This is a genomic window from Caulobacter sp. GW821-FHT10A10 (assembly GCF_059415745.1).
On sequence record NZ_JBWKNV010000003.1, the window covers coordinates 1 to 57,671 of the forward strand.

General features: G+C 66.8%; 49 protein-coding genes and 1 pseudogene. 30 read left to right on the plus strand and 20 right to left on the minus strand.

Features of this window, described 5'->3' with window-relative positions; all coding sequences use genetic code 11:
• From AC07NS_RS09275 to AC07NS_RS09285, 3 genes are all read right to left on the minus strand, one after another.
• Positions 1-299 (minus strand): SPM autocatalytic domain-containing protein (locus AC07NS_RS09275; protein WP_494602846.1); only part of this gene is annotated, 299 nt, incomplete at its 3' end.
• Positions 296-5,440, minus strand: a complete 5,145-nt coding sequence (locus AC07NS_RS09280; protein WP_494602847.1) for a hypothetical protein — start codon at positions 5,438-5,440, stop codon at positions 296-298. The genes AC07NS_RS09280 and AC07NS_RS09275, both read right to left, overlap by 4 nt.
• Before the next feature lie 395 nt (positions 5,441-5,835).
• Positions 5,836-6,660: a hypothetical protein gene (locus tag AC07NS_RS09285; protein WP_494602848.1), complete on the minus strand. Its 825-nt coding sequence runs from the start codon at positions 6,658-6,660 to the stop codon at positions 5,836-5,838.
• Between the two features lie 503 nt (positions 6,661-7,163).
• Here AC07NS_RS09285 and AC07NS_RS09290 point away from each other — a divergent pair.
• The 6 genes from AC07NS_RS09290 to ku all read left to right on the plus strand — a co-directional run bounded on the left by AC07NS_RS09290 (position 7,164) and on the right by ku (position 14,840).
• The gene (locus AC07NS_RS09290; RefSeq protein ID WP_494602849.1) at positions 7,164-7,856 is read left to right on the plus strand and encodes a DUF6766 family protein; all 693 of its coding nucleotides are present in this window, start codon (positions 7,164-7,166) and stop codon (positions 7,854-7,856) included.
• A gap of 121 nt (positions 7,857-7,977) precedes the next feature.
• Positions 7,978-10,290: a PAS domain-containing protein gene (locus AC07NS_RS09295; RefSeq protein ID WP_494602850.1), complete on the plus strand. Its 2,313-nt coding sequence runs from the start codon at positions 7,978-7,980 to the stop codon at positions 10,288-10,290.
• A 138-nt stretch (positions 10,291-10,428) separates the two neighbouring features.
• Complete coding sequence (locus AC07NS_RS09300; protein WP_494602851.1) at positions 10,429-10,962, plus strand: hemerythrin domain-containing protein; 534 nt, start codon at positions 10,429-10,431, stop codon at positions 10,960-10,962.
• A 64-nt stretch (positions 10,963-11,026) separates the two neighbouring features.
• Positions 11,027-13,165: a catalase gene (locus AC07NS_RS09305; protein ID WP_494602852.1), complete on the plus strand. Its 2,139-nt coding sequence runs from the start codon at positions 11,027-11,029 to the stop codon at positions 13,163-13,165.
• Between the two features lie 475 nt (positions 13,166-13,640).
• Positions 13,641-13,886, plus strand: coding sequence for a DUF5961 family protein (locus tag AC07NS_RS09310; RefSeq protein WP_494602853.1), 246 nt, complete (start codon positions 13,641-13,643; stop codon positions 13,884-13,886).
• 63 nt (positions 13,887-13,949) lie between these two features.
• Positions 13,950-14,840 carry a non-homologous end joining protein Ku gene (gene ku / locus AC07NS_RS09315; protein ID WP_494602854.1) on the plus strand — a complete coding sequence of 297 codons (891 nt, stop codon included), beginning with the start codon at positions 13,950-13,952 and terminating at the stop codon, positions 14,838-14,840.
• On the opposite strand, the gene AC07NS_RS09320 is transcribed toward ku, so the two are convergent.
• The 3 genes from AC07NS_RS09320 to AC07NS_RS09330 all read right to left on the minus strand — a co-directional run bounded on the left by AC07NS_RS09320 (position 14,837) and on the right by AC07NS_RS09330 (position 16,812).
• On the minus strand, positions 14,837-15,376 hold the full coding sequence (locus tag AC07NS_RS09320) for a hypothetical protein (protein WP_494602855.1): 540 nt from the start codon (positions 15,374-15,376) through the stop codon (positions 14,837-14,839). The genes ku and AC07NS_RS09320 overlap by 4 nt on opposite strands.
• 396 nt (positions 15,377-15,772) lie before the next feature.
• On the minus strand, positions 15,773-16,000 hold the full coding sequence (locus tag AC07NS_RS09325; protein WP_494602856.1) for a DUF3597 family protein: 228 nt from the start codon (positions 15,998-16,000) through the stop codon (positions 15,773-15,775).
• Positions 16,001-16,206: 206 nt separating this feature from the next.
• Positions 16,207-16,812, minus strand: a complete 606-nt coding sequence (locus tag AC07NS_RS09330; protein ID WP_494602857.1) for a DUF4142 domain-containing protein — start codon at positions 16,810-16,812, stop codon at positions 16,207-16,209.
• A 196-nt stretch (positions 16,813-17,008) separates the two neighbouring features.
• Between AC07NS_RS09330 and AC07NS_RS09335 the strand changes: the two genes are divergently transcribed.
• Positions 17,009-17,965 (plus strand): NAD(P)/FAD-dependent oxidoreductase, encoded by a 957-nt coding sequence (locus AC07NS_RS09335; RefSeq protein ID WP_494602858.1) that lies wholly within the window; start codon positions 17,009-17,011, stop codon positions 17,963-17,965.
• A 19-nt stretch (positions 17,966-17,984) separates the two neighbouring features.
• On the opposite strand, the gene AC07NS_RS09340 is transcribed toward AC07NS_RS09335, so the two are convergent.
• Together AC07NS_RS09340 and AC07NS_RS09345 are read right to left on the minus strand one after the other, a co-directional pair.
• Positions 17,985-19,226 (minus strand): DUF2252 family protein, encoded by a 1,242-nt coding sequence (locus AC07NS_RS09340; protein WP_494602859.1) that lies wholly within the window; start codon positions 19,224-19,226, stop codon positions 17,985-17,987.
• Entirely contained in the window at positions 19,226-20,092 is an 867-nt protein-coding gene (locus tag AC07NS_RS09345; RefSeq protein WP_494602860.1) for a DUF1206 domain-containing protein, read from the minus strand. The genes AC07NS_RS09340 and AC07NS_RS09345 overlap by 1 nt, the downstream gene beginning before the upstream one ends.
• A gap of 222 nt (positions 20,093-20,314) precedes the next feature.
• On the opposite strand from AC07NS_RS09345, the gene AC07NS_RS09350 reads away from it, so the two are divergent.
• Positions 20,315-23,644, plus strand: a complete 3,330-nt coding sequence (locus tag AC07NS_RS09350) for a TRCF domain-containing protein (protein WP_494602861.1) — start codon at positions 20,315-20,317, stop codon at positions 23,642-23,644.
• A gap of 142 nt (positions 23,645-23,786) precedes the next feature.
• Positions 23,787-24,296 carry a pyridoxamine 5'-phosphate oxidase family protein gene (locus AC07NS_RS09355; RefSeq protein WP_494602862.1) on the plus strand — a complete coding sequence of 170 codons (510 nt, stop codon included), beginning with the start codon at positions 23,787-23,789 and terminating at the stop codon, positions 24,294-24,296.
• 282 nt (positions 24,297-24,578) lie between these two features.
• Here the strand turns inward: AC07NS_RS09355 and AC07NS_RS09360 are convergent, their stop codons facing one another.
• On the minus strand, positions 24,579-24,779 hold the full coding sequence (locus tag AC07NS_RS09360; RefSeq protein ID WP_494602863.1) for a hypothetical protein: 201 nt from the start codon (positions 24,777-24,779) through the stop codon (positions 24,579-24,581).
• A 493-nt stretch (positions 24,780-25,272) separates the two neighbouring features.
• Between AC07NS_RS09360 and AC07NS_RS09365 the strand changes: the two genes are divergently transcribed.
• Together AC07NS_RS09365 and AC07NS_RS09370 are read left to right on the plus strand one after the other, a co-directional pair.
• Entirely contained in the window at positions 25,273-25,869 is a 597-nt protein-coding gene (locus tag AC07NS_RS09365; RefSeq protein ID WP_494602864.1) for a Crp/Fnr family transcriptional regulator, read from the plus strand.
• Entirely contained in the window at positions 25,754-26,032 is a 279-nt protein-coding gene (locus tag AC07NS_RS09370) for a helix-turn-helix domain-containing protein (RefSeq protein WP_494603455.1), read from the plus strand. Before AC07NS_RS09365 ends, AC07NS_RS09370 begins: the two co-directional genes overlap by 116 nt.
• Positions 26,033-26,079: 47 nt before the next feature.
• Here AC07NS_RS09370 and AC07NS_RS09375 read toward each other — a convergent pair whose 3' ends face one another.
• On the minus strand, positions 26,080-26,316 hold the full coding sequence (locus AC07NS_RS09375) for a hypothetical protein (protein WP_110117613.1): 237 nt from the start codon (positions 26,314-26,316) through the stop codon (positions 26,080-26,082).
• Positions 26,313-27,977, minus strand: a complete 1,665-nt coding sequence (glgA, locus tag AC07NS_RS09380; RefSeq protein WP_110117612.1) for a glycogen synthase GlgA — start codon at positions 27,975-27,977, stop codon at positions 26,313-26,315. Before glgA ends, AC07NS_RS09375 begins: the two co-directional genes overlap by 4 nt.
• Before the next feature lie 224 nt (positions 27,978-28,201).
• On the opposite strand from glgA, the gene glgB reads away from it, so the two are divergent.
• From glgB to AC07NS_RS09410, 6 genes are all read left to right on the plus strand, one after another.
• On the plus strand, positions 28,202-30,325 hold the full coding sequence (glgB, locus tag AC07NS_RS09385; RefSeq protein WP_494602865.1) for a 1,4-alpha-glucan branching protein GlgB: 2,124 nt from the start codon (positions 28,202-28,204) through the stop codon (positions 30,323-30,325).
• Complete coding sequence (glgX, locus tag AC07NS_RS09390) at positions 30,322-32,424, plus strand: glycogen debranching protein GlgX (protein ID WP_494602866.1); 2,103 nt, start codon at positions 30,322-30,324, stop codon at positions 32,422-32,424. Before glgB ends, glgX begins: the two co-directional genes overlap by 4 nt.
• Positions 32,421-34,154, plus strand: a complete 1,734-nt coding sequence (treZ, locus tag AC07NS_RS09395; RefSeq protein ID WP_494602867.1) for a malto-oligosyltrehalose trehalohydrolase — start codon at positions 32,421-32,423, stop codon at positions 34,152-34,154. The genes glgX and treZ overlap by 4 nt, the downstream gene beginning before the upstream one ends.
• Positions 34,151-36,127: a 4-alpha-glucanotransferase gene (malQ, locus tag AC07NS_RS09400; protein ID WP_494602868.1), complete on the plus strand. Its 1,977-nt coding sequence runs from the start codon at positions 34,151-34,153 to the stop codon at positions 36,125-36,127. Before treZ ends, malQ begins: the two co-directional genes overlap by 4 nt.
• Positions 36,124-38,613 (plus strand): malto-oligosyltrehalose synthase, encoded by a 2,490-nt coding sequence (treY, locus tag AC07NS_RS09405; protein ID WP_494602869.1) that lies wholly within the window; start codon positions 36,124-36,126, stop codon positions 38,611-38,613. The genes malQ and treY overlap by 4 nt, the downstream gene beginning before the upstream one ends.
• Positions 38,614-38,692: 79 nt before the next feature.
• Positions 38,693-39,046: a hypothetical protein gene (locus tag AC07NS_RS09410; protein ID WP_146217976.1), complete on the plus strand. Its 354-nt coding sequence runs from the start codon at positions 38,693-38,695 to the stop codon at positions 39,044-39,046.
• 457 nt (positions 39,047-39,503) lie between these two features.
• Here AC07NS_RS09410 and AC07NS_RS09415 read toward each other — a convergent pair whose 3' ends face one another.
• From AC07NS_RS09415 to AC07NS_RS09425, 3 genes are all read right to left on the minus strand, one after another.
• The gene (locus AC07NS_RS09415; protein WP_110117605.1) at positions 39,504-39,755 is read right to left on the minus strand and encodes a hypothetical protein; all 252 of its coding nucleotides are present in this window, start codon (positions 39,753-39,755) and stop codon (positions 39,504-39,506) included.
• 69 nt (positions 39,756-39,824) lie between these two features.
• On the minus strand, positions 39,825-40,085 hold the full coding sequence (locus AC07NS_RS09420) for a hypothetical protein (RefSeq protein ID WP_494602870.1): 261 nt from the start codon (positions 40,083-40,085) through the stop codon (positions 39,825-39,827).
• A 10-nt stretch (positions 40,086-40,095) separates the two neighbouring features.
• Positions 40,096-40,578, minus strand: coding sequence for an Hsp20 family protein (locus AC07NS_RS09425; protein WP_494602871.1), 483 nt, complete (start codon positions 40,576-40,578; stop codon positions 40,096-40,098).
• Positions 40,579-40,967: 389 nt separating this feature from the next.
• On the opposite strand from AC07NS_RS09425, the gene AC07NS_RS09430 reads away from it, so the two are divergent.
• From AC07NS_RS09430 to AC07NS_RS09465, 8 genes are all read left to right on the plus strand, one after another.
• On the plus strand, positions 40,968-42,728 hold the full coding sequence (locus tag AC07NS_RS09430) for a PAS domain-containing protein (RefSeq protein ID WP_494602872.1): 1,761 nt from the start codon (positions 40,968-40,970) through the stop codon (positions 42,726-42,728).
• 465 nt (positions 42,729-43,193) lie between these two features.
• Positions 43,194-43,946 carry a PIG-L deacetylase family protein gene (locus AC07NS_RS09435; protein ID WP_158285862.1) on the plus strand — a complete coding sequence of 251 codons (753 nt, stop codon included), beginning with the start codon at positions 43,194-43,196 and terminating at the stop codon, positions 43,944-43,946.
• Between the two features lie 608 nt (positions 43,947-44,554).
• Positions 44,555-46,192 carry a phosphoglucomutase (alpha-D-glucose-1,6-bisphosphate-dependent) gene (gene pgm, locus AC07NS_RS09440; protein ID WP_494602873.1) on the plus strand — a complete coding sequence of 546 codons (1,638 nt, stop codon included), beginning with the start codon at positions 44,555-44,557 and terminating at the stop codon, positions 46,190-46,192.
• A 527-nt stretch (positions 46,193-46,719) separates the two neighbouring features.
• Positions 46,720-47,004, plus strand: a complete 285-nt coding sequence (locus tag AC07NS_RS09445; RefSeq protein ID WP_494602874.1) for a hypothetical protein — start codon at positions 46,720-46,722, stop codon at positions 47,002-47,004.
• A 170-nt stretch (positions 47,005-47,174) separates the two neighbouring features.
• Positions 47,175-47,936, plus strand: a complete 762-nt coding sequence (locus tag AC07NS_RS09450; RefSeq protein ID WP_494602875.1) for an ImuA family protein — start codon at positions 47,175-47,177, stop codon at positions 47,934-47,936.
• Between the two features lie 13 nt (positions 47,937-47,949).
• Positions 47,950-49,374: a DUF6504 family protein gene (locus AC07NS_RS09455; RefSeq protein WP_494603457.1), complete on the plus strand. Its 1,425-nt coding sequence runs from the start codon at positions 47,950-47,952 to the stop codon at positions 49,372-49,374.
• Positions 49,371-52,535, plus strand: a complete 3,165-nt coding sequence (locus AC07NS_RS09460) for an error-prone DNA polymerase (RefSeq protein WP_494602876.1) — start codon at positions 49,371-49,373, stop codon at positions 52,533-52,535. Before AC07NS_RS09455 ends, AC07NS_RS09460 begins: the two co-directional genes overlap by 4 nt.
• A gap of 16 nt (positions 52,536-52,551) precedes the next feature.
• Positions 52,552-53,154 (plus strand): alpha-ketoglutarate-dependent dioxygenase AlkB, encoded by a 603-nt coding sequence (locus AC07NS_RS09465; protein WP_494602877.1) that lies wholly within the window; start codon positions 52,552-52,554, stop codon positions 53,152-53,154.
• Here the strand turns inward: AC07NS_RS09465 and AC07NS_RS09470 are convergent.
• The 3 genes from AC07NS_RS09470 to AC07NS_RS09480 all read right to left on the minus strand — a co-directional run bounded on the left by AC07NS_RS09470 (position 53,151) and on the right by AC07NS_RS09480 (position 54,082).
• Entirely contained in the window at positions 53,151-53,489 is a 339-nt protein-coding gene (locus AC07NS_RS09470; RefSeq protein ID WP_494602878.1) for a hypothetical protein, read from the minus strand. The two genes, AC07NS_RS09465 and AC07NS_RS09470, sit on opposite strands and share 4 nt — an antisense overlap.
• Positions 53,490-53,662: 173 nt before the next feature.
• On the minus strand, positions 53,663-53,893 hold the full coding sequence (locus AC07NS_RS09475; RefSeq protein WP_494602879.1) for a KTSC domain-containing protein: 231 nt from the start codon (positions 53,891-53,893) through the stop codon (positions 53,663-53,665).
• A 9-nt stretch (positions 53,894-53,902) separates the two neighbouring features.
• Positions 53,903-54,082, minus strand: a complete 180-nt coding sequence (locus AC07NS_RS09480) for a hypothetical protein (protein ID WP_494602880.1) — start codon at positions 54,080-54,082, stop codon at positions 53,903-53,905.
• 122 nt (positions 54,083-54,204) lie between these two features.
• Between AC07NS_RS09480 and AC07NS_RS09485 the strand changes: the two genes are divergently transcribed.
• The 5 genes and pseudogenes from AC07NS_RS09485 to AC07NS_RS09505 all read left to right on the plus strand — a co-directional run.
• The gene (locus AC07NS_RS09485) at positions 54,205-54,393 is read left to right on the plus strand and encodes a hypothetical protein (protein ID WP_494602881.1); all 189 of its coding nucleotides are present in this window, start codon (positions 54,205-54,207) and stop codon (positions 54,391-54,393) included.
• A gap of 8 nt (positions 54,394-54,401) precedes the next feature.
• A complete protein-coding gene (locus AC07NS_RS09490; RefSeq protein ID WP_494602882.1) occupies positions 54,402-55,175 on the plus strand; it encodes an exodeoxyribonuclease III in 774 nt (257 codons plus the stop codon).
• 116 nt (positions 55,176-55,291) lie between these two features.
• On the plus strand, positions 55,292-55,498 hold the full coding sequence (locus AC07NS_RS09495; protein ID WP_494602883.1) for a hypothetical protein: 207 nt from the start codon (positions 55,292-55,294) through the stop codon (positions 55,496-55,498).
• A gap of 32 nt (positions 55,499-55,530) precedes the next feature.
• Positions 55,531-55,653 carry a hypothetical protein gene (locus tag AC07NS_RS09500; protein ID WP_494602884.1) on the plus strand — a complete coding sequence of 41 codons (123 nt, stop codon included), beginning with the start codon at positions 55,531-55,533 and terminating at the stop codon, positions 55,651-55,653.
• 183 nt (positions 55,654-55,836) lie between these two features.
• Positions 55,837-55,971 (plus strand): annotated as a pseudogene (locus AC07NS_RS09505) (transcriptional regulator); the annotation flags it as partial.
• Between the two features lie 94 nt (positions 55,972-56,065).
• Here the strand turns inward: AC07NS_RS09505 and AC07NS_RS09510 are convergent.
• From AC07NS_RS09510 to trbB, 3 genes are read right to left on the minus strand one after another with little or no spacing between them, the layout of a single operon-like run.
• Positions 56,066-56,332 (minus strand): VirB3 family type IV secretion system protein, encoded by a 267-nt coding sequence (locus AC07NS_RS09510; RefSeq protein WP_494602885.1) that lies wholly within the window; start codon positions 56,330-56,332, stop codon positions 56,066-56,068.
• Positions 56,332-56,703: a TrbC/VirB2 family type IV secretion system protein gene (locus tag AC07NS_RS09515; RefSeq protein WP_494602886.1), complete on the minus strand. Its 372-nt coding sequence runs from the start codon at positions 56,701-56,703 to the stop codon at positions 56,332-56,334. Before AC07NS_RS09515 ends, AC07NS_RS09510 begins: the two co-directional genes overlap by 1 nt.
• Before the next feature lie 33 nt (positions 56,704-56,736).
• Positions 56,737-57,645 carry a P-type conjugative transfer ATPase TrbB gene (gene trbB / locus AC07NS_RS09520; protein WP_494603459.1) on the minus strand — a complete coding sequence of 303 codons (909 nt, stop codon included), beginning with the start codon at positions 57,643-57,645 and terminating at the stop codon, positions 56,737-56,739.
• Between the last annotated feature and the right edge of the window lie 26 nt (positions 57,646-57,671).

Sequence of the window (57,671 nt, forward strand, 5' to 3'; positions counted from 1 at the left end):
GCCGTCGAGCGGCCGTTCTGGTTGGCGTCGACGAACAGCAGGATCTTGCCGAAATCCTTGTCGTTCTTGTCCAGCAGGCCGTCGCCGTTGGTGTCCCAGGTGCGCAGGCCTTCCAGGTCGCTGGTCGCGCCCGGCTTGTCCTGCACGAACGACAGTTCCGACAGCTGGTTGATCGCCCCGTCGCCGTTGCGGTCCACCGCCAGGAAGCCGTCGGTGGGACCCACCCAGCCGATCTGCGAGATCCCGCCGCCCGCCGTCCTGACCACGACCTCGGAGCTGTCGACCGCCGACAGGTTCAACCCGTCGCCGTCCAGGTCCAGAGCAATCGGATGGCGTAGTCGTAGTTGTAGGTGATGCTCTGGGTCCAGGCGATGTCGAGCTTGCGCAGGTCGATCGAGGTCCCGCCGGCCAGCACGTATTCGACCGTGTTGAAGCTCTCGTAGAGGACGGTGTTGGAGTAGCCGTCCATGGTCACGTACTTGACCCCGCCGCCGACGATCTGCATCCGGTCGGCGACCTGGCTGGCCGTCAGCGCGGTGTTGGAGAGGTCGCGCGCGCCGACGTAAAGGTCGTTGCCGACCACCTCGTAGATCAAGTCCTTGGCCTCAATGGTAGCGCCGAACACGATGGTGTCGTCGCCGCCGGTGTCGTAGATGGTATCGACATTGGCGACTACGGCGCCGTTGGCGTCGCGAGCTCGATCGTAGGCGAACTGGTCGTCGCCGCCAGACGTGTAGATTACGTCGTTGCCCCAGCCGGCGACGATGACATTGCCCTTAGTCTCCATCTGGCCGGAGGCGGCGCCGTAGATCGTATCGTTGCCGCTGTAGCCGAAGATCAGGTCGGCGCGGTTGCTGCCGCCATAGAGGCTGGGATTGGCGTTGTCATCGCCGGCCATCGCGTATTCGATCGCGGCGACGTCCAGTTGCCCCGCGCCATTCATGTCCACGGACTTGAGCTTGTTGTTGCCCTGGATCGGATAGGCGCCCGTGAAAGCCACCATCCGGATGACGTCGCCCGTCCCACGTATGCCGATATCAAGCCATCCGCTGGCGCCACCGGCGGCGCCGATCCACAGGTCGTCGACGGTGATGTCCCCGCCGAAGCTGAAGGTGTTCCAGCCAAGGTTATCCTCGTAGACGGTGTCGGAGCCGTCGCCGCGGTTTAGGATGTAGGTGTCGGCGCCGGCGCCGCCCTGCAAGACATCGTTGCCCTTGCCGCCGATGAACGTCTGATCGCCGTCGCCGGCCGTCATCGAATCCGCGAAATTCGATCCGACCACCCCCTCGACGCCGATATAGGCTTGGCTGGAAGCCAAGCCCCCGGACCCATAACCGGTGACCACGCCGCTGGCCGTATAACCGCCGAGGTTCAGCGTGATCCCCCCGGTGGCGGCGGAGTAATCAACGAAGTCCTTGCCCTCGCCGCCGACGAAGACGTCGGCGCCCGTGGTCGCGATAAGCCAGTCGTCGCCGGCCCCGCCCTCCAGCCAATTGTCGCCGCCATCGTAGCCCTTGAGCTGGTCGGCGGCCTTGGAACCCCTTACCGCTTCGAAGCCGGAGAAGACGTCACCCTCGGCGTCGCCACCGAACGCTTCGCCGGTCGAGAGATCGACATAGACCCCCGCCGAAGACCCGACGTAGCTCAGCCAGTCATAGCCGCCGCCGCCTTCCATGACATCCGCGCCAACGCCGCCTTCAATTGTATCGTTGCCGTCGCGCCCCCAAAGCTGGTCGGTGCCGACCAAGCCCTTGAGCACATTGTCGCCCGTCGTGCCGTAAAGGCGATCGCCATAGTCCGAGCCGGTGGCGTTCTCGATGCTCAGCAGGCCCTCGTTGGTCACCCAGGCGCCGGTGACGGCGTTGGTGATCACGGCCATGCGGCTGATCGGGTTGCCGGCCGTGGCGTCGGGATGACCGTTCCATTCAGGTGGACGGTAGTCGAGATCGAAGGCCACGCCGAAACCTAGGCGCTCAGCACTGATCGTATCCTTGCCGTTCGGATCGCTGTTGGGATCAGCATAGCCGCCCCAGAACCAATTAAAGGTGGCGTCCTCGGCGATTAGGAAGGTGTCATCGCCGTCGCCGCCCTGCAGTACCTCCGAGCCCACGAAATCGGCCAGGATATCGTCGCCGGCCCCGCCATCGAGGCTGTCAGTCCCCTGCCCGCCCGAGAGGTAGTCGTCGCCAGCCCCGCCGATCAGCGCGTCGTCGCCATCACGCCCGATCAAGGTGTCGTTGCCGTCACCGCCGTCGAGGTAGTCGTTGCCGCTACGGCCATCCAGCCAGTCCCAACCACTGCGGCCGTACAGATAGTCGCCGCCCGCGCCGCCGACAAAGATGTCGTCGCCGCCGTCACCCGTCGTCCAGTACGAGGTGTCGATCCATTCGTAGGCATCCCAGTCGTTCCAGCGGTAGTAGCCGTCCTCGACATAGACCGAGTGGGTGTCGTCGATGGTCACTCCGCCCGTCGCCAGGCGCTGGTCGACGAAATCATTTCCCGACGTCGTCGCGCCCGGGTCGGTCAGCGTGTAGCCGACCTTGGTCATGACATCGATGCTGACGATTTCGCCTTTGGCGTTCCAGTCGGAGATCGCCGCGTTGGCCACCCGCGAGGTCGGCTGGGTGAAGAAGCCGAAGGGCGCCTCGGCGCCGGTCGCCACCAAGCGCAGCACCATCCGTCGGTAGGCCGTGCCAGGCGGTGCGGTCACTGTGCCACCGATGGTGTTGTAGTTGGCCAGATCCCCTTGCCACGAACCGCCTTCCAGGCCCTGACCGTTCATATAGGTCGAGCCCAGGTGGTTCATATTGGCGTCGTAGAACTCGACGTACATCTGGGCCAGGCCTCGATGGTTGGCGGCCTTGACCGACGCCTCGTAGGTGACGCCCGCGATCGAGACCATCAGCGCCGAGCGCACATCAATTACCGAGCCCGCCGCTGGCGTGCCGGGCATATGCGTCCAGAACACGTCGTTGCCGCTGCCCGACCAGTCAGCGTTCAGATTCACGCCGCGCTGCGGATTGGCCACCTGCCAAGTCGCCATGTCCCAGCCCTGCAGGCCGTTGTCGAAGCGAGCGTTGAGGATGTCGTTGTCGCCTGGGCCGTCCTTGGCCTGCGGCAAGAGCGAGAATAGGCCGTCGCTGTTGGCGCTACGGGCCTGGATCTCGGCCCCGACGCCAGTCGCATGAATGCGAACGTTCTCGTAGGTTGTGCCGTGGCCCTTCAGGTCGAAGCTGTCGAGGAACCCGCGCAGACCGCCGTAGAAGTCGGAGTTGGACCATTTATCGAGGCCGAGCTCGCCCACGCGCTGGAGGGTCGCCTGCCAAGAGGCCACGAAAAAGGTAGGCGATGATTTAGCAATGATGGAATCAATAATATTCTTGTTTTCGTTGTACGCAGTGACATCCGCCGTTGTTAGCGGGGTATCAAGTTTAGAAAATACCTTTTCAATCAGCGAAGTGTTTTGATCGTAGTAGGTACGCTCGGCATCGGTAAGGCTGTTCCAGCCCTTCTTAAGCTCGGCGTCGATGAGGCCACGATACTGGAGGTAGGTTCGATAGTCGTTGCCGGTCTGGATCTCCCCCAGAAGAGAGGTGATGTCCGAGACAGTTGATCGAGCGATGGCCCGCTTTGCGAACAGGTCGCCACCAACGATCTTGGTGTTCTTGATGGCGACGAGAGTACCGTACTCGACCGCTTGATCGGCCGAGGCGAAGTTGGTCTGGACGCCGTTGATCTTAACGTAGATCTGACTGCCCGAATGGCCATAGCGCTGGTCGGTCGCTAACCCGTTCAGGTTCGAGACGTACGCGATCTGTTGGTTATTGGCGATGTTGCCGATGAGGCCGTTGAGCGTATCGCGAGCCGCCGTGGCCATCGATGTGGCGAGGTCGCGGTTGCCGTTGTTGGCGGTAGTGACCGCTCCGAGTTGATATTGGGCGTAAGGCACCTGCAGCACGGTTTCGGCGCTTGCAGATGGTGTTTTCGGTTTCTTCTTACCGAAAAGGTTGCCTATCAACGCCCCCAAGACAAAGCCGACCAACGCACCAACGCCAGGCGCGATGAAGTTCGCCGCCATCCAGCTACTGCCGAATATGGATGCGCCGAGCGACGTCCCGGCTGTGCCGATCGACAGGCCGACCGATGATAGCGCCCATCCCCCTACGGCGCTGCCTAGCGAGGACAAAATGCCTGCGGCCTGAGTGCGCGGCTGGACGATCATCGCGCCTAGCTTCGCCCCAAGGAAACTCGCGACGGCCGCGACCGCGAAGGCGCCGGCTCCGCCGCTCAACTCACCGCCGGTGACCTTTGGCGTGTTCCAGACAGATCCAGCCTTGAAGCCGTTAAAGGCGGCGTCAACACCCCCGTAGTAGATGTTGCTAACAACCGTGTTGACGACAGAGCCGGTCATCGTGCTGAACACGTCGCCAAGCGTGCCATTGAGATTCAACGCTTGGCGCAACTCGCTGGTCAGCGTCGAGCTGACAAAACCAATGCCTGCACTCGACAGCGCCGTGGTCAGCCCTTTTGCGGTGAAGGTTTTCTGCACGCCAATGCTCACGGCCGACACCGCGCCAGCTCCGGCGTTCAGCGCCAACTGTCGACCGACCTGCAGGCCCACCTGGCCAAAAACGGCTCCGGATACTCCGGCGACGATCGCATTGCCGCCTCCCAGCATCGTACCAATTTGCGAGCCTATCGTCTGCCCCAGCACCCCCCAGCGAGCCGCGTCGTCCAGCAGCTTTCCTACTTTCTGCGCAACGACAGCGACATTGTCTTCCCGGTCGGCCGATATGGCTTTCGCTCCCGCGGCGACATGCGCTTTCGCGGCAGCCGCTCCGCCTATAGTGCCGCCTGAGGCACTTGCTGAAGTCCCCATGACAGATTTGATCGCTAGCGCGGTATCCGAAAGAGCCGCCTCAACATTATCGGCGGTCCAGCCGCCGAAAAATCTTTTCTTCTGGATGACACCCGCGCTTCTCAGCAAATCGATCTCGACCTGAGACAAAACAGGATTTTCTTGCAGATATCTATCAACCGCGATCGCGAATTTATCTTTTATCTGCCCCGGGAGGCCACTTAGATAAAGGTCCTTATGCACTACAGACGCAGTTCTCTCGCTGTATCCGAGCGCGCTTGAAACCAATTTTGAGAAACTAAGCCCATAAGCGTATGCAGTCTGCGACTCATACGTATTAAGAATATTGGTGAAATAATCGACTATTTGTGCCGCCGAGCCATGAGGAATACTGCTGTACGGCACATCAAACGAATGACCGGCATTATCCTTCGCGCCATGCCGCAATTCATGGCCGATCATTTCGGCAACAGCAGCCATAAACGCGGACTTGTCATTAGCGTAGCCCGACTGAATTTCCGTGAGCCATTTGTCTTCCGGAATCGCCGTCGCAATCATTCGATTGCCGGAGGCGGTATCCATCCAGCGTTGCGTCTTCCCACCCGTTCGAATCTTTGCGTTTTCGCTGTATGCGAAATACCAAATATCAGATACCGGACTCACAGATTCCGGATTGAAGCTCGTATCAAATATTATACCAACAGCGCTAGGATCTGCCCTTGCTGCATTTAGTATGCGAAGAACCATGCTAGGAATGTCATCGTTACTAAATCCTAGAAAATGGACATTTACCTGCCGCGTTACACCATTTTGCGTGAAATCCACAGCCGCAGTAATTGTTGTGTACGATGTAGCTGTAGAGCCAAACGTAATTCGAGACCACGCTCCGCCAGGCGCGTTTGCCTGCGTCAATGTAGATTTAGGATAAGGAAGGGAAGTGGCCGGAGCGCTGCTGCTCGAAACATTTGCCGCCATAATTACCCCTCACCCTTCATGCAGCTTTCAACCAGCCACCTGCCCTGCACCGAAATTCGCGGATCAGACGAGCGCTGAAGGCCCAGGACGTCATCGCGATCAAAGCCCAAACTGAGCATCGATGATTGGAATTCATTCGGCCTGACCAAGCAAACCGCAGTCAGGTTAGCGACGGCGTTTTCGGCAGACCGATCCGCCCCACCCCACCGAAGCTCCTGCGGCTCCTTGCCGCTTCCCCGCCAGAGGGTATTCGGCGCAACTTTAATGTAACTTGAAAACGGCCCCTTAATTCCAAAAAGTATTTCGAATGCCAAATATTGACGACCATAGTCGTAATTAAAATCACCCTCCGCCGACCTAGCCAAAACCCTATACAAACCGATCGCCAGCGCATTCCGGGCACAATCTTCAAAACTATGAGTACTTATACTTTTTTCGCGCACCGCCACAGCAAGACGACTATTGATACTACCGAGCCCAATAATCACCCGACTGACCGTTGGATCGCCTTCCGATTCCAGCTTTTCAGGTGACGTCACGATCCGGTTCAAATCCGCGAGGATCGCCCCGATTTCAGCGTTTGCAGATGGACGTTCACAAGCATCCCCTGCAATCGCGCGCGCGCCGCCAAAACATATGCCAATGCAGAAAGCCAACGCAGCGCTCGTGACCTTTGCATGACGACGTACGCGCCCCATCACAGACAGAGGTGAAAGCATCAGAACACCATCGCAGTTATGCACATTCGCTGCTCCCCCTCCCTGCCTCGCTGATGGTCTTCGCCACTGGCGACCAGAGAAGTCGATCACTCGCTTTTTGCCCGTCACGATCTCGACCGATGCGGCTCATTTCAGCCGACAGCAAAGCTCGGCAACCGTCAATGCTTAGTTGTAATTTCCAAGCCCGCACACGCACAGGGAACACCAGGCAGCGCTTTTCATCGACGATTGCGTCGGGCGAGATGTACGGCCCGCCACAACACCGATCTGTGGCGGGCTACGCGCCGATCGATGGACTTTCCTCGGGGCCTTTGGCCGCGCGGCGGTGCCTGGCCTTGGGACTACAGCCGCGTTGCGGCCGTCCTGGCCAAGCTTTAGCCCCACAGATCCTCGATCACCCCATCCACGCCGGGGAGGAGCAGAACTCACAGTCCGGATCGCGGGAGCGGCGGCGCCTAACGCGGCTCAGAGGCGCTCGCCAGTGGTCAGCCTGAACGCGCGGGACCCTCGCGCGGTGTCGGGTCCTGCGCCCATCACGCGCGATCAGGCGCGCTCGGCCCTGCCTTCCCGCCAACCTGGCCTAGAGCCCGTGTGAGCCGTCGCAGCAAATGATGATCAGGGAACTTGGCCGCCCGTCTGGCGGCTTTGTCATCATGGCCCGGTTTCTCAAGCGCAACGGATTGACCCTGGTGCTGATGGCGATGTTCGCCGCCAGTCTGGTCGGTCAGTGGCTGACGGGATGGCGTGTGGCGCTCGAGGATCTGCGGCGCCATGGCGAGCCTGGGATCGGACTGATCAGCTATCTATCCGACCCGGCTTTCGTCTCGGCAGTCTTCGAGAACTGGGAGAGCGAGTTTCTGCAGATGGCCGTCTATGTCATTCTGACGGCCTATCTCGTCCAGCGTGGATCATCGGAATCCAAGGACCCCGACGCCCCAGAGCGCGACCTCCTGCCCAGCACCGATCCAGACGCCCCGTCGCTGGCCCGACGCGTAGGGCTCTTGCCTTGGCTCTACGCCCACTCGCTTGGTCTAGTCTTGACCGGCCTGTTCCTGGCCGCCTTCGTATTGCACTGGACGTTCAGCGCCCAGCACGCTGCACAGGAGGCGGCCGAGCACGGTCAGGTCGCCAAAGGCGTCCTGGCCTATCTCGCCGACCCGCAGCTTTGGTTCGAATCCTTCCAGAACTGGCAAAGCGAGTTCCTGTCCACCGCCGTGCTCGTGGTGTTGTCGATTGTCCTGCGCCAAAAGAACTCGCCCGAGTCCAAGCCGGTCGCTACGCCGGACAGCAAAACGGGCGCCTGAGCGCGCTTAAATCCCGCCTGTCGCAACCGAAGCTTTGCTTTGACGTTGTCGTGCCGGATGGGCTGCTGCATGCAAGGACGGCCCGACTCTCGACCTCGCCTTGCCGGATCGCCGCCCGTTCATGAGCTTCAACGTCTCCAAAATCCTGGCGGGTGGCGAAGTGGCCAAGCTGCTTGAGACAGATGGGGACGTGGCGGGATTGGGCCGACCCTCGACATGGCTCCAAGCCTTGCGCCAGCAGGTCGATGTGGTGCTGGGCGCGGCGTTTCCGATGTTCCTCGTCTGGGGGCCCGAGCGGATCCTCATCTATAACGACGCCTATCGTCCCATTCTCGGCGACAAGCACCCGGCGGCGCTGGGCCAGCCCTTCTGGACGGTGTGGCCGGAGGTGCGCGCCGCCATCGAGCCGATCATCGAGGCGGCTTTCAGCGGCGCAGCCGCGTTCTACGAGGATCTGCCGGTCACACTTCACCGACGCGACCAGGCCGAACCGGCGTGCTTCACCTTTTCCTACAGCCCGATACCGATCGCGGACGAAGTTCCCGGCGTGCTGTGCGTATGCGTCGAGACGACGTCGGCCGCGCAGGAACGCGCCCGCCGCGAGGAGAGCGAGCGCACCTTGCTTTTCCTGGATCGCCTGACCCAGGCCACCTCGGCCTTGCCGACGGCCGAAGCGGTGATGATGCGCGCGGCCCAGATGATCGGCGAGCACATGGGCGTGGCGATCTGCGCCTATGCCGACATGGATGCCGACCAGGACGGTTTCACCATCCGCGGCGATTGGGCCGCGGCCGGCTCGACCTCGATCGTCGGTCGCTATCGGCTGGCCGACTTTGGCAAGATGGCGGTGGAGAACCTCTCGCGCGGCTTGCCGCTGGTCATCAACGACAATCTCGCGGAAATCGCCGCCCATGAGGCGGCCACCTTCCAGGCTATCGGCATCGGCGCGACCATATGCATGCCCCTGGTGCGCAATGGCGCCCTTCGAGCGCTGATGGCGGTTCATCACAAGGGTCCCCATTTCTGGACCGATCGGGAGCTGGCCCTGGTGCGCGAGGTGACCGAGCGTTCATGGGCCTTCGTGGAGCGGGTCGCGTCTCAGGCGGAGCTGGCCGACAGCGAGGCCGAGCTGCGCCGGATCACCGATGCTGCGCCGCTGTTGATCGCCTATGTCGATCGCGACGAGCGCTACCGTTTCATCAATCGTGGCTACGAGGCCTGGTTTGGACAGCCGCGCGAAGCATTGCAGGGCCAGCGTGTGGAGGCGGTGCTGGGCGCGGCCTATGACCGGGTCAAACCGTACCTGCGCGCGGCGTTGGCCGGGGAACGGGTGAGGTTCGAAAGCCGCGTCGACTATCCCGCCAGCGGACCGCGCGACGTGCAGGTCGACTATATCCCGCGGCGCGGCGCCGACGAGGGCGTGGTCGGGCTTTATGCGGTGATTTCCGACGTCACCGAACGCTTCGAGGCCGAACGGGCGCTTTTGCAGAGTGAGACGCGCCTGCGACTGGCCACCGAGTTTGGCGAGGTGGGGTTGTGGGACGTCGATAACGGCGATGGGGCGCTCTATTGGGACGACCGTGTCCGGGCGCTATTTGGCTACTCGCCCGGCGTGCCGGTCACCTTGAACGACTTCTACCGCGGGCTCCACCCCGATGACCTGGAGCCGACAGCCAGGGCCTATGCGGCCGCCTGTGATCCGCTGGCCCGGCACCTCTACGATGTCGAATATCGCACCATCGGCGCGGAGGACGGAATCGAACGCTGGGTGGCCGCCAAGGGGCGCGGGGTGTTCGACGCCGGCGGTCGGTGCCTGCGCGTTGTCGGCACGGCCATCGACATCACCGCCCGCAAGCACGCCGAGGCCGCGCGCGATCTGCTGATGCGCGAGGTCGATCATCGGGCTCGAAACGCCCTGGCCATCATCCAGTCGATCGTGCGCCTGACCGATGCGGCCGACCCCGCCGAGTTCCGCCAGGCCATCCACGGGCGCATCGAGGCCATGGCGCGGGCTCAGTCGGCGCTCGCCAGGACCCAATGGCGCGGCGGAACAATTGGCCAGGTGGTTCGCGAGGAGCTGGCCGCCGCGATCAGCGCGGGCGCCCGGGTGCGCCTTTCCGGCGGCGAGATCGCCCTGCCCGCCGACCAGCTCCAGCCCCTGAGCATGATCCTCCACGAGCTGGCCACCAACGCCACCAAGTATGGAGCGCTGTCGGTGCGCGGGGGCCGCCTGGAGGTCAGTTGGGCCAGCGAGCGACAGGGCTGGTCGCTGGCCTGGGAGGAGCGCGAGGGTCCTTCCGTGACTGCGCCGTCGCGCTCGGGCTTCGGCTCGCGGCTAATGGCCAGCCTGGCGCGCCAGGTCGAAGGCCAGATCGTTTTCGACTGGAATCACGACGGGTTGTCGGTGCGCTTGCGCGCGAGCGCTCCAGCCTGACGGATCGCGCCTAAAACTGCGTTTGGCGTCGGGTGGGAAACCCGGCGATCCGCGCGGACCCATCGTTTGATGGTTGCCGGAACAGCCGGATGGACGGGTGGTTAAGACCGCGTCCTTCCCCCATCCGGAACATCGACCATGGCCGTCACGGCGAAGACCAAAGCCAAGCAGAAATCCGCGCGCGCCGCGACCAAGGCGCAGGCCGCCCCCAAGGCGCGAGGCCAGGACGCCATCGCCTTGCTGGAGGCCGATCATCGCCAGGTCGAGGAGTATTTCGAGGCCTATGAAGGCCTCACCGACGCGGCCGACAAGAAAGCTCTGGCCGACAAGATCTGCCTGGCCCTGAAGGTCCACACCCAGATCGAGGAAGAGTTCTTCTATCCGCCGGCCCGCGAGGCGACGGGCGACGGCGACCTGATCGACGAAGCCGTCGTCGAGCACATGGGCGCCAAGACCCTGATCGCCCAGATCGAGGCGGGAGCGCCCGGACAGCCGCTCTACGACGCCAAGGTCAAGGTGCTCGGCGAACAGGTCCGTCACCATGTCGAGGAAGAGGAAAGCGAGCTCTTTCCCGAGGTGCGCGCTACCGACCTGGATCTTGTCGCGCTCGGCGCCAAGCTGTCGGCCCGCAAGGCCGAACTGATGGCCCAGCTCGCCCCGCCCGCCGCCTAAGGCCTGCTGGCCAGTCCCAAACGCCAAGGCCGTTCGGCCCGCTCAGAACCGTCAGGATCTTCTCATGCCCACCAAGTCCAAGCCTTCGGCCGCCAAGCGCCCGATTGACACGCCCGACACCACGCTCGGCGTTGAGACCCTCGTGGCGCCAGGCGCAGAGCTGCACCAGCAGGCGGCCGACGAGGCGACGCAGCTGACTACCAATCAAGGCGTGCCGATCGGCGATAACCAGAACTCGCTGAAGGCCGGCGCGCGCGGTCCGGTGCTGCTGCAGGACTTCATCCTGCGCGAGAAGATCATGCATTTCGACCACGAGCGTATTCCCGAGCGCGTGGTGCATGCCCGCGGCTCGGCCGCCCACGGCTTTTTCGAATGCCTGGAGGACCTGTCGGAGATCACCACCGCCGACTTCCTCCAGCGGCCCGGCGAGCGCATCCCCGTCTTCACCCGCTTCTCGACCGTGGCCGGCAACAAGGGCTCGATGGACCTGGCCCGCGACGTCCGTGGCTTCGCCGTCAAGTTCTACACTCAGCAAGGCAACTTCGATCTCGTCGGCAACAACATCCCGGTGTTCTTCATCCAGGACGCCATCAAGTTTCCCGACTTGATCCATGCGGCCAAGCAGGATCCCGATCGCGAGTTCCCCCAGGCCCAGACCGCTCACGACACCTTCTGGGACTACATCTCGCTGACGCCCGAGAGCCTGCACATGGTGATGTGGATCATGTCGGACCGCACCATCCCGCGTTCCTATCGAATGATGGAGGGGTTTGGCGTCCACACCTTCCGGCTGGTCAACGCCGCGGGCCAAAGCACCTTCGTCAAGTTCCACTGGCGGCCCAAGCTCAATGCCCAGTCGGTCGTTTGGGATGAGGCCCTGAAGATCAATGGCGCTGATCCGGACTTCCACCGCCGAGACCTGTGGGAAGCCATCGACAGCGGTGATTTTCCCGAGTGGGAATTCTGCCTGCAGACCTTCAGCCAGGAAGAGGCCGACGCCCTGCCCTTCGACGTGCTGGACGCCACCAAGCTCATCCCCGAGGAGGTGATCCCGCTACGGGTCGTCGGCCGCATGGTTCTGGATCGCAACCCCGACAACTTCTTCGCCGAGACCGAGCAGGTCGCCTACTGCGCCTCGCATGTGGTCCCGGGCATCGATTTCACCAATGATCCGCTGCTGCAGGGGCGATTGTTCTCCTACCAGGACACCCAGCTCAAGCGCCTGGGCTCGGCCAACTTCCACCAGATCCCGATCAATCAGCCGCGCTGTCCTTTCCACAATCTGCAACGCGACGGCCACATGCAGATGGGCGTGCCCAAGGGCCAGGTGAACTATGAGCCTTCCAGCCTGGGCGAGGATATCAAGCGCGAGAGCCAGGCCAGCGGCTATCGCACCTTCCCAAATCTGGAGACCGGTGAGCAACTGCGCGTCCGCCCCGAGACCTTCGCCGACCACTACAGCCAGGCGCGCCTGTTCTTTCTGAGCCAAACCCAGCCCGAGCGCGATCACATCGTCGCTGCGCTGATCTTCGAGCTCTCCAAGTGCAATGTCGCGCGGGTGCGTGCGGCGATGCTGTCGCGCCTGGTCAATATCGACGAGAGCCTGGCGGCGCGGGTCGCCGCGGGACTTGGAGTCAAGGAGCCGATCGTTCCGGCCCCCGCCCCGGTTCCGGCCCAGGACCTGGAGCCCTCGCCGGCGCTCAGCATCCTGGCCAAGGCCGCTCCGGGCCTGATGGGCCGCAAGGTCGGCGCCCTGGTCACCGACGGTGTCGACGACGCTGTGCTGGACGCGCTGAAAGCGGCGGTCGAAGACGCCGGCGCGAAGCTGGCCATCATCGCTCCGACGATTACTGGGGTCACAAGCGCCGGCGGCCAGTTGATCCCCGCGGACTTCCGCGTCGATGGCGGGCCCTCGGTGCTGTTCGACGCCGTGGCCGTCCTGCCTTCGGACGAAAGCGGCGCGGCTCTGGCGCTGGAAGCCGCGGCGGTCAATTTCGTGCGCGACGCCTTTGGCCACCTTAAGGTCATCGCCTATCTGCCTGCGGCCGCGCCGCTCTTCGTCAAGGGCGGCCTCTCCGACGCCAATCCCGACGCGGACGGCGGCTTGATCAACCTGCCGACTAAGGCCGTGGGCGACTTCATCGTCGCGGCGCAGGCCGGCAGGATCTGGGCGCGTGAGCCCCTGGTGCGCAAGGTCTACTAGAGACCCGGCATCGCCGCTGAAGGCCAAGTCAGGCGGGAGGCTTGATCTTAAGGTCCGCGCCTCTCTCTTGGGCGGCAAAGCGTCGGCGCTGCAGCTCAAGACGCAGCTGTCTTAGACGGCCCTTCGCCCCGCCGGTCGCCGGGCCGCACGGGCGCTTGCGCCTGGGCAACGGCGTCGAGGCGCCCACCGTCAGGTAGTCATTGGACGCGCCCGGCCGCCGACGGCTTTGCCCTTGGCCCTCAGCCATCGGCCAAGCCCAGGTCGGCTCGAAATCCGCGCCAGTCACGGAAAGAGCGAGAACGAGCCCCACGCCTCGCGCGATGAGGCCGCGATGCGGCGCGGCGCACGCCGACGGCGACCTGGCGGCCGTCTGGCGTTTAGCGGCGAGAGCAGTTCGCGCGCGGAGCGCGCCTTCCTGCGCCAAGTCTCGAATCCTTCGGCGACCTTGCGCGTTGATGGCTCAAGGAGACCCAAGATGAGCAAGGCCGCCAACGACGACCGGCGTTTTAGCGTGCATGCCCGCCACGCTGGGGCCCACCGCGCGCGCATTGTCCAGGAGCTGTCTTACGAAGCGGCGGCGGTCGCCTATGTCGAGGATCTGGCGATCGCGCCGGACGACGACGGCGAAATCAGCGTCGTGGTGCGCGATCTCGATAGCGGCGGCGAGCATTGCTTTCGGATCGACCTGGAGACCGGCGAGACCGCGCCCTGCTCGGCCTGAGAACAAATCAGGGCGCCCGCCGTTTAAATTCGTGAGCCCCGGTGGGCGGTAAGGATGCTCGACATGGCGTATCGCCCGACCTGGCAGGGACATCTGCGGCTCTCGCTCGTGACCTGCCCGGTCGCCCTCTACACCGCCACCGACAGCGGCGGCGAGGTGCACTTCAACCTGATCAATCCGAAGACCAACAACCGGATCAAGATGATCACCACCGATCCGGATACCGGGCCGATCGAGCGGTCGGAGCTGGTCAAGGGCTACGAAGTCTCCAAAGGCGAGTACATCCTGCTCTCCCAGGACGAAATCAACGCCGTCAAGCTGGAGAGCACCAAGACCATCGACATCGAACGGTTCGTGCCCGCCGAGGAGATCGATCGGGTGTACTGGGACAATCCCTACTATCTCGCCCCTGACGGCAAGCTTGCCCAGGAGGCCTTCGCGGTGATCCGCGAGGCGATGGCCAAGTCCGGGCAGATCGCCCTTGGCCGCGTGGTGATGTCGACGCGCGAGCGCCTCCTGGCGCTGGAGCCGCGTGGCAAGGGGATCCTGGCCTACACGCTGCGCACGGACGCGGAGGTGCGCAAGGAGAGCGAGATCTTCGACGCCATCAGCGATAAGGCGCCCGACAAGGCGATGATCGCCATCGCCGAAAAGATCATCGAGCAGCAGGAGGGACCGTTCGACCCCAGCCAGTTCGTCGATCGCTACGAGGAGGCGCTGAAGGATCTGATCGAGGCCAAGCAGAAGGGCCACAAGGTCGAGAAGGTGGCCGAACCCGAAGACACCAACGTCGTCGACCTGATGGCGGCCCTGCGCGCCAGCCTCGGCGGCAAGGCGCCCGCGTCGGCCAAACCCGAAGCGAAGACCAAGCCAAGGGCCAAATCCGCCACAAGCGCCAAGACCAAGGGCGCGGCCAAGGCGGCTCCCGCTCACAAGTCCCGCAAGGCAAGCTAGGCGTCTCCGCCGGCGGCGCGATAGGCGCGCACCGCGGCCTCCAGCGCCTTCTCCGCGGCCTTGCGCGCCTTGGCCCAATCCCTCTGCGCGGCAAGCGCCTCGGTCTCCAGCGCCTCGCGCCGCCGCTGAAGCTCGGCCTCTCGCTGCAGGCGATCGCGATCGATCGCGCTCAGCGCAGCCTGCGCCGCCTCCAGCCTCGCCCGGTCGGGCGCCTGCACCTTGGCGCGCGGCCTGGCCTTGGCCGGCCGCGGCGACGCGGCCGCCACCTTCAGCTTCGGCTCGGCCCGGCGCGGCGGTTCAGGGACATCCGGCAAGCTAGGCTGGAGACTGAAAGGCTCTTTGGATCCGATGGCGCGGCGCAGCGGGATCTCCGGATGGGCCAGGGCCGCGGCGACGGCGTCGGGCTCGTCGCTGATCTTGGCGCGGCCTTCGGCAAAGAGGTTCTGGCGCGTGCCCCAGGCGGCCAAGGCGGCGGCCTGATTGGGCGCGGCGACCACGCTGTCGTGGAAGCCGAACTGGGCCTGATAAACCCTCATCCGGCGCGGCGATCTCATCCTGGCCACTGCTAGACTTTTCCCTACCGAGTGATCGCCTGCGCCAACACCTGTTCGCCACCACGGTCATGGTTCCAGACAGCCTGCCTGCGGAGCAGCGACGGGGGCGGTTCGGACCCTCTAGGCGGCAAGGTTCTCCCCTTCTCGCGGTGCGTCCACGACAAAGGCGCCAACGCCCGCGCGCCCAGGCGTCCTCACGGCGACACCAGGCATCGCGAAGTCCCTGCAGTCGTTGCCACCATTGTCCATGAAAGATCTCCGTGCTTGGCCTTGGCCATCACGATGAGGCACTGCTGCAGATGGTCCTGGCTCACAGCCTTACCAGCAGACGGTGGAAGCCCGTCGGCGCGGCAAACCGCCGCGCCGACGGGGCCGCCCTTAGTTGTAGAGACTGTCGGGAACCTGTCCGCCATTCTCGGCCAGCTTCTTCATCACCGCCTTGTGCAGGGCGATGTTCTGCTCGGCGCTGCCGGGCTCGCCGGCATGGACGCCCAGCTCGTCGGCCAGCTCCTTGCGCGCCTGCAGGCTGGAATCGAGCTTGAGGAGCTTGAGCAGGTCGACGATCGAGGTGCGCCAGTTGCCGCCGCCGCCGTCGATCTCGGCCATCGACGTCAGGACGGCCTCGACACCGGAGCGGATGGCGCGGACGGCGCTTGGCCCGTTGAGGCGGGAGCCGGCGCGACCGGCGCGACCGCGCTGGCCGTGGCGGGCGCGGGCGCCTCAGCCGAAGGAGCCTTGGCCTTGTCGTGATGGAAGATCCTGTCGACGATCTTGGAAAAAAGGTCCATGGGGCGTCTCCTATCAAATGATGCTTAGTGGGCGGCCGAGGCCAGCCCCTGGACGTGGCTGAGGTGGGCCTTGATCTTGGGCAGGGCCTTGGCCGCGCCGCCCTTTAGTCCCGCGTCATCGCCGCGATCGGCATAGCCCTCCATGAGGGTCAGGGCCTCGTTATGGGCGGCTTCCTGCTGGGTCAGGTAGACCTTGTCGAAGTCGGCCGGGGCCGCGGCGTTGAGGTTGTCGATGAGGCCCTTGCGGCGCTCGTCCAGTCCGGCCGGCGCGGTCCTGCCAGCGGCGATGATCAGCGGCTTGAGGGCGTTGGAAAGCGCGGTGTGGTCGGTGACCATCTGCTTGCCGAAATCCTTGACCGCCTGAGTCTGCCCCTTCTGCTGGGCGATCTGGCCGGCCTGGATCTCGTACATGTCGCTGATCGCGGCGTTGGTGACGAAGGCGTCGGTCGATATCGGCCCGGTTACCGCGGCCGCCGTCCCCACAGCGGTGGAGGCGGCGTCCTGCGCGGCGTTGACGGCCGCGTTGCTCGTGCCCGGATCGGCCGGGGCGGGTTCGGCGTCCTTCTTCTGGCAGGCGACGAGGGTCAGGGCGGCCAAGGCGGCGGCGGTCAAAAGTGAATATCGGGCCATGGTCGGCGTCTCCATCGGTTTCGCGATCGCCCCCGGGGCGGGGCGGCAACTGAACGGCGCGGCTTGCCCGACGTTCCCACCAGGCGCCTGCTCGGCGCCGCCAGTTTCCAAACCAGAGCGGCGACCTCGCCTTCCATCCGGAACGGCCTTGGAGAGCGCTCGTTAACGCGCCACCGGCCACCAGATGAACGCCCCCATGACGAAAGCCGCCGCTTTGCCGGACGCCCCTAGGATCGATGACTACGACGTGATCATCGTCGGCGCGGGTCCGGCCGGTCTGACCGCGGCGACGTACCTTGGGCGCTTTCGCCGCAAGGTGCTGATCCTCGACGGCGGGCCACCGCGCGCCGACTGGATCCCCGAAAGCCACAATACGCCAGGCTTCCCCGGCGGCGTCGGCGGGCGACAACTGCTCGCCGACATGGACCGGCAGGCAAGGCTCTACGGGGCCGAGCGCAGAGCCGCGCGGGCCCAAAGTCTGTCACGCATGGCCGAGCATTTCGAGGTCACGCTGGAGACGGCGCGCGGCGATCTGGCCGGCGCTTCCGCTCAGGTGCGCGCACGCTTCGTGCTGCTGGCTACGGGCGTCGTTGACCGGCTGCCGGACTTGGACGGCATGGAGGCGGCGATCAAGGCGGCCAAGGTGCGCATGTGCCCGATCTGCGACGCCTACGAGGCCATCGATCAGGCCATCGCCGTGCTCGGCGAGGATGATCTGGGGGCGCGCGAGGCCGCGTTCCTGACGACCTATTCGCCAAGGGTCACCCTGCTGCACCTTGGCGATCCAGCCATGCTCACCGATCGGCAGGCCCTGGACGAACATGGCGTGGAGATCATGCCGATCACGCTGGCCGACCTGACCGTTGGACCCGAGACGGTCGCCGTAGCGCGCAGCGATCAGGCGCCAAGACGCTTCGACTGCCTCTACTTGGCCCTCGGCTGCGAAATGCAAGCGGGCCTGGCGACGGCGTGGGGCGCGGCTCACGACGACGACGGCAACCTCATCGTCAGCGCCCACCAGGAAACCTCGGTCGAGGGCCTCTATGCGGCGGGCGATGTCGTGCGCGGGCTAAATCAGATCGCGGTGGCCGCCGCCGAGGCCGCCATCGCCGCCACCGATATCCACAAGCGCCTTAGAGCGCTGTCCCGATGAGCGCTCTCTCCCCTTCCCCTCAGTCCTGGACCAGGCCAAGGGCGTAACGCCGACAATGCTCCAGATAGGCCGCCTCGTGCACGGCCACCAGATCTACGACGCTGGACCACAGCCAGGAGGGCGCATCCAAGGCGCCGGACCGGTTGCGCGACAGGTCGGCGATCCAGGCCTTGCGCGCGGCGCCATCCATCTGACGGCCATGGGCGTGGCCCACCACGCCAGCCAAGGCGCGAGCCGCCTCCATGGCCTGGGCCGGCGCCAGGCCCACGATCTCCAGCTTCATGTCCTGGGGCATCAGCTCGCGCACGAACACGGCCTTGTCGAGCAGTCGGCCTGAGGCCATGCGCTGGCCAAGATGGGGAGACAAGGCCAAGGCTCCCGCCACCACCCGCTCGGCGTTGTCGCGCGGCATGGAGGCTTCCGGATCGCGTGGCGCGGCGGCCTTGATGGCCTCCTTGATGTCGAGGAAGCAGATGTCAGGCTCGCCGCCGCCGCCATTGACCTCCAGCAGCACGGCAAAGCGCAGTCGGCCGAGCGAACTGCAGCCCTTGACCCAATAGGCCGCGTCCAAGACCCGAATGTCGTCCTTCTTGCTGCGGGACTTGAGGCTGGTGACAAGCGCGCGGACCGGATCGCTGGCGCAGATCGCCTCGATTTCGTCGCGCTCGGTCCTGGTGATCGGCCAAAAGCGCCGGCCTATAGGGATCACGGGACGTGCGCCCCGCAGACGATCAGCCGCCAGATGTTTCCAGGTCCGGCGTTCGGCCTCGCGTACAACCGCGCCGATCATCGGCGGATGCGGCGTTTCGGCCTCGAAATCACCTGCCAGGGCCTCTTCGTATCCATCGACCATGGCCTCCATCATCTGGGCGGTGATAACGCCAGGCAGATCCGAGCCGCGCGCCGCGCAGGCCAGCGACAGCCCAAGCCGAATAAGATCATGAGCCGGACTTCCGACGACGGTCTGGTCCAGATCGCGGATCTGGATGTCGACATCGCCCCTGGCGCTGGCCAGCGGTCCCAGATTGCCCAGGTGGCAGTCGCCGCAGATCCACACCGGCGGGCCGCTGGGCAGACCGGAGGGGCGCGCCTCGAGCCAGTCGTAGAACTTGACCGTGCTGCCCCGGACATAGGCGTGGGCCGAGCGAGCCATTTTGAGATTGCGTTTGCGCGCCAGCAAGGGACCGCGCTTGGCGGGGGTGGGCGCGCGGGCTTCTCGCGAAGCGGCCTTGGCCCGAGCGATGTGATCGTCCCTGGCCATCAGATGAGCGCCTGGGCGGGACGGATGCGTCGGAAAACCGCCTCTACGAAACCAAAGAGACCAAAGGCCGCCAGCCCCAAGGCGATCAGACTCAAGACCCAGGATCCGAACGGCTGGCGCTCAAGCGCCTGCAAAGCGCCGCCCCAGCTGTGAACGTCAGCGCTACGCGCCTCCAGCCCCGCCTTTAGCAGGAAGACGCCGGCCGGCAGGGTGGCCAAGCCCCGCGCCCCATAGCCGATCCGGGCCAGCGGCGCGACGACGCGGCAGAGACGCGCATCGCACGTCAAGCGCTTGGAGAAATCCTGTATCAGGCCCTGGACGAGGTTGCCTATCCCGACCCCGACGAGCGTCAGGCCCGCCGCCAGCAGCAGCGCCTCGCCGTGGGGCCAGTTCAGGACGGTGGCGGCCGCGCCGTGGGCGGCCTGTTCCTCATCGGCCTCTGCGACATCCTCGAAGGCGTCGAGCAGTTCCAGGCCCCAGAGCCCAAGCCCGCCGTATATCAGTCCGCTGACGGCTTGACCAACGCGCACGGCGATCGCCTTAGGGGAGACGCCATGGCGATCGGCGTCGAGGCCGGCCTGCAGGCCGCGCCATATCGCAAAGCCCAGCAGGCCTAGCGAGACAGGAGTCACGATCACCAGACCAGGCGGCCAGGCGGCCCAGGCCGCCAGCATCGCCTTGGCGCCGCGCGCCCGCGGCGTCAGATCGACAGCGGCCATGAGCACGATCGCGCCCAGGCGCAGATAGACAACGCCGCGGGCGGCGTAGCCGAGCCGGCCGGCCCATTCGAGCCCCTGTATGATCTCATCCCGCGCCGCTAGGCGCCTGAGACGCCGGGTCCACGGCTGTGCTTCTGCTCGCCCCAATTTGCGATCCTCGCGCCTGCACCAACGCCCAAGCGCTGCCGTCGGGCAGGCTGAACGGCGCCCTCCCCGCGAACGTTCCGTGATCGATGCTGCGGCCAGTCAAAAGATCGCCGGGCGCCCTCGTAAACACCTCCTTGAGCAGCGCTTGCAACCTCCTGTGGCATGACGTGTTTCGGCCCTGCTCGCGGCGGCGCGGGCGCGTCTTTCAAGAGTTTCTTCTTCATGTCGCAGGCCGCGAGCCCCATCCCCACCGTGGGCGAAATCCTGGCGCCGGGCGCTCGCAACCACCGCGGGCCCAGCGCGCCAAGCATCCAACCGCCCGCTTCAGCCGTGGCGCTAGCCCTGTCGCGCAAGGCCGCCAAGGGTCAAGCCACCCTCGTTCACCTGGCGTCCAGCGAACGCCGCGCCGAGGAAATCGGCCGGGCCCTGGCTGGCTTCGCCCCCGGTCTCGAGGTCCTGGTGCTGCCGCCGTGGGACTGCCTGCCCTATGATCGCGCCTCGCCTTCGCGGGATGTGATGGGGCGGCGCATGTCGATCCTTGGGCGACTTGCGCAGCCGGCGGGCCGGCGGGTTTTGGTCACCTCGCCCGAGGCTATCGTCCAGAAGCTGCCGCCGGCGGCGCTGGCGCGCGAGACGGTGCTTGAACTTCGGCGCGGCGCCGTGCTCGACCGCCAGGCGCTTGGCGACTTCGCCGCAGCCGCTGGCTATGTGGCCGACGAGCGCATCGATGAGCCCGGCGAGATCGCCTTTTTGGGCGAGGTCATCGACATCTTTCCCGCGGACGGCGCCTGCCCGGTGCGTATCGCGCTCGACGCTGGCCGGATCGCCGAAATACGAACCTTCGACCCCTTGAGCCAGCGTTCTTCAGGCGAGCTCGAAACCCTCCGCCTTGGCCCGGCGAGCGAGCTGATCCTCAGGCCCGGCGCCGATGGCGCGGTTCCCGAGCGGCAAGCCGGGGCCGAGCACGCCATGGTCGACCACTACGGCGCACTGGTCTCGCTGTTCGAGCTTTTGCCCAAGGCCAGGCTTTCCATGGACGTCAAGGCCGCAGCGCGCCTGGACGAGGTCGAGGCGCACGTGCTGGACGCTTTCGAGGCGCGAAAGACGCTTGGCGGGGCGGGCCCTGAGCCTGGCGCGCCCGGAGACCTCAACCTCCTGGGCGCGGACCTGAAGGCCGCGCTCGCCAGCTGGTCGGCCGTGCGCCTGGAGACGCGCGGCTTCGAACCGGTGACGAACCTTGCTCTCCAGCGCAATCCCGGCCGGGCCTTTTGCGATCTCGTCGACCATCATCGTCAGGCCGGGCGTCGCGTGGTCTTGACAGGCTTGGGGCAGGAGCTTCGGCCGCTTGCCCGTGCTCTGGCCCGCGGCCTTGACCTCAAGCCCCTGCCTTGCGCCGACTGGGCGCAGGCGCTCGCCAGTTCCCTGGACACAGTGGTCAGCATCGAGCTTGACCTCGACACCGGCTTCATCGAGGCGGCCAACCAGCTTGCCGTGATCGCCGCCAGCGACGTGGTCGGCGGGCGCACCGCCGCGCGCGGCGCAACCAACTTGCAGGATCTTTTGGTCGAACCCGAACTTCGCCCCGGCGACGTCGTCCTGCACGAAGATCACGGGGTGGGGGTGCTGCGTGATCTGGCCCGGATCGAGGTTGACGGCGTAGGCCATGACACCTTGCAACTGGAGTATCATGGCGGCGACATTCTGCAGGCGCCCGTCGAGGAGATCGGCCGCGTCTGGCGTTACGGGGCAGAAGAGAGCGCGGTAACCCTCGACCGGCTCAAGGGCGAGGGTTGGTCCAAGCGGCGCGCCGAGGTTCATCAACACCTGGAAGCGGCCGCCGCCCGACTGGTGGCCCTGGCCAAGGCGCGTGAGGAAAGGGTCTGCCCGCCCATCGTCGCGCCCAAGGCGGCCTACGCCAAGTTCGCCGCTCGCTTTGCCTATCCCGAGACGCCCGATCAGTCGGCCGCCATCGAGGCGGTCCTGGCCGACCTCGCCAGTGGACGGCCCATGGACCGTCTGGTGTGCGGCGACGTCGGCTTTGGCAAGACCGAGGTGGCCTTACGGGCGGCCGCGGCCGTGGCCCTGAGCGGGCGCCAGGTGGCGCTGGCCGCCCCGACGACGGTCCTGGCTCGCCAACACGTCGAAACCTTCAAGCGGCGGTTCGCCGGCACGGGGATCGGCGTGGCTCAGCTGTCGCGCCTGGTCAGTCCCGCCGAAGCCAAGGCGGTCAAGCAGGGCCTGGAAGCGGGCCAGATCGGCGTGGTGATCGGCACACAGGCCCTCGCGAGCAAGGACATCGGCTTTAGTGACCTTGGGCTGATGATCATCGACGAGGAACAGAAGTTCGGCGCGGCGCTGAAGGCGAAATTGCGCGCCATGGCCGTGGACGGCCATCTCCTGACCCTGACGGCCACGCCGATCCCTCGCACCCTGCAAGCGGCGATGATCGGCGTGCAAGATGTCAGCGTCATCGCCAGCCCGCCCGCCCGCAGGCGTCCGATCCGCACGTTCCTGGCCCCTTTCGATGCGGCCAGCCTGCGCCTGGCGCTCATGCGCGAAAAGCGCCGGGGCGGGCAGAGCTTCGTCGTCGCGCCGCGGATCGAGGACATCGATCTGCTGCAGACCCAGTTGGCCAGCCTCGTCCCTGAGCTGCAAGTGCGTGTGGCCCACGGCGATCTGGCCGCCGAGGCGGCCGATGCGGTGATGGTAGGCTTCGCCGATGGCGACGGGGACGTTCTTCTGGCCACCAACATCATCGAGAGCGGGCTGGACGTGCCGCGGGCCAACACCATGGTGGTCTGGCGGCCCGACCGCTTTGGCCTGGCTCAGCTTCATCAGCTGCGCGGCCGGGTCGGCCGGGGCCGCGTTCAAGGCGTGGCCTATCTTTTGTCGGATCCGGATGAGGACCTTTCCGAGGCAACCCGCGCGCGGCTTTCGACGCTGGAGGCGTTCGATCGCCTGGGATCGGGCCTGGCCATCAGCGCCCGCGACCTTGATCTGCGCGGCGGCGGCGATCTGGTCGGCGAGGATCAGGCCGGACATATGCGAATGATCGGCGCGGGGCTTTACCAGCGCTTGCTGGCCAGAGCCCTGCGGGTGGAGCGCGGCGAGACCGGGGCCGAGGATTGGACGCCCGATCTGCAGATAGGCAAGCCCGGCGCGATCCCGACCGCCTACGTGCCCGACGCGGTGACCCGGATCAATCTCTACGCACGGCTTGCGAGAATGGAGGACCAAGGCCAGATCGACGCTTTCGAGGGAGAGCTGGAGGATCGCTTCGGCGTCCTCCCCCCGCCGGTCGGCACACTGCTTGACCACGCGCGCCTGCAGCGCCTGGCCAAAAGCGCGGGCGTGCGTCAGGTGCGCGCCGGCCCCAAGGGGGTGTCGCTCACCCCGGCCAGCGCTTCGCCGGCAGAGGCCATGACCGCCCTGTCGCGGTGGCGCGAGGTCCTGACGGTCCGTGAGGACAAGCTCGTCGTGGCCAAGGCCAGCGACGGCGAGGCCGAGCGCCGCGCGCTAGTCCACGCCTTGCTTTGCGCGCTGAGCGGCTAGAGACGATCGCCTCAACTGTCCCGCGGTCTTGCCGCCGCCCGCTGGATGATCGCCGGGCCGGCCAGAAACCGCACTTGTCCCTAAGCCTGCAACACAGCCGCGCGCCGGCGCGTTGACTTTGTTCATACCGTAAGGATCCGCGATGACCAAGGAACGTAGCGACGACAATCCCAAGCCGCCGCAAGAGGTGGCCGACCGGATCTGGGAGCTGGCGGAAAAGATCGACATCGCGATGTTCACCACCTGGGACGGCGAACAGCAGCACAGCCGGCCGCTTTCGGCCCGGGTGCGCCGCGACGAGCACGCCGTCCATTTCCTCGTCGATGTCGAAGGCGGCAAGAACGACCAGATCGAGCACTTCCCCGCCGTCTCCTGCGCCTGGGCAGACAACAGCCACTACAAGTATGTGGTGATGGCCGGCTCGGCGCGGCTCAGCAACGACCGCGAGAAGATCACGGCGCTGTGGTCCGACTTCGACAAGGCCTGGTGGGAGGACGCCAGCGACCCATCCATCCGTCTGATCACCTTCACCCCCGATCAGGGCGAGCTCTGGGCTAGCCCCGGCAAGACAGTGGCGCTGGTCAAGATGGTCCTGGCCGCGGTGACCGGCGCGGCCCCGCAAATGGGCGACAACGCCAAGGTCGATCTATGAGGCGGCGGCTGATCCGCACGCGGTAAGGGCGAGGGCCTAGCCACCTGCGGCCATTCCACCGCTCAGCTGAATGGCCAAAACATGCTCGCCGCGGCCTCCCCTGCCGCAGCGGCTGGCTCAGAATTCTACAGCTCAAGCGACGGGCAAGCGCTTGCCGGCCTTGGCCAGGCCGCTCCACGCTCGTCGCGCCAATTCATCCTCAATCGGCAAGTCATCCACGTGAGGCGGGATGAGCCGGCGCATCAACGCGCCAAGCTCTCCTGCCTCGTGCGCCTAGGGCCCTCATGGCGTTCGGCCCATCGCCAGCGGCGCGGACGCCTGGCTGACATCGACCCAGCTGAAGCTTTCGCCCCGCGCACTGGCCTCCTCGCATAGTCTTGCCGCGCAGGCCCTCGCCATGTCCGCCTGGTCGAATTCCTCGACCAGGTCGCTCCCTACCAAGACGCCGAAGCCTGCCCTCGACCGCGCGACGATAATGATCATTTGATAGGATCGCGCGGCGCCGCATTCGGTTTCAGCTGCCGAATGGGAATTTTAGCTCGCCTCGAAACAGGCGCAAAACTCGAGAAACTTGGATACGCCAGGCGCCTGCCGAGGGCGGCGCCGGACCCCACGCCGTCGGCGCCAGGGCGCTATTGAGGCGATTTTTCGAGCGGCTGGCGATCGAAACGCCGGGGTCCGACCGGAGCGGCGCCCCACCTTCCCAAGCCTCGTCTGCACCGCTCGCCCGCGAAGATCTTGGCCGACCAGCTCACGCTTTGGGCTGGTGTGGTTCCGCCTCAGCGGCAAAGCGATACGGCAAGGCCGCCTTGCGTGGGTGGAAAATGACACCCGGCTCCAGGCAAGATAGACGCGACGAGGCTCAGTATGGCGACATGGCCGCAGCGGGTGCGCTCGCGGCAGCCTCGCTGATCGATCGTCACAAACCATAACCTAGGATAATGCGCGACCTTGGGTTCTTGGCGATCCGGGACCCATGGATGAGCAAGCAGCGGCGCGGGCCGGGGCGCCCGGGGCGACGAGGGGACACCTTGACGAAGTCTTCGATCTTAGCGGCGCCGAACGTGCGGCGCTGACGGCCATCTTGGGTCCCGCACAGCATCTCCCACGAGACCATGTGCTCAAGCGCGACGGAACCGAGCCGACACACCTTTTCTTGCTCGTCGACGGCTGGGTCGCGTCGTCGATCACGGTCGCTTCCGGTCGCCAGCAGACGGTCAAGATCCATCTTCCGCGCGATGTCCTGGGTACGCCAAGCCTTTGCGTGACCCGGACGGCCGAATGCCTGACGGCGATCACCCCGATCACAGTGCGACCGGTATCACGCGGAGACCTGATGGGGGTATTGGCGCGTTTTCCGCGCATCGCGGCGGCGCATTTTCTAGGCGCCCAGCGTGAGCGCGTAACGCTGATGGAAGCCCTGGCTCTGATGGGGGCAGACCGACGGATCGGTGCGCATCGCCGGCATGCTGGTCGAGCTCTTCGACCGCTTGGGCGCCCTTGGTCTGGCCGATCAAGGAACCATGCCTTTCCCGCTGACCCAGGGCCAGGTCGGGGATTTGGTGGGCCTTAGTCCCGTCCATGTCAGCCGAAAATTCGGCGCGATGGAGCGCGCCGGCCTGATCCAGCGCGGCGTGCGCACGATCAACCTGCTGGATCTTCGGCGGCTTCGGTCTATGACCGGCTTGCCCCGGCACGCCTTTGTTCGCGAACCGGAGTGGATCAACTTCACCTGACCCGGGCAGAAAACCCCCAAGGTCTCTCCAGTCCGCCTTAAGACCCGCTATCTGCCGGCCTGCTCGGCGAGGTCGAAGCCGCTGATCAGCAGATCGACGGGAAAGCTCGATAGCCGGACCACGCCGCCTTGCGCCGCTGGCCCGTCGGGGAACTGGCTGGCGTCGATCCTGGCGACGTCGGCTACCTTTTCGCACGCCCGCCCCATGGACGGGTCGGCCGGGATCAGCACCACGGCCTGGGGGTGGCACTCCTGCAGCAGCTTGATCAGTTCGGCGACGATCATCGTTCTTCAACCCGACGCAGGCTCGGGGTCGCCGCCTTGCTCCTGGGCGATGTCCGGCGAGCTGGAGCCCGTCGAGGCGCTGGCCCGGGGCAGCTGGGCTCACCGGCCTCGTAAGCGGCGAAGCTGCGCGGTTCGCTAGGGCTCGCCGGCGCGATCGACACCATCGCCGTGGTGGTCGCATCTTGGACTGGAGCGCGGACCGGCCGCGCCGCAAGGCGCGCGAAAAGCGCGGCGTATTCGGCGGCGGACACGCGCCAGGAGCTATCGGACGCCATGGCGTTGAGCTGGACGCGCCGCCAGCTGACCGGATCGCGGTAAAGAGCGCAGGTCCGGCGGATGGCGTCTTCAAGCATGTCCTGGGTGGCCGGCGCGAACTGCACGCCGGTGGCGGCCGAACGGGCGATCCCGGCGGTGTTGGCGTCAATGATGGTGTCTGACAACCCACCGGTGCGCGAGACGACCGGGATGGCCCCATACCGCATGGCGCAAAGCTGGGTAAGGCCGCAGGGCTCGAAACGCGACGGCGCCAGGATCGCGTCAGCGCCGGCCTGGATGAGATGGGCGAGGTCTTCCCGGTAGCCCAAGAACCGGCCCATGGCGCCGGGATAGCGCTCGGCGGCCTGCGAAAACGCAGCCTCATACCGCGGTTCGCCCTGGCCGCAGACAATCAGCTGGGCGCCCTCGGCAAACAGCACCGGCAGGGCGCCCAGCAGCAAATCGACGCCCTTCTGGTCGGTCAGCCGGCTGAGAATGCCAAAGAGCGGGGCTTCGGCGTCCGGACGAAGGCCAAATTTGGCTTGAAGGGCCAGCTTGTTGATGGCGCGGCGTTCGAGCGTCTCTGCCGTGTAGCGAACGCTGATGTCGGTGTCGGTCTCGGGGTTCCAGACGTCCGCGTCGATGCCATTGAGGATGCCGACCAGCGATTTGGCGCGGGCCTTCAAGAGCCCGCCCAGGCCCATGCCGCCCTCTTCGGTGGTGATCTCCGCCGCGTAGCTTGGAGAAACGGTGGTGACCTGATCGGCGAACTGAATGCCGGCTTTGAGGAAGCCGATGTCGCCCCAGTATTCGACACCGTCGATGGCCATGGCCTCCGCCGGCAGCCCGAGCTTGGTCCGCAGGCTGGCCGGGAACAGTCCCTGGAAGGCCAGATTGTGGATCGAGAGCACGACCGGCGGCGCCCGAAGACGGCGCTCCTTCTGGGCATAGTGAAGGTAGGCCGGGGTCAGGCCCGCATGCCAGTCGTGGGCCTGGATGACGTCGGGCTGGTAGTCGGCCAGGAGACCAAGGCCGATCTCGGCGGCGACCTTGGCCAGAGCAGCGAAGCGCTGACCGTTGTCAGGCCATTCGACCCCCGGCGCCTGCAGATAGGGATTGCCCGGTCGGTCATAGAGGTGAGGCGCGTCGATCACCAGGAGGTCCAGAGCGCCCGCCCTCCCACGCAGCAACCGCGCCGGCGCGCCCATCAGGCTAGAGAAGCGATGGACCACGCTGGGCGTTTCCAGCGCGGCTTTCACCGCCGGATAGCCGGGAACCAAGGTCACGACCTTGACGCCCTCGCGCGCCAGAGCCAGTGGCAGCGCCCCGACGACGTCGGCCAGGCCGCCGGTCTTGATCAGGGGGAAAATCTCCGCAGCGACCGAAAGGATGCTGGGGGCGCTCATCGGACGGCGCCGAATTCAGGACCCTGATGCGCTTCCTCGCAACTGCACAATAAGCTCTGCCACGCCCCGAACGCCATCGCCGCTACTCCTTGAGATGCCTCGGAAACAACGGGAGAGACCAAGGGTTCCGGGAATATTTTTTGATGGCTCCCGGCACAGATTGATCGCCTGATCGTTGTGCACTCGCAGCAATTTGGAGATGGCGGGTGGGGTTGGAGAGTGCGGTGGCCTGGGCGTCCGATCCGTTCGGCTACCTTGGACGCCACGGTGACGTCGTGCGCACGTTTCAGCCCGGCGCGGCGGGTGTCGAAGTCATCTCGCGCAAGAGCCGCCGACGCCTTGGCCGTCTTCAGGAGGCCTCGCCGGGCCTCTTCGTCGGCGAGGTCAAGCCGACCGCAGATTACGCTCTGCGCGTGCTGTGGCCGGACAGCGCTTGGGAAACCGAGGACGTCTATGGCTTTGGTCCGGTGCTTTCAGAAGCCGACCTGACGGCGATCGCACAGGGCGAAGTCATGGGCATGGCCGATCGGCTCGGCGCGGTTCCCCGCGCGCTTGAAGGTGTCGAGGGCGTGGCGTTCAGCGTCTGGGCGCCCAACGCCAGGCGGGTGAGCCTGGTAGGCGACTTCAACAGCTGGGACGGGGAGCGCCATCCCATGCGCCTGCGCCATGAGGCGGGCGTCTGGGAGATCTTCATTCCGCGCCTCGCCGCTGGCGAGCGCTACAAGTTCGATGTCGAAGGCGCCGACGGGGTCGTGCGCCGCAAGGCCGACCCCCTCGCTCGCGCCAGCGAGACCCCGCCAGCCACCGCCTCCATCGTCGCGCCCCTACTCGACCATGCCTGGGGAGACGACGGTTGGATGGCCGACCGCGCCGCGCGCCATCACGCCGGCGCGGCGATCTCGATCTACGAGGTCCACGCCGGATCCTGGCGACGCCCCTGGGACGGTCAGGCCTGTCACGACTGGGACGCCCTGGCCGACCATCTGATCCCCTACGTCGCCGGCCTCGACTTCACCCATGTTCAGTTGATGCCGATCATGGAGCATCCCTTCGGCGGCTCCTGGGGCTACCAGCCGCTCGGGCAGTTCGCGCCTTCCGCACGCTATGGCGCGCCCGAGGGACTGGCTCGCTTCGTCGATCGCTGCCATCAGGCGGGCCTGGGCGTCATTTTCGACTGGGTCCCGGCCCACTTTCCCAGCGACGCCCACGGGCTGGAGCGCTTCGACGGCACGGCCCTCTACGAACATGCCGATCCGCGCGAGGGCTTCCACCCGGACTGGAACACCCTGATCTACAATCTGGGCCGAGACGAGGTCGCCAGCTTCCTGGTGGCCTCGGCCCTCTACTGGCTCGATCGCTTCCACATCGACGGATTGCGTGTCGATGCGGTGGCCTCGATGCTCTACCGCGATTACAGCCGCAAGGCCGGCGAGTGGACGCCCAATATCCATGGCGGGCGCGAGAACCTGGAATCCATAGCCTTCCTGCGTCGGCTCAATGCGGCGGTCAGCGAGCACTTCCCAAGCGCCATCACCATCGCCGAGGAGTCGACCGCCTGGCCGGGCGTGACAACGCCTGTCGATCAGGGCGGTCTTGGCTTCTCGTACAAATGGAACATGGGGTGGATGAACGACACCCTGCGCTACATGCACCGTGACCCAGTCCATCGCGGCTGGCACGGCGGAGACTTGGCCTTTGGTCTCACCTACGCCTTCACCGAGCGCTTCGTCCTGCCGCTCAGCCATGACGAGGTCGTCCACGGCAAGGGCTCGCTGCTGTCGAAGATGCCGGGCGACCGCTGGCGACAGTTCGCCAACCTACGCGCGCTCCTGGCGCTGATGTGGGCCCATCCCGGCAAGAAGCTGCTGTTCATGGGCGGCGAGATCGGCCAGTGGCGCGAATGGGACCACGACGGCGAGCTCGATTGGGCCTTGCTCGAGACGCCTGAGCACGCCGGGCTGCAACGCCTGGTCGGCGATCTCAACCGTGTCTATCGCCAGGAAGGCGCTCTGCATCATACCGATGCGGATGCGCGCGGTTTTGGCTGGATCGCCGAGAACCACGATCGCGACGGCGTCTTCGTCTTCGAGCGCCGCTCCTTCCATGGCGGCGCGCCCTTAATCGTGGCCGTCAACATGACGCCGCAGCCGCAGATGCGGCGGGTGCGCGTTCCGCTGGAAGGCCGCTGGGCCGAAATCCTCAACACCGACGCGGCCGTCTATGGCGGCGGCGACCTTGGCAACCGAGGCGGGGCGAGCGCCTTCTCCCATCCCGACGGCCCGGCCCTGGACCTGACCTTGCCACCGCTGGCCGCTGTCTATCTCCGTTACGAAGGACCTAGCGCTTGACCCCCTCGCCCGAACGCCTGGACTCCGGATCGCCCTATCCCCTGGGCGCCACTTTCGATGGTCTTGGCGTCAACTTCGCGGTGTTCTCCGCCAACGCCGAGCGCATCGACCTTTGCCTCTTCGACCCATCGGGCCGCAAGGAACTGGCCCGTTATCCCCTGCCCGAGTGCACCGACGAGGTCTGGCACGGCTATTTGCCCGATGCGCGCCCTGGCCAGCTCTACGGCTTTCGCGCCTATGGCCCCTACGCGCCCGAACAGGGCCACCGGTTCAATCCCAACAAGCTCTTGCTGGACCCCTACGCCCGCCGCCTGGCCGGCCAGCTTCGCTGGACCGACGCCCTGCACGGCTACCATGTCGGTTCGCCGCGCGCGGATCTTTCCTTCGATCGTCGCGACAGCGCCCCGGCCATGCCCAAGTCGGTCGTCACCGCCGACGCCTTCGACTGGGAAGGCGATCGCCGGCCCAACACGCCCTGGTCGGAGACGGTGATCTACGAGGCCCACGTCAAGGGCCTGACCGCCCTGCTCGAAGAGGTCGGCCCTAAGGATCGCGGCACCTTCGCGGCCCTTTCCCACCCCAAGGTCATCGAACATCTCAAGCGCCTGGGCGTCACGGCGCTGGAACTGTTGCCGGTCCACGCCTTCACCCAGGATCGCTTCCTGCAGGAGCGCGGCCTGTCCAACTACTGGGGCTACAACACCCTGGCCTTCTTCGCGCCGGAGGCGCGGTATCTCGCCAGCGGCAGCCACGATGAATTCCGCCTGGCCGTACGCCGGCTGCACGCCAGCGGCATCGAGGTCATTCTCGACGTCGTCTACAACCACACCGCCGAAGGCAGCGAGATGGGGCCGACCCTGTCCTTGCGCGGCCTCGACAACGCCACCTACTACCGCTTGGTCGCCGACAACCCGCGCCACTGCATCAATGACACCGGCACTGGCAACTCGCTGAACATGGCCTCGGCTCGGGTCATCCAGATGGTGGCCGACTCTCTGCGCTACTGGGCTCAGTCCTTCCGAGTGGACGGCTTCCGCTTCGACCTGGGCGTGACGCTAGGCCGCGAGGGCGACGCAGGCTTCTCGCCGGGCGCGGCCTTCTTCGACGTCCTGCGCCAGGATCCCGTGCTGGGCCGGCTAAAGCTGATCTCCGAGCCCTGGGATATCGGTCCGGGCGGCTATCAGCTGGGCCAGCACCCGCCTAGCTTTGCTGAATGGAACGACAAGTTCCGCGACACCACCCGTCGGTTCTGGCGTGGCGATGCGGGTCAGCGGCCGGATCTGGCCGCGCGGCTGTCCGGTTCGGGCGATCTCTTCGATCGGCGCGCGCGCCGCCCCTGGGCCAGCATCAACATGCTGACCGCCCATGACGGCATGACGCTGCAGGATGTTGTCAGCTATGACGGCCGCCATAACGAGGCCAATGGCGAGAACGGCCAGGACGGCCACAGCGAGAACTATTCGCGTAACTGGGGCGTCGAAGGCCCGACCGAGGACGACGCGATCCTGGCCCAGCGCGGCCGCGTCCAGCGCTCGATGCTCACGACGCTGATGACCGCGCTCGGCACGCCGATGCTGCTGGGCGGCGACGAGTTTGGCCGCACCCAGCAGGGCAACAACAACGCCTATTGCCAGGACAACGCCATCAGCTGGTTTGACTGGACAACGGCGGCCAGCCCGGCGGGCCAGTCGCTGATCGCCTTTACCGCCCGGCTGATCGCCTTGCGCAAAGCCCATCCCCTGCTGCGCGCCGGCGCGTTTCTCTACGGCCAGGAGGAGATCGCGCCGGGCGTTTTGGACATCGACTGGTTCGATGAGCGCGGCGAGCGCCTGTCGCAGGGCGACTGGCAAAACCCCGAGGGTCGGGCCCTGGTGATGCGGCGCGCGCGCAGGCTGGGCGATGGCCGCCTTGAACTCCTGGCGCTGGCGCTCAACGGCGCGTCCGAGACCCTGACCTTCAACCTGCCCGGCGAGGGCCTGACGTTCGAGCGCCTGATCGACAGCGCCGAGCCGGACGCGCCCCCCGAGGAGGTCGGCCAGACCCTGGACCTGGCCGGCGGCGGCGCGGTGGTGCTGCGCGCGGTCGAGCCTGCGGCATGACCGCGCGGGCCGGTCCATCCTGGACGGCGCCGGGCCAGGTGCGGTTCTCGCTCTGGGCCCCCGGCCGCGCGAGCGTCGCTCTCGAGCTGAACGGGGCTCCGGCGCAGGCGATGCAGCCGCTCGGCGAGGGATGGTTTGGCCTTGAGGCCAACGCCTCGCCAGGGTCTCGCTATCGCTTTCGCCTTGATGAGGAACTCGCCGTTCCCGACCCCGCCGGACAGGCCCTCGACAGCGACGTCCATGGCTGGAGCCTTCTTGTGGATCATGGCGCCTATCGCTGGCGACAGGCCGACTGGCCAGGACGGCCGTGGTCCGACGCGGTGCTCTATGAAGTCCATTGCGGGGTCATGGGCGGCTTTGAAGGGCTGGCCGAACGTCTGCCAGACCTGGCCGGGCTTGGCGTGACGGCCCTGCAGCTGATGCCGCTCAACGCGTTCTCCGGCACACGCAACTGGGGCTATGACGGCGTCCTGCCTTACGCCCTGGCGCCGGCCTACGGCTCGCCCGACCAGCTGAAAGCCCTCGTGGACAAAGCCCACGGCCTTGGGATGATGGTGCTGCTGGACGTGGTCTACAACCACTTCGGCCCGGACGGAAATTACCTGCCGCTCTATGCCGGCGCGTTCTTCGACGAGGATCGCAAGACGCCCTGGGGTCCGGCCATCGCCTTCGGAACGCCCGCGGTGGCGCGCTACTTCATCGACAACGCGCTCTATTGGCTCGAGACCTACAAGCTCGACGGCCTGAGGTTCGACGCGGTCCACGCCATCGGCGACAACGCCTTTCTCGACGCCATGGCGGCCGAGATCCGCTCGCGCATCGTCGAGCGACCGATCCATCTGGTGCTCGAGAACGAAGCCAATGACGCCGCCCGGCTGACGGCCGGTTTCGACGCCCAATGGAACGACGACTTCCACAACGTCGTCCACGTCCTGCTCACCGACGAGACCAGCAGCTACTACCAGGACTTCGCCGACCGCCCCGCCGAGCGCCTGGCGCGCTGTCTTGCCGAAGGCTTCATCTATCAGGGCCAGCCCTCCCCCAATCATGACGGCCGACCGCGCGGTCTTTCCAGCGGGCATCTGCCGCCGACCGCCTTCGTCAATTTCCTGCAGAACCACGACCAGGTCGGCAACCGCGCCCTGGGCGAGCGACTGACGCAGATGGTCGCGCCAGAGCGCCTGCAGGCGGCCATGGGCTTGCTGCTGCTTGGCCCGCAGATCCCGATGCTGTTCATGGGGGAAGAGGACGGCTCGACCAGCCCCTTCCTGTTCTTCACCGACTTTCACGACGCCCTGGCCGACGCCGTGCGCGAGGGTCGCCGACGCGAGTTCGCCAAGTTCCCGGCCTTCGCCGATCCGCAGGCCCGCGCGACCATCCCAGACCCCAACGCCAAGGAAACCTTCGAGGCCTCATGGCCGCGCCCCGGCGCCGACCCAGCCGCCTGGCGCGCCCTCGTCGGCCACCTCCTGCGCTTGCGGCGCGAGCACCTTGCGCCTCACATCGAGACGGCTATCAGCCTTGGCGCCGAGGCGATCGGCGCCAAGGCCGTCCAGGCCAGCTGGCGGCTTGAGACCAAGACCTTCACACTGGCCGTCAATCTTGGCGAGGAGCCGGCGGTGCTCTCAGCAGCGCCGGAAGGCCCGCCGCTGGCCGTGGTTGGCGCAGCCCCGAGCGGCGGCCTGCTTGCGCCCGCCAGCTTTGTCGCCTGGCTGGAGGCCGCGCCGTGAGCCGCGAGCCGTTGCTGGCGCTGGCGCAGGCCGTCGGCATCCTGGTCGACTGGACCGATTTCAACGGGGTCGAACGCCAGGTCGGGCGCGAGACGATCGAGGCGGTGCTCGCCGCCCTTGGCCATGATCCCAAGGCGCCGCAAGAGGCCCTGGCCCGGCTTGGCCGCCGCGGCCGCGGCGGCCTCATGATCGTGCAGGCCGGCGCGCCCTTCAGCCTTGCCAGCGCATCGGGCCATGCCCGCCTGACGCTCGAGAACGGTCAAACCCTCGATCTTGCAGCCAGCGACGGCCAGATTAGCGTCAAGATCGAGACGCCGGGCTACCATTGGCTGGATGTGGACGAGCAGCGCCTGTACCTGGCGGTCTGTCCTGCGCGATGCCTGACGCCGCGCGATCTTCTCGGCCGTCCTGGCTGGGGTCTTGGCGTCCAGCTCTACGCCCTGCGCGATAGCGGCGCCTTCGGGGACTTTTCGTCTCTGGCCGCGTTCGCCAGGGCCGCCGGCGCGGCCGGCGCCGACGCCCTGGCCATCAGCCCGACCAATGCGCTCTTCCCGGCCGCGCCGCAGCGCTGCAGTCCCTATTCGCCCTCCAGCCGCGACCGCCTCAATATCATGTTTGCCGATCCCAGCAGCATAGGCGGGACAGCCCCTGCGGCGACGGGCGAGGCCCTGATCGACTGGAGCGCCAGTGCGGCCGCCAAGCTTGCCAGGCTCAACGCGGCCTATCATGTGTTCGCCGGCGACCCGCGCCTGGACGACTTCATCGCCGCGGGCGGCCAAGCCTTGCAGCGGCACGCCTTGTTCGAGGCGCTGGACGAGCGCTTTGCGCCCACCTTCGGGGCGGGAAACTGGCGAGCCTGGCCCGCGCCTTTCCGCAGCCCTCAGAGCGCCGAACGCGAGGCCGACGCCCTGGGTCTGGGCGATCGGATCGGATTTTTCCTGTTCGCTCAGTGGCTGGCCGATCTTGGCCTGGCCCAGAGCCAGGCCGCCGCCAAGGCCGCCGGTCTTGGGCTTGGGCTGATCACCGATCTTGCGGTGGGCCTCGATCCTGGCGGCGCGCACGCCTGGAGCCGCCCGCAGGACCTGATGATGGGCTTGACGCTTGGCGCGCCGCCGGACGCTTTCCAGGCTGCGGGCCAAGCCTGGGGCATCACCAGCTTCGCCCCGGACGCCCTCATCGAAGGCAGTTATGAGCCATTCTTGACCACCCTGCGCGCGGCGCTTGGCCATGCGGGCGGGGTACGCATCGACCACGCCTTGGGTCTGGGCCGGCTCTGGGTCGTGCCCGACGGCGGCGGCGCCGATCAGGGCGCCTATCTGCGATACCCCATTGACGACCTCCTTAGCCTGATCGCCCTGGAATCGCACCGGGCCGGCGCGGTGGTGATCGGCGAGGACCTTGGGGTGGTCCCGCCCGGGTTTCGCGAGCGTCTGGCCGAACGCGGCCTTCTGGGCATGCGGGTCCTGCCGTTCGAACGAGATACCGACGGCGGGTTCAGGCCGCCCGGCGAATGGGACAGCCTGGCCGTGGCCATGACCAGCACCCATGACCTGGCGCCAGTCGCCGGCTGGTGGCGCGGCCGCGATATCGACTGGCGCCGCCGTCTGGACGCGCCTGGCGATCGTGACGCCGAAACCCTGGAGCGCGCCGCCGAGCGTCAGGCCTTTTGGCAGGCGGCCGATCATGCGGGTTTGACGCGCGCGCCGCCGACCGCGGCCGACGCCCCCCAAGCCGCCGACGCTGCTGACGCCGCCGTCGATCTGGCTCTCGAGCTGGTCGCCGCGACCCCGTGCGAGCTGGCCCTGATCCCGATAGAGGATCTGGCGGGCCTGGACGAGGCGCCCAACCTGCCGGGCGTCGTCGACCTGCATCCCAACTGGCGCCGCCGGCTTCCCCAGCCAAGCCCGGCCCTGCTTGCTTCACCTCAAGTCGCCGCGCGCCTCGAGCGGCTGCGCGCCCAGAGACCGCGATGACCCCGACCGCAACCTACCGCGTCCAGTTCCACGCCGGCTTCACCTTCGCCGACGCCGCCGCCCTGGCCCCCTATTGGGCCGCCCTGGGGATCAGCCATCTCTACGCCTCGCCCATCGCGACGGCGCGCCAGGGATCGACACACGGCTACGACGTCACCGATCCCACCACCATCAATCCGGCCCTGGGCGGCGAAGACGGCTTTCAGGCCCTCGTCCAAGCCCTTCGCGCCCACGGCCTTGGACTGGTGCTCGACATCGTGCCCAACCACGTCGCGGTCGGCGGCGGCGACAACGCCTGGTGGCTGGACGTGCTCGAAAACGGCCAGGCCAGTCGCTACGCCGGCCATTTCGATATCGACTGGGCCCCGGCCGATCTCGATCTTGCCGGCAAGGTGCTGGCCCCGTTCCTGGGCGCGCCGTATGCCCAGGCGCTTGCGGCCGGCGATATCGTGCTCGACGTCGAAGCCAATCTTGGCCGCCTCTCCGTCCTGGCTCATGGCGCCCACCGCTTTCCGCTGAGGCGGGAGGATTATGCCAGCGTCCTGGCGGCGGTCGGAGCCGACACGGTGGCCGACATCGATCCAGAGCGCCTGGCCAGCATCTTTGACGGCGCTAGCCTCCACGAGCTTCTAGAGCAGCAGCACTACCGGCTAGCCTGGTGGCGCACGGCCGGCGACGCCATCAACTGGCGGCGCTTCTTCGACATCACCGAGCTGGCGGGCCTGCGCATCGAAGATCCCGCCGTCTTCGACGCCGTCCACGCCCTGCCGCTGAGGCTTTACCGCGAGGGACTGATCGACGGCTTGCGGGTCGACCATGTCGATGGCCTGGCCCTGCCCGGCGTCTATGCTCGGCGCCTGCGACAGGCGCTGGTGGAGGCCGCGCCCGACCGGACGCCCTGGATGGTCGTCGAGAAGATCCTCGGAAGCGGCGAGGCTCTGGCCGACGACTGGGACGTGGACGGCACGACCGGCTACGAGGTCATGAACGAGATTTCCGCCGTCCAGCACGCGTCGGCGGGCGCGCAGCCGCTGGCCGCGCTGTGGAACGCCGTCAGCGGTCGCCCCGAAGATTTCGCGATCGAGGAGCACGCCGCTCGCCGTGAGGTGCTCGCCCGCGATTTCGCCGCCCAGCTGGATGCAGCCGCCAAAGCCTTCCATCGGCTCGCCCAGGCCGACATCGCCACGCGGGATCTGCCGATGCCAGGCCTTCGCCGGGCCCTGGCGGCGCTGATCACCGCCTTCTCGACCTATCGCACCTATGCCAACGAGACGAACGAGGCGACGCAGGATCCTTTCGATCGCGCCGCCGCGGCGGAGCCTGCCTCGGCCTTCGCCCTGGCGCAGATCCGCCGCTGGTTGGCGGCGGACGGCGACTTTCCCGCCGATCTCAGGGCGCAGGCCATTCGACGCTTCGAGCAGCTCAGCGCGCCCGTCGCCGCCAAGGCTGTGGAGGACACCGCCTTCTATCGGTACGGCCGGCTCCTCTCACGCAACGATGTCGGTTTCGATCCTGGACGCCTGTCGACATCGCCGGCCCGGTTCCTGGCACTCGCCGACGCACGCGGCCGGGCCTTCCCCGACAGCCTGCTGACCACCGCCACCCACGACCACAAGCGCGGGGAGGATGTCCGCGCGCGCCTGGCGGTGCTGAGCCACATGCCAGAGGCCTGGGCGGCTCGCGCCCAGGCCTGGCTGGACCTCGCGCCGCCTGGCCCGATGGAGCCCGGCGACGCCCACATGCTGCACCAGACGATCCTGGGCGCCTGGCCTCTGGACCTCCCGCCGACGGATGGCGCAGGCCTGACCGCCTTTGCCGACCGCCTGGCCGGCTGGCAGCGCAAGGCCCTGCGCGAAGCCAAGCTGCGCTCGGCCTGGAGCGTTCCGGACGAGGCCTATGAAGCAATCTGTGAAGACTACCTGCGAGGCTTGCTTGAGGGCCCGGAGGAGGCTTTCCGTGACGACTGCGCAGCGCTGGTGGCGACCATCGCGCCAGCCGGCGTCGCCAACAGCCTGGTGCAGGCGGGGCTGCGGCTGACACTGCCGGGTGTGCCGGATCTCTTCCAGGGCGCCGAATTTTGGGATTTCAGCCTGGTGGATCCCGACAACCGGCGGCCGGTCGACTACACGGCGCGAATGAAGGCCCTTCAGAGCGAGCCGGGAGCGTTCGACTGGCGCGACGGCGGCGCAAAGCAGGCCTTGATCAAGCAGCTCCTGCACCTGCGCCGCCAGCATCCCGATGTCTTTCGCGCACCGCTGCAGGCTTTGGCGGTCCGGGGCCGACGCGCAGAGCAGGTGGTCGCCTTCGAGCGCGGCGCGGGATCCAAGCGACTGGTCGTTATCGCCGGCGTCGGCTGCGCGCCCGCCTGTCTGGCGAGCGGCGCGCCCAGCATCACGCCGGACTGGTGGGACGACACCGCCCTGCCCGACGGCCGCTCGATCGCCGATCTGACGCGCGGCGCGCCGTTCTGGGCGGCCGTGGTCTGAGACCCTTGGTCGCGGCCTCGTCTGATTGACAGGACTCGCGTTCGGCGCGTCCATGGTCCGGCTTCTGGGGAGGGGCGCGGTGACCAAGGTCGTGATCGATTACGAGGAAAAGCTCTATCTGGCGCTCGCGGCCCTTCGCGGCGCGGGCTACGAGCCCGAGCGTCTGGTGCTCGATCGCCCCAGCCGCCTTGGCCCCACCAGCATAGACTGGACGGCGACCCGCTCAGGCGGCGCGCCTCGGGCGCTCGACCTGGCGATAGATTTTCACGACCAGCAGCCGCCGTCGATCGCCGTAAGCAAGGACGGCCGGACCTTCCGGGCCCCGGTCAGCCTCAAGCCTCTGGCGCGTTGGCTGGCGTCGGCCGCCGGCGAGCGCGAGCCCTTGGCGCTTATCCCGACCTACGCGGTTGCGCGCCTGCGTGCGGTGCGTTGAAGACCGCCCGGCGCCCGCCTCGAGAGGTTTGTGCTTCGTGGCGCTCCCTTGGGCTTTAACCTCCGGATGCCGCTGGCCTAATTCTTGAGGGCGCAACGCGGGCGCGGCGCGTGTCCGCGCCCAGGCCGACCGCGCCTTACCCGGCGCCTTAGGGATCTAGGGCGTAGGCGTCGAAAGAAGCCACGTGGCGAGCCCCCAAGGCGGACACTCTTTCGGACGACGACGAGGCGCAGCGCTCGCATTCGTTCTGCTCGCCCGATACCGCCGATGCCCAACTTCTCCTGGCCTGGGGAAACCCGTGCTTTTCGCCAAAGGGCCAGTTGGGCGTCGACCAGAAAACCTGCCTGACCGGCTAGGCGCCGCCGATCGTCATGGCTTGAGCTTGACCATGTAGCTGGCGCCCCTGACCAATCGCCCCGTCGGACAGGTTTAGGCGGCCAGCACGCTCGCGGCCTGGCTAGGCGCGCAGCAGCGCCACCCTATTGGTCTTCGCCTCATGTGGCGGGAACAAGAAACGCCCGGCGCGCCCCCCGTCGCGCAGCCGGATATCGAGCACCACCGGCTCACCGGCCTCTGCAAGGCGAAGGGCCAAATCACGCGCGGCCTGCTCGGCGCGGGCGCCGCTTGAGTACGTCAGGGGGCTGTCGCTGAAGTCGCCGCGGACAATCCAGCCGTCGCCCGACGGCTCGACCAAGAGCAAAGAGGGCATAGGACTAACTCAGAACAGTGAGCGGGACGAATGGCGGCCGGCCTGCGCTGGCCGGCCTCCCGCCCCAACTCAAGAGAACATGTCGCGGTCTAGGCGGCGCAACGCGGATAGGATCTCGCTGAGCGGCACCGGCGCGGGGGTTCCCAAGAGCCATCTCTGACTGGGCCTATGCTCGACCGCGCTGGCGTCGGAGGCCCAGGCCGCCAGGATTTCCCGCTTTTCGACGGGGTTCAAGTCCTGGTCCTTCACAACTTCAAGCGGGTGAAGGAACCCGACGGCCGGCCGCGTAGGCAAAGAGCGCGGCCGCTCGGCATTGATGTTCACGGGCATGGCGGTCTCCCTAGGCGGCCTTACGCGTCGTGGCGGATCGGTCTTCCAGCGCTTGGTGGCTTTCGCCCAACGCGATGGGAATTTGCTTGGGCTTCAACGCTTCTGGCGCCTCGCGGGCGAGATTGACCGTCAGGACGCCACGGGCATGGATGGCGTCCTTTACGACGACATAGTCGGCAAGTTCGAACCGTCGCTCGAACGCGCGCTGGGCCAGGCCCTGGTGGAGGAACGCTCGTACCGCCTGCCCTGGGCTCGCGCCTTTCGCTCCCCGGATCACCAAAAGATTGGGCTGGACGAAGACCTCGAGATCCGTCGACGCGAAGCCGGCCGCCGCTAGCGAGATGCGATAGCGGTCCTCACCGATCTTTTCGATGTCGTAAGGAGGATAAGTGGCGCTGGCTTCAGCGCGCAGGGCAGTCTCAAGAAAATCGACCGAACGATCGACACCAATGAGCGAGCTATAGAGAGGCGTGACGTCAAAAGCTGTGCTCATTTCCATCTCCTCGCAAGCAAGTTGGACATGAGGGGCGCTGAGCGTCATCTCGCGCCCCAGGGCCAGGCCCTGTCGGCGCCCGGCAGCAAGCGGTGAGTTAGGGCGCGGCGGGAGCGCTTCAAGACGCCGACCGAAAAATTCTAACCGCTTGGCCCGCCTGAAGCGGCCCTCTTGCAGCCGCTAAATGGCCTTTCCCACGGCGCGACGCCCCGGCCCTCAGACTGGCGAGCGCCGCCCCCCAAAAAGCCAGCATGAGCAAGTCGCTCACTTGCTGGCACATCAAGGCGGCTCAACGTGAAGACGCTTGTGAGAAGCGACCCTTGCAAGCGCCGAACCAAGCGGGCGCGACACGCGTTCCAAGCCGAGAAAGCGCCGCCTGGAAGACCAACTTGACCGCCGCCGACGACGATCATTCGCCCCTCCTCCCTCAAGAAGACATCGAAGGCGGCGGCCAGAGCCGCGGCGTGCCCGCGGCGGGGACCCTGGATGACGGGCCGTCCGAACCGCTAGGCTCGCCTGGCATGCGCCATTGGCGCGAGAGCACCATCACCCGCCCCGACCTAAACGAGCGCGGAGGCGTCTTCTTCGCCGCGGTCGAGATGACGCGCATGCCGATGATCCTGACGGACCCCAACAAGGACGATAACCCCGTCGTCTTCGCCAACAAGGCGTTCCTCGATCTCACCGGCTACGAGGAGACCGAGATCCTCGGCCGCAACTGCCGCTTTCTTCAGGGCCCAGGCTCGGACCGGGATGTCATCGCCGAGATCCGAGAAGCGGTGAAGAAAGTAGACGCCGTCTCAGTGGAGATCCTCAACTACAAACGCGATGGCACACCGTTTTGGAATTCGGTGTTCATCGGTCCGGTGTACGACACCTCCGGCGAGCTTCTCTACTTTTTCGCCAGTCAGCTCGATGTCAGCCGGCGACGCCACAGCGAGCAGGCCTACCGCCAATCGCAAAAGATGGAGTCGATCGGACAGTTGACCGCTGGCCTTGCCCACGACTTCAACAATCTTTTGCAGGTGGTCAACGGCAACCTGGAACTCTTGGCCTCGCGGCCGTTGGACGAACGTAGTTTGCGCTATATCGATGCCGCACGGTCGGCGGCCGAACGTGGCGCCAAGCTCACGCGCCAGCTCCTTGCTTTCGCCCGCAAGACGCGATTGGAACCGACCGCGGTCAATCTCTCCGACCTGATCAATAATTTCGGCGAGCTGATCGAGACGACCGTCGGCGCCCAGGTCGACGTCCAACTGAACCTTCAGCGGCGTTTGCCGGCCGTCCTGGTCGACGCCGACCACTTCGAGATGGCCCTGCTCAACATCATCATCAACGCCCGCGACGCCATGCCTGACGGCGGCGTGGTCACCATCACGACGAGGACCTTCCACCTCAATGGCGACGCTGAGGCGCGGCAATTGCCCAGCGGCGATTATGTAGCCGTCGAGATTCTCGACGATGGCGAGGGCATGCCCCAACAAGTTCTCGAGCGAGCAACAGAGCCCTTTTTCACCACCAAGGGCGTTGGGAAAGGCACCGGGCTTGGCCTAGCCATGGCGCATGGCTTTGTTCAGCAGTCGCGTGGACGGCTGGAGATCGAGAGCGAACCTGGCAAGGGCGCGCTGATCCGCTTGATCTTTCCGGCCGTGCCGGGCGCGGCCGAGCGCAGCGTCCCGGAGCTTTCGGCTGCGGCCGCCGGGCCAGCCCCCGCCGATCCTGCACCAAAGAACGAGGCGAGCATCCTCCTGGTCGAGGACGACCTCGAAGTGCAAGCGCTTGGCGCAGAAATCTTGCGGAGCGCCGGCTATCGGGTGACCACGGCCTCCTCTGGCGACGAAGGCCTGGCCGTCCTCGCGGCCGCGCCCGACGCCTTCGATCTGCTGTTTAGCGACATCGTCATGCCAGGGGGCAGCAACGGCATTGTGCTGGCCGAGAACGCCAAGCGCCTGCGTCCCGAACTTCCCGTCCTCCTGACCACCGGCTACAACGAGGATCTGCTCGCCGAAGGGCCAGCCCGCCCCTCCCTGGATGTGATCGGCAAACCCTACCGGCGCGCCGAGTTGCTCGATCGCATCCGCCAGGCGCTCGCAAAGCTTTCTCCAGACGTACGCCGCACGCCTTCGGATTTTGGATCCGCGGAAGCCTGATCGCTCCTTTACCGCCTGAGCCAAAAGCCGAAGCTCGCGCCTCTCCCTTAAAGCTCAGCTGCGCGATTTGCCGCTGCAGGGGTGTTGTCGGCAATTCGACAACGCCCGGCCAGCACAGCACTGGACCGCGCGATAGCGAACGGCGCTCATCCTTCCCTGAGGCCTGCAGATCCGCTGCTTTTGATCAAACTGGCCAATAGTTACGATCGCCCATGCCCAGTGCGTGTCGATGCTTGTTCCGATGGCGCTCTCGACCCGTTAGCGGACGCAGCCGCAAACTCCTGGAGCGGATCGGGATCAAAGCCTACGAAGCAGCGTTGCTTTCGCTCTCGCCAGGAAACCCGCGATGCATCCCCGTCCCTGTTCATCCGCGCAAAGCCGCTCGGTGCGCACCGGAGAATGCGGCGCCCTTACCTTGAGCGACGTGAGATCGCGGGCCGCCGGTCGATGTGGAGACAAAGGGATATGGTGACGCCTGCCGGCGAGACGGCCTGGGACGCTTTGGTCAACCAGGCCTACACGATCGACGAAAGCGTCCTGGAGGGCCTTTCGGCCATGCTTGTGATCGCGCCGCATCCGGACGACGAAACCCTTGGCTGTGGCGGTCTTCTGTCCCGCGCGGCCGACCACGGCCTGCGTCCTCGGGTGGCCTTCCTCACGAATGGCGAGGGCTCTCACCCGCGCTCGCCGTCTTGGTCGCCCGAACGTTTGGCCGAGCAGCGGCGAGCCGAAGCCATTCAGGCGCTCGACGTGCTGGGCGTACCAAGGAGCGACATTCTTTTCCTCGATTGGCCTGACGGCTGCCCGCGGCCTAGGGGACTTGCAGCCTATCAACAGACGCTGGAGACGCTGGAGGACTGGTGCGGCGCCTTCACACCGTGGAGCGTCTGGACCCCCTGGCGCGGCGAGGCGCATGGTGATCACCTCGCCGCCGCGATGCTCGGCGCCGACCTTGCCGGCATGCTGGCGCGTGATGTCGCCTTGATGGAGTATCTGGTTTGGGGGTGGACGGATCCAGACCTCCTGCAGCGTCATGGCGCCAGGAATGTCTGGGGCCTGGCTTGCGCGGACCTGATCGAACGCCGCCAGCGCGCTCTTGCGGCGCACGCCACGCAGTTGGGCATGATCACCGATGACCGAACGGGATTTGTGCTTCCACCCGAGATCGCCGCCCTGGTCGAACGCCCCTTCGAGATCTTTCTTGAACGTCGCCTCTGAAGACGTGGCTCACCGAATGCTTCGCCCTTCGAGATCGGCCGCCAATGACGCTACATTGATGCGCCTTGGTGACACGACGGCGTCGCCCCCTTCCAAACAAGCAGCGTTGCTACGACACCCCCTTCAAGGGTTCTGACACCCAGCGCTGCCATAGCGCCAGCAAAAGGCCCTGGCGCTCGGGGAACGTCGCCAGGGCCTCGCGGTAGTGCGGTCAAAGGGGATTTGACCGCTATGAAATGCGCAGCGGCTCAGCTTGTTCCGCAGCCTTGGCCTCAAATTGAATCCCGTTGGATGGTGAGATTCCGCCGCCGCGCCCTTCGGCGGCGCGCCTGGCGCACCGCGTTCGGACTGGGTCGCCCCCATAGCCGCCATCTTTCGATGATCGACGGCGCTTCATTGGCCTCCTACAGCTCAATGGGAGGAGACGCGATGATCACGCTGGTTTGGTCGATCCAGCTCGCCGACATGGCATGTGAGCGGGAGACATGAGGCATTTTCCTGGACCGGCCAGGCCCCACCCGCAACAGCAGGTCTGATCGTCAAACGTCGCTGGAACAATCCATCGTCGCAGGGCTTTCTAGCCGGCCAATCGCCTCCAGGTGCTCCCTATGCATGAACACGCTGGCCGCCGCGCCCGCGCCGAGGATCTCGCCGACCTTGATGCGCTGACGCGCGCCTATTTCGAGATCCATCCCGACCCTGCCGACGTCGCCCAGCGCGTGGCTTTCGGGACCTCCGGACACCGAGGCTCGAGCCTGGACGCGGCCTTTAACGAGGACCACATCCTGGCCATAGCTCAGGCGGTGGCTGAATATCGCGCCAGCCAAGGGATCACCGGTCCGCTGTTCCTGGGCCGCGACACCCATGCCCTGTCAGAGCCGGCATGGCGAACGACGATAGAGGTGCTGGTCGCCAACGGTGTGGAGACCCTGATCGACGCCCGTGACGGCTTCACGCCGACGCCGGCGGTGTCGCACGCCGTTCTCGCCCAAAATCGCACTGCGCCGGGCAGCGCCGACGGCCTTCTGCTGACCCCATCGCACAACCCGCCCCGCGACGGCGGCATCAAGTACAATCCCCCGTCAGGCGGCCCGGCGGGCGGCGACGCGACCTTAGCGATCGCCGCTCGCGCCAACCAACTCCTGGAGGGCGGGTTGAAGGATGTCAGGCGCATTCCGTTCGAGCGCGCCGTGGCCGGTGCCGGGCGCTACGACTTTCTCGCCCGCTACATTGATGATCTGCCCGCGATCCTCGATCTGGACGCCATCCGGTCGGCCGCGGTTCGCATTGGCGCCGATCCTCTGGGCGGGGCCAGCGTCGCCTATTGGGGCGAGATCGCTGACCGTCACCGGCTTAACCTCACCGTGGTCAACGACGCGGTTGATCCGCGCTGGGCCTTCATGCCGCTCGACACCGACGGCAAGATCCGCATGGACTGTTCATCGGCGTCGGCGATGGCCAACCTGATCGGGATTATGGAAACCGGATCGAAGTACGACGTCGCCACTGGCAATGACGCCGACGCCGACCGCCACGGCATCGTCACCCCCGACGGCGGGCTGATGAACCCCAACCACTACCTCGCCGTGGCCATCGCATACCTGTTCGCCCATCGCCCAGCCTGGGCGGAGGATGTGGCGGTAGGCAAGACCCTGGTGTCGTCGTCGATGATTGACCGCGTGGTCGGCGGCCTTGGCCGCCGTCTGCTGGAGGTGCCGGTCGGCTTCAAGCACTTCGTGCCAGGCCTGCTGGACGGCTCCGTCGGCTTCGGTGGCGAGGAATCAGCCGGCGCCTCATTCCTGCGCAAGGACGGCACGGTCTGGACCACGGACAAGGACGGCCTTCTCCTGGCGTTGCTGGCCGCCGAAATCCAGGCGGTGACCGGCAAGAGCGCCAGCCAGCTCTACGCCGGCCTGACCGAAAACTATGGCGCTCCGGCCTATGCCCGCCTCGACGCCCCGGCCGACCGCCAACAGAAAGCGCGCCTAGCCGCCCTGAGCCCCAGCGACGTCACCGCCACCAGCCTCGCCGGCGAGCCGATCACTGCTGCCCTGACCAAGGCCCCGGGTAATGGCGAGGCGATCGGCGGACTGAAGGTAACGACCAAGAACGCCTGGTTTGCCGCCCGTCCGTCAGGCACCGAGGACGTCTACAAGATCTACGCGGAGTCATTTCTTGGCCCGGATCACCTGAATAAGGTCCAGGCCGAGGCTCGCAACGTGGTCGCTGAGGCCCTCAAGATGTGACAGGTTCCACGGCCGGCCCGCGTGTAACAGGCCCGCACGCTCCAGATGGAACGCCATTCGCCGCCATTGAGCCGGACGCTCTGGTCCCGCTGGTCGAAAGCGGGAGCCATGAATGTCATGTCCGCACGGCCCGCCGCTTGCATCTGGGGCGGCGCGCGCCCCTGCTGACCGCAATCCAGCACCAGTTCGGCGATCAGGTTTCGATCGAGAGAGCGTAGCGGTGGGGCTGATGCGTGACATTCTGTGACGGGCTATGCGGGCCTGGACCCAAACGCCTCAAGCGCGGCGTGCAGATCCGCCAAGGCGTCGTGCGCGATGTTTTCCGCCCCAGCGTAGCGCGTCGACGCCGAGCATCTGTCGGAGCGCAAAACCGCACTCCTAGCCCCAGCGTCCTCAATAGCAGTCGGCATAGCGACCCCAGGCATGTTCAGCAAAAGCTCCCTGTTTGTAGCGCTTCCGTAACGCCCGGCGCCAAGCTTAGGCCTATGAGCGAGGCAAGGTTTCGGATGTGCGCGGGGATGATCGGGGTGGATCGGAAGATCGCCGCGCTCATCGACGACTGCGACCGGGTCCTGGCAGACCTTCCAAAGACGGACGGGCGATGGCGCGCCCGGGTGGAGGCCCAGCGCCAGCGGCTGCTCGATCCTGATCTTCGCACCATAGTCGCCCTGGCCACGTCGCTTGCCGAGGACAGCCCGACCCTGGCGGTTCTGGTGGCGGCGGCCATGAAGGACCTGGTCGCGGCCGACCCGACGCTTGCGCCCTCCGCGTTGCGACTTCTCAACGCCGACGCGGACGCCTTGGCGGCCTGAGGCACGACAAGCTCGGTCGCAGCTTGAGCGCGCCGCGAAATTTTAGATTCCGCTCAAAGGCTTGAAGCTACAGGGCCTCGGTGAACGCGCGCGCCTACGTCGCACCCTGGAGCTGATTGACTCGCCGCCCGGCGTGAGAACAAAGATGGAACAAGTCCATTCTTGTCAGCATGTCCCAAGCCATCGCACCCGCCGCGCTCGACGCGCTTCGCCGCCAGGTCCGGTCCATCGAGACCGCCGATCAGACCACGCGCGGCGTGCTGCCTTTCGGCATACCGACGCTGGACAATAGGTTGCCGGGCGGGGGCCTGGCCCTGGGCGCCCTGCACGAGGTGGCTGGCGGCGCTGACGGCGCCCTGCATGGCGCGGCGGCCGCGCGCTTTGCGGCCGGTCTCCTGGCGCGGGCGCAGGGCGATGTTCTCTGGTGCCTTCGCCAGCGCGATCTCTTCGCGCCCTCCCTCGCCCAGGTCGGCCTGCCGCCCGAGAGGGTGGTGTTCGCCGAGGCCGGCGAGGAGGCCCAGGTCCTGGCGGCGATGGAGGAAGGCCTGCGGTCAGGCAGCCTGGTGGGCGTGGTTGGCGAGGTCGCCAAGCTCTCGATGACCGCCTCGCGACGGCTGCAGCTGGCCGCAGAGAAGAGCGGGACATTATGCATCGCCATTCGAAGATGGCGGCGGGTGGCCGATGCGGCCGATCTGGGCCAGCCCACGGCGGCCCAGACCCGCTGGCGGGTTTCGGCCCTGCCCTCCTCGCCGCTGCCTGTTCCCGGCGTGGGCCGTCTCCGCTGGTTTTTGGAACTTCTTCGCTGCCGCGCCGGCGAGGCCTTCGACATCGAGCTAGAAGCCTGTGACGCAACGGGTCATCTCCGTCTTCCTGCCCCGCTGGCCGACCGACCGGCTGATCCGGATGCAAGGCAAAAGCGCGCCGCCGCCTGAAACGCCGATCGCCATGGTCGGACGGGTCGGTCGCCGCCGCGCGATCGCGCACATGAATCTCGCCGCCGCCAAGACCGGCTTGCGCATCGGCCAGGCGGTCGCCCACGCCACCGCCCTCACCCCCGGCCTGGTCCTGCAGGACCTGGACGCCGACGGCGATCGCGCCGCCCTCTTGCGGCTGGCCCTGTGGGCCCAGCGCCTCTACTCGCCGACGGTGGCGGCCGATCCCCCCGACGGTCTGGTCATCGACGCCACCGGCTGCGCGCATCTTTTCGGCGGCGAGGAGGCCATGCTGATCGACATCCGCCGCCGGCTGGCCAAGGCCGGTCTGTCGGCCCAGACGGCGATCGCCGACAGCTGGGGCGGCGCGCACGCCCTGGCGCGGTTCAGCCGGCGGGCCGTCTTCGTCAGCCCTGCCGGCGCGGTGGGTCGCGATCTCCATCCGCTGCCCGCCGCGGCGCTGCAGCTCCCGGCCGATCTCATCACCGCTCTGGCCAAGCTCGGCTTCGACACGATCGGCGAGCTTGAAGCGACGCCCAAGGGTCCGCTCACCCATCGCCTGGGACTGGACCCGGTGCGCCGGCTTGACCGCGCCTTGGCCCGTGAGGCCGAGCCGATCGAACCGGTCTTGGCCCCCGAGACCCTACGGGCGACGCGGGTCTTTGCTGAACCGATCGGGGCCAGCGAGACGATGGCGCGCTACCTGACCGAGCTGACCGCCGAGCTCTGCGCGGCGCTGGAGGCGCGGACCCTGGGCGCCAAGGTCGTGGACGCCTTCTTCTTCCGGGTCGATAACCGGATCGAGACCGCACGGGTGGGCATGGCCGCGCCCTCGCGCGACGCCCTGCGCTTGGCCAGGCTCCTGATCGAGAAGCTGGAGCGGGTCGATCCGGGCTTTGGGGTCGAGCGCATGGTCCTGGCCGCGCCAGGCGCCGAGCCCCTGACCTACCGGCAGGATGACGCCCTGGCGGCTCCACGGGCGCGGGCGGACCTGTCGGCGCTGATCGATACCCTCTCCAATCGCCTGGGGCCCGAGCGCGTCTATCGTCTGGCCAGCGCCGACAGCGACCTACCCGAGCGGAGCGTGCGGAAGGCGCCGGCCCTGGAGCGTCCGGCCGCCTTCTCCTGGCCCGCCGACTGGCCGCGCCCAACGCGGCTTTTCCGCCATCCCGAGCCGATCGACACGGTCGCCCTGCTGCCCGACCAGCCGCCCGCGTCGTTCATCTGGCGCGGCGTGCGGCGGCGCGTGAGCCGCGCCGACGGACCCGAGCGGGTGTTTGGCGAATGGTGGAAGGCCGACGCCGAACTGGCGCGGTCGCGCGACTACTACCAGGTCGAGGACCAGGGCGGCGAACGCTACTGGATTTATCGGGACGGCGACGGCGAGGACCTCGAAACCGGCAGCCAGCGCTGGTTCATCGTCGGGGTGTTCGGATGAGGCCACGCTCGCAAGACCTTGATGGGCTTGGCGATTATGTCGAGCTTCAGTGTGCCTCGCATTTTTCGCTGTTGCGCGGAGCCTCCTCGCCCGGCGAGCTCTTCGAGGAGGCCGCGCGCCTGGGCTATCGCGCCCTGGCCATCTGCGATCGCAACAGCCTGGCTGGGATGGTTCGCGCCCATATCGCCGCCAAGGCGACAGGCATTCGGCTGATCGTCGGCTGCGAGCTTGTCCTGCGCTGTGGCATGACGGTGCTGGTCTATCCCACCGACAGGCCAGCCTACGGCCGGCTCTGCCGCCTGCTCTCCCTGGGCAAGGCGCGGGCCGGCAAGGGCGAGTGCGACCTTGAGCTGGCCGACCTGGCCGACCACGCCGAGGGGCTGATCGCCGTCCTCGTCCCGGACAGCGCCGACGAGCTGACGGCCCTGCAGCTGAAGAAGCTGGCGAGCGTCTTTGGTCCCGACGCCTACATGGCCCTGACCCTGCGGCGGCGGCCGGGCGACGCCCTGCGGCTCCATCAACTGGAAATCCTCGCCCGCGTCGCTGGCGTCACACCCGTGGTGACCAACCGGGTGCTGTTCCACGAAAAGGCCCGCCGCCTGCTGCAGGACGTCGTCACCTGCATCCGCGAGAAAACCACGATCGACGACGTCGGCTTTCGGCGCGACCGCCATGCCGACCGCTATCTGAAGGCGCCCGCCGAAATGCAGCGGCTGTTCCCGCGTCACGGGGAGGCCCTGGCCGCCTCGGCCGCCATCGCCGAACGGTGCCGGTTCTCGCTGGACGAGCTGGCTTACCAGTATCCGCATGAAGTCATCGCCGCCGGTCGCAGCGCCCAGCAAACCCTGGAGCGCCTGACCTGGGAGGGCGCGGCCCGGCGCTTTCCCGACGGGTTGCCCCCAGAGATCCGAAAGATCCTTCAGCACGAGCTGACCCTGATCGGCGCCCTCGGCTACGCACCCTACTTCCTGACCGTCAATTCGATCGTCGCCTATGCCCGCAGCCAGGACATCCTCTGCCAGGGCCGCGGCTCGGCGGCCAATTCGGCCGTCTGCTACGTCCTGGGCATCACCAGCATCGATCCGGACCGCAACGACCTCCTCTTCGAGCGCTTCGTCAGCGCCGAACGCGACGAGCCGCCCGACATCGATGTCGATTTCGAGCACGCCCGGCGCGAGGGGGTGATGCAATGGATCTTCGAGACCTATGGCCGCCACCGCGCCGCCATCGTCGCCGTCGTCCAGCGCTTTCGGCCCCGCGGCGCGGTGCGCGACGTGGGCAAGGTGCTGGGGCTGCCCGAGGACCTGACCAAGGCCCTGTCGAGCCAGGTCTGGAGCTTCAGCCGCGAGGAGATCGAGGAGAGGCACGCCCGTGAGCTTGGCCTTGATCTGACAGATCGGCGCCTGCGCTTGACCCTTCAGCTGGCCCAGCAGCTTCTCAACACCCCGCGCCATTTCTCCCAGCATCCCGGCGGTTTCGTCCTGACCGAGGACCGCCTGGACGAGCTCGTGCCAATCGAGCCGGCCAGGATGGACGGGCGCCAGATCATCGAGTGGGACAAGGACGACATCGACGCGTTGAAGTTCATGAAGGTCGATGTCCTGGCGCTGGGCATGCTGACCTGCCTCAAGCGCGGCCTGGATCTGCTCAAGGCCCACAAGGACATCGATCTGGACCTGGCCGCGATCCCGCCGGAGGACCCGCGCACCTATGCGATGATCCGCCGGGCCGACACGCTTGGCGTCTTCCAGATCGAAAGCCGGGCGCAGATGGCCATGCTGCCGCGCCTGCAGCCCCGTAGCTTCTATGACCTGGTCATCGAGGTGGCGATCGTTCGCCCTGGGCCCATCCAGGGCGACATGGTCCATCCTTATCTTCGCCGCCGTGAAGGCAAGGAGAAGGTCTCCTACCCCAAACCCGAGCTGGAGAAGGTTCTGGGCAAGACCCTGGGCGTGCCGCTCTTCCAGGAGCAGGCCATGCGGGTGGCCATCGAGTGCGCGGGCTTTACGCCCGGCGAGGCCGACCAGCTGCGCCGGGCCATGGCCACATTCAAATTCACCGGCGGGGTCAGTCACTTCAAGGACAAGCTCGTCGGCGGCATGGTCGCGCGCGGCTATCCGCCCGAGTTCGCGCAAGCGACCTTCAGCCAGCTGGAGGGCTTTGGCTCCTACGGCTTTCCAGAGAGCCACGCGGCCAGCTTCGCCCTCCTGGCCTACGCCTCCTCCTGGCTCAAATGCCACCATCCGGAAGTCTTCTGCGCGGCCCTGCTCAACAGCCAGCCGATGGGCTTCTACCAGCCCGCCCAGATCGTCCGCGACGCCATCGAACACGGCGTTGAAGTCCGGCCGATCTGCGTCAACGCCTCACGCTGGGACTGCACTCTGGAGGAGAGGTGCGACGGATCCTTGGCCGTGCGCCTGGGACTGCGAATGGTCCGGGGCCTATCCGAAGAGGACGCCGCCCGGATCGTCCTGGCCCGCCAGGACCAGCCCTATGCCTCGATCGACGAGGTCTGGCGCCGCTCGGGCGCCAAGACCGGCGCTCTGTCGCGCTTGGCCGAAGCCGACGCCTTTCAGCCCAGCCTCAAGGGCGATCGCCGCCAAGCCGCTTGGGCGATCAAGGCGCTCAGGGACACCGCCCTGCCGCTTTTCGACCAGCCAGGCGCCAATACGCTCAACGAGCCGGCGGTGACGCTGAAGGCGATGACCGAGGGGCGCGAGATCGTCGAGGACTACAGCCATGTCGGCCTGTCCCTGCGCCGCCATCCGCTCGCCCTACTGCGCCAGGATCTCGAAGCGCTGGGCCGTGCGCCCTGTCGCGCCGCCGCTCAGGCGCGCGATGGCCGCTTCATCAAGACTGCCGGCCTCGTCCTTGTGCGCCAGATGCCGGGGACGGCCAAAGGCGTCCTCTTCATGACCATCGAGGACGAGACCGGCGTTTCCAACCTCGTCATCTGGAAGACGCTCTACGAGCAGCAGCGACGCATCGCGCTGGGGGCGCGGCTGATCGGCGTTGACGGCCGCACCCAGCGCGAAGGCGAGGTCGTTCACCTAGTCGCCTACAAGCTCCACGACCTGAGCGACCTTCTGACCAGCCTACAGGATCGCAGCGCCGATGGCGGCGACCTGGCCTGGGCCCGCCGCAGCCGCAACTTCTGCTGATCCCCATATGAGTCTCATGCCCAATCAGCCCGCCTTGTTCGACCTGCCGGATGCGCCGCGGCCCGCCCCTGCGACCGGCCTGCCCAACGGCCTCGTCTATCGGCCCGACCTCATCGACGTCGGCGAGGAAGCCGCTCTGATCCAGGCCATCGCCGCCCTGCCCTTCGCGCCGTTCCAGTTTCACGGCTATGAGGGCAATCGCCGCGTCGCCTCGTTCGGCTGGTCCTACGATTTCGCCCGCGGGGTCCGGGAGCCGGCGTCTCCCATCCCCGATATCCTGCTGCCCCTGCGCGAGAGGGTCGCGGCTTTGACTGAACGAGCCCCTGAAGACTTCCGTCAAGCCTTGGCGATCGAACACACGCCGGGGGCCGGCATTGGCTGGCATCGCGACCGACCGCAGTTCGACATCGTCGCAGGCGTATCCCTGGGCTCCAGCTGTCCGTTTCGTTTCCGGCGCAAGCTGGGCGACGGCTTTGAGCGCGCGACCCTTCGACCAGCGCCCCGATCGGCCTATGTGCTGACAGGCCCCGCGCGGGAGGTGTGGGAGCATTCGATCCCTCCGGTCGAAGCCTTGCGCTATTCGGTTACCTTCCGCACCTTTCGCAACACCCCCGCTTAAAGAGCGTCTTCGCCCAGATCGAGCGCGACCAGCCAATCGGCGATCAGCGGGCCCGCTAACGCCTCGAAGCGCGAGGCCAGCACCTTAGGAATGCGGGCGGCCAGGCCGCCTTGGCTGCGGGTGACGCCGGCCCCGGTCAGGCCCACGAGCAAGTGCAGCTGGTCAGCCGCGTCGCGGCGCTCATGGCCTCGTCCAAGGCCAGCAACGGTTGCGCCAGGCGGAAAAACGAAGCGATAGACGACGACAGGGCGCGTTTCGGCGGCATAGGCCAGCAGCCGCTCGCGACGGGCGGCGACATCGTCGAGATCGATGAGCTGTCCCTCGAGGCGCGCCATGTCGGCGTCCTGGGCCAGGAGGGAGTGGGCGGCCAAGGCCGCGCGTGCTGTTTGCATACCCAAGATATGGGAAGCCGGGGGCCGTTCGGCCAGAGGTCGACCGGCCCATGCGGGCGCTAGAGGGCAAGCCCACGGGCCGGCCTTCCCGTCCGCCCGAAGCTGCACGGCGGATCCTAGAACAGCGATCCTTGGGCGGGCTCGGTTCCAACCGCGACCGGCGCTGCGCCATAACGGTCGCGGATGTGAGCGTTGAAGTATTCTCCCTTGGCGAAAGCCAGTCGCAGACCGTCGGCGACCGCCGCGGGCACGCCCAGATAGGCGTAAACGCGCCCGCTGACGAAGGTGATCGTCAGGATTTCGACCTTGGGGTCGTAGCTGAAGGCCTTGATCACCGCCGACGGCATCGCCCAGCCTCAGGACCGGCGGTCGCCCTTGTCACCCTGGCCGCGGCCCGCGTCATGGCTCGAATGCTGGCGCTGGTCGGCGGCGGACGAGCGGCCCACATCGTCGGACTGCGAAAACTGGCCCTTATCGTCGCGGCGGACGTAGCGCTTGTCGCCCGGTGTGGGTTCAATCAATTCACGCTTGGACATGCGGTGCTCCCTTTTCCTCGTGGGAGACGAATCCCCGATCTTGCCAAACCGTTTCGCGGCCGGCGCAACGCGAGATTGGAACAGGTGCGGCGAGCGAGGAATTGCAAGGATCAGGAGGCCCGATGCCGGACGATCCCCATGAGCCCATGCCGATGGCTTCGATGCCGGCCAGCCTTGCCGAGGCCAAGGCCTTGGCCGCTTGGGTCAGGGGGGCGGGTGATACGGCCAAGACCTTGCTGGCCGCGGCTCTGGGCAAGACACGCCGTCAGCAGGACCCCGTTCCAAAGGCCGCTCGCGGCAAAGCCGACTGAGGCCGTCTTTGCGGATCGCCACGTTCAACATCAACAATATCGTCGCCCGCCTGGACAACCTGATCGACTGGCTGGCCGAGGCCGAGCCCGACGTAGTCTGCCTGCAAGAGTTGAAGGCCGAGCAAGGCCGCTTTCCCGCCCAGACGCTCGAGCAGATGGGCTATGGCGCGGTTTGGAAAGGTCAGCGCACCTGGAACGGCGTGGCGATCCTGGCGCGTGGCATGTCGCCGGTCCTGACCCGAACCGCGCTGCCGGATGATCCCGACCCTGGGCAGGCGCGCTACATCGAGGCGGCCGTGAACGGCGTGTTGATCGGCTGTCTTTACCTGCCCAACGGCAATCCCGTTCCAGCCCCCAAGTTCACCTACAAGCTGGCCTGGTTCGAGCGACTGATCGCGCATGCCCAAGGCCTGCTGGACAGCGGCGCGCCCGTTGTCCTGGCCGGCGACTACAATGTCGTGCCGACCGAGGCCGACATCTATCCCAAGCACTCCTATGGCGCAGACGCCTTGCTGCGCCCAGAAAGCCGCCAGGCCTTCAGCCGCCTCCTCTCGCAAGGCTGGACGGACGCCTTGCGCACTGTTCACCCACAAGGCGCGCCCTACACCTATTGGTCCTATCTGCGCGAGCGATGGCCCAAGGACAAAGGCTTGCGTATCGACCATCTTCTAGCCTCGCCGAACCTTGCCGACGCGATCATCGACGCCGGCGTCGATCGGTGGGTGCGCGGGCAGGACGGCGCCAGCGACCATGCGCCGGCGTGGTTGGAGCTTTCCCGGTGAAGGCTGGGCCGCCTATCACGCCCGACGGCCGATACATCGTCGTGCGTGGCCGCCTTTGGCGGCGTACCGATCCCTCATTGTCGGCGCCGCGCAGGGAAGAACTGACAGCTCAGCTGATGCATGCCCGTCGAGCGGTGAAAGCCGCGCTGAACGCCAATGACGCCAGAAGCCTCGCCCACGCCCGAAAGCGGGTCGATGACGCCAAGCACGCCTTGGGCGAGCGGGGGCCGGTCTGGTGGACCGATGGCGCCCCTGACCTCAATCGCCGGCTGATCAACCATACGCCCTATGCCGAATGGTGGAATTCCCAAGGCGACGCCTAGCGCTGCTGGTCAGCGCCCTCTAAGCTCGCGCCATGCCCCCTCGCTCGCGCCCCACCGCTCGCTTGCTGACCCCGGTCGGCTGGACCAGTTTGCTGGTCGCGGCGCTCGTTGTCTGCGGCGCGGCGCTTCTCGCCCTGGCCGCCCTGCCCCGCTAGAACCGACACGGCGTGCGGCGCCAGCTTGGGGTCGAACTCGCGGATCGTTACCGACAAACGCCGATACACCCGTCAGTTCCCCGCTCCGGGCCCAAGGGCTGGCTCTAAAAAAATTCCGCGACCAACTACCCGGCGCCCTGGGCGCGCGTGTCTCTCCAGTGATGAACTCAGCAGGAGAGACCTTTGCCGTCCTATACACCGCCACACCCCGTCGACCAAAGTGTCGGCGCCAGGATCCGGCTTCGTCGCAAGATGCTCGGGGTGAGCGAAGCCAAGCTGTCTCAAGCGCTCGAATTGACGTTCCAGCAAATTCAAAAATAAGAGCGCGGAGCCGATCGGGTCAGCCCGCCCAGGGCAGGAAGTCGGCCAGGCGGGCGGACCGGCGGTGGTATTCGCGAAGGTCGAGCATGGCTCAGACCTCCAGGTAGGGCGGCAGTCGGACATGCCGGCGGCCAACATCGAACATCTGCGGATCCCTGCGAGCAGCCCACACCGCCAGGCCATGGCCGACCAGCCAGACGGCGAGACCCACGATCCAGAGCCGCAAGCCCACCCCCAGGGCCGCGGCCAGGGTGCCGTTGACCAGGGCGATCGCGCGCGGAGCGCCGGCCAGAAGCATCGGTTCGGTCAGGGCCCGATGGACGGGCGCGGCGAACCCCATAGTGCGATCGCCGACCATCAGACCAGCGCCCCGCCGCCGAACGAAAAGAAGCTCAGGAAGAACGAGCTGGCGGCGAACGCGATCGAGAGACCGAAGACGATCTGGATCAGCTTGCGCGAGCCGCCGGAGGTCTCGCCGAAGGCCAGGGTCAGGCCCGTGACGATGATGATGATCACCGCGATGATCTTGGCGACGGGACCTTCGATCGACTCCAGGATCCGCTGCAGCGGCTCCTCCCAGGGCATGGAGGAGCCGGCGGCCTTGGCCGAGGAAGCGGCCAGCAGCGCGGCGACGGTGACGGGGGCGGCTCGACCAAGGTGGCCGAGGCGGTCGAGCATGGTGCCGGCGAGCAGGCGTGCGCGCAGGCGCGAGGGTTCTCGCGTGGACATCAACAATTCTCCGGGGGTTCTAGGGGCGGGGTCTCAGGCGGGGCTGAGCTGGTAGGCGCCGTCTGGGCCCAGCCCCTCAAGGCGCACGAGGTCCGCAAGGTGGCGCTGTCGGCCCCGCCCCTGGAGGACCGCGATCAGGTCGATGGTTTCGGCGATCAGGCCGCGGGGCACGACGACCACCGCCTCTTGGATCAGTTGCTCGAGCCGCAGGAGCGCGCCCAGCGCGGAACCGGCGTGCAGGGTCCCCACCCCGCCCGGATGGCCCGTGCCCCAGGCCTTGATCAGGTCGAGGGCTTCGGCGCCCCGCACCTCGCCGATGATGATCCGGTCGGGCCGCAGCCTTAGCAACGAGCGTACCAGATCCGAGAGCGTGGCCACGCCCTCGCGGGTCCGTAGCGCCACCTGGTTCTGCGCCGCGCACTGCAGCTCTCGCAGGTCCTCGGCGATGATGACCCGATCGCCTGACGCGACCACTTTGGCCAGCAGCGCGTTGACCAGGGTGGTCTTACCGCTGGAGGTGGGTCTCACCACCAGGATGTTGGCCCGGATGGCCACCGCATCGTGCAGCACCCTGCCCTGCACCTCGGTCATCACGCCGGTGCGGACGTAGTCGGCCAGGGTGAAGACCAGGCTGGCGGGCTTACGGATCGAGAAGGTCGGGGCGGCGACCAGCGGCGGAAGCAATCCCTCGACGCGCTCGCCGGTCCCCGGCAGCTCGGCCGACAGTCGCGGCCGCCCGGCGTGGATCTCGGCGTCGACGTGGTGAGCCACCAAGCGCAGGATCCGCTCGGCGTCGGCCCGCCCGACTGTCAGCTCGGCGTCGACCAGGCCCGCGTCGAAGCGGTCGATCCAGACCCGGCCATCGGGATTGAGCATGACCTCGGCCACGCCCGGATCCTCCAGTCGCGCCAGCAGCAGCGGCCCCAGGGCGCTTCGCAGCATCTGGCGGCTGCGCTCGCGTCCGGTCT

Coding starts and splice junctions, on each gene's coding strand:
- AC07NS_RS09500 (WP_494602884.1), top strand. CDS start 55,531: ATGCCCCCTCGCTCGCGCCCCACCGCTCGCTTGCTGACCCCGGTCGGC.
- AC07NS_RS09360 (WP_494602863.1), bottom strand. CDS start 24,779: ATGATCATTATCGTCGCGCGGTCGAGGGCAGGCTTCGGCGTCTTGGTA.
- AC07NS_RS09435 (WP_158285862.1), top strand. CDS start 43,194: ATGGTGACGCCTGCCGGCGAGACGGCCTGGGACGCTTTGGTCAACCAG.
- AC07NS_RS09365 (WP_494602864.1), top strand. CDS start 25,273: ATGGATGAGCAAGCAGCGGCGCGGGCCGGGGCGCCCGGGGCGACGAGG.
- AC07NS_RS09495 (WP_494602883.1), top strand. CDS start 55,292: ATGCATGCCCGTCGAGCGGTGAAAGCCGCGCTGAACGCCAATGACGCC.
- AC07NS_RS09375 (WP_110117613.1), bottom strand. CDS start 26,316: ATGATCGTCGCCGAACTGATCAAGCTGCTGCAGGAGTGCCACCCCCAG.
- AC07NS_RS09335 (WP_494602858.1), top strand. CDS start 17,009: ATGACGAAAGCCGCCGCTTTGCCGGACGCCCCTAGGATCGATGACTAC.
- AC07NS_RS09295 (WP_494602850.1), top strand. CDS start 7,978: ATGAGCTTCAACGTCTCCAAAATCCTGGCGGGTGGCGAAGTGGCCAAG.
- AC07NS_RS09455 (WP_494603457.1), top strand. CDS start 47,950: ATGGTCGGACGGGTCGGTCGCCGCCGCGCGATCGCGCACATGAATCTC.
- AC07NS_RS09480 (WP_494602880.1), bottom strand. CDS start 54,082: ATGTCCAAGCGTGAATTGATTGAACCCACACCGGGCGACAAGCGCTAC.
- pgm (WP_494602873.1), top strand. CDS start 44,555: ATGCATGAACACGCTGGCCGCCGCGCCCGCGCCGAGGATCTCGCCGAC.
- AC07NS_RS09310 (WP_494602853.1), top strand. CDS start 13,641: ATGAGCAAGGCCGCCAACGACGACCGGCGTTTTAGCGTGCATGCCCGC.
- AC07NS_RS09425 (WP_494602871.1), bottom strand. CDS start 40,578: ATGAGCACAGCTTTTGACGTCACGCCTCTCTATAGCTCGCTCATTGGT.
- AC07NS_RS09300 (WP_494602851.1), top strand. CDS start 10,429: ATGGCCGTCACGGCGAAGACCAAAGCCAAGCAGAAATCCGCGCGCGCC.
- AC07NS_RS09420 (WP_494602870.1), bottom strand. CDS start 40,085: ATGCCCGTGAACATCAATGCCGAGCGGCCGCGCTCTTTGCCTACGCGG.
- AC07NS_RS09280 (WP_494602847.1), bottom strand. CDS start 5,440: ATGGATACCGCCTCCGGCAATCGAATGATTGCGACGGCGATTCCGGAA.
- AC07NS_RS09355 (WP_494602862.1), top strand. CDS start 23,787: ATGACCAAGGAACGTAGCGACGACAATCCCAAGCCGCCGCAAGAGGTG.
- AC07NS_RS09305 (WP_494602852.1), top strand. CDS start 11,027: ATGCCCACCAAGTCCAAGCCTTCGGCCGCCAAGCGCCCGATTGACACG.
- AC07NS_RS09290 (WP_494602849.1), top strand. CDS start 7,164: ATGATCAGGGAACTTGGCCGCCCGTCTGGCGGCTTTGTCATCATGGCC.
- AC07NS_RS09350 (WP_494602861.1), top strand. CDS start 20,315: ATGTCGCAGGCCGCGAGCCCCATCCCCACCGTGGGCGAAATCCTGGCG.
- AC07NS_RS09485 (WP_494602881.1), top strand. CDS start 54,205: ATGCCGGACGATCCCCATGAGCCCATGCCGATGGCTTCGATGCCGGCC.
- AC07NS_RS09330 (WP_494602857.1), bottom strand. CDS start 16,812: ATGGCCCGATATTCACTTTTGACCGCCGCCGCCTTGGCCGCCCTGACC.
- treY (WP_494602869.1), top strand. CDS start 36,124: ATGACCCCGACCGCAACCTACCGCGTCCAGTTCCACGCCGGCTTCACC.
- AC07NS_RS09510 (WP_494602885.1), bottom strand. CDS start 56,332: ATGGTCGGCGATCGCACTATGGGGTTCGCCGCGCCCGTCCATCGGGCC.
- ku (WP_494602854.1), top strand. CDS start 13,950: ATGGCGTATCGCCCGACCTGGCAGGGACATCTGCGGCTCTCGCTCGTG.
- AC07NS_RS09470 (WP_494602878.1), bottom strand. CDS start 53,489: ATGGCGCGCCTCGAGGGACAGCTCATCGATCTCGACGATGTCGCCGCC.
- AC07NS_RS09450 (WP_494602875.1), top strand. CDS start 47,175: ATGTCCCAAGCCATCGCACCCGCCGCGCTCGACGCGCTTCGCCGCCAG.
- AC07NS_RS09515 (WP_494602886.1), bottom strand. CDS start 56,703: ATGTCCACGCGAGAACCCTCGCGCCTGCGCGCACGCCTGCTCGCCGGC.
- treZ (WP_494602867.1), top strand. CDS start 32,421: ATGACCGCGCGGGCCGGTCCATCCTGGACGGCGCCGGGCCAGGTGCGG.
- trbB (WP_494603459.1), bottom strand. CDS start 57,645: ATGCTGCGAAGCGCCCTGGGGCCGCTGCTGCTGGCGCGACTGGAGGAT.
- AC07NS_RS09325 (WP_494602856.1), bottom strand. CDS start 16,000: ATGGCCGAGATCGACGGCGGCGGCGGCAACTGGCGCACCTCGATCGTC.
- AC07NS_RS09460 (WP_494602876.1), top strand. CDS start 49,371: ATGAGGCCACGCTCGCAAGACCTTGATGGGCTTGGCGATTATGTCGAG.
- AC07NS_RS09415 (WP_110117605.1), bottom strand. CDS start 39,755: ATGCCCTCTTTGCTCTTGGTCGAGCCGTCGGGCGACGGCTGGATTGTC.
- AC07NS_RS09320 (WP_494602855.1), bottom strand. CDS start 15,376: ATGAGGGTTTATCAGGCCCAGTTCGGCTTCCACGACAGCGTGGTCGCC.
- AC07NS_RS09475 (WP_494602879.1), bottom strand. CDS start 53,893: ATGCCGTCGGCGGTGATCAAGGCCTTCAGCTACGACCCCAAGGTCGAA.
- glgA (WP_110117612.1), bottom strand. CDS start 27,977: ATGAGCGCCCCCAGCATCCTTTCGGTCGCTGCGGAGATTTTCCCCCTG.
- AC07NS_RS09465 (WP_494602877.1), top strand. CDS start 52,552: ATGCCCAATCAGCCCGCCTTGTTCGACCTGCCGGATGCGCCGCGGCCC.
- AC07NS_RS09340 (WP_494602859.1), bottom strand. CDS start 19,226: ATGGCCAGGGACGATCACATCGCTCGGGCCAAGGCCGCTTCGCGAGAA.